This window comes from Virgifigura deserti (genome assembly GCA_003576685.1).
In the GTDB taxonomy this organism is placed as follows: Bacteria; Pseudomonadota; Alphaproteobacteria; order Dongiales; family Dongiaceae; genus Virgifigura; species Virgifigura deserti.
Window position 1 is genome coordinate 1 of record QOZR01000021.1, and the last position, 43,045, is coordinate 43,045.

The following is a 43,045-nucleotide window of genomic DNA, read 5'->3' on the forward strand; positions in this document are numbered from 1 at the left end:
GGTCCGGATGCAGGTACAAAAACCGGTGCGTGAAGTGCCCGCCGCCCGAGAACCCGTAGAGCAGGAACCGCTCCCCCGCGAGCCGGTAGCGCTCCCGCACCTCCGCCACCATCGACAGGAGAACGGCGTCGTAATGCAGCGCCTCGTGGCGCAGCAGCTTGTAACTCGAAAGGTCGTCAGGCGTGACGATGCCGACAGGGAAAAGCGGCGCTAGCACGATCACGCCATGCTCCTCGGCGAAATCGGCGAAGGCATCGCGATAGTTCTGCATCCCGCGCTCGGTGCCGTGCACGATGACGGCGAGCGGATACCGGTCGCTTCCCTCCTCGTCATAGTCCTCGGGCACATAGGCGCAGTAGCTGAAGCGCTGATCGAGCTGGCAGGCATAGACCGTCGTGCGGCCGAAATCATAGTAGGAAAGACGTTTGCCGTGCTGCGTCGGCCGAGCCATGCCGTGCTCCTTCGCTGCTATCTTCGCGCCCCGCCCCAGGGTCGGAGGCGCCGTTTGGAGCGCAGTTTCACATATTTTTAGTAGCATGAAAAGCGGCCTGTAGGTGTGGAACACCACCTGACCCAACTGACGCGTCTCCGCCTATTTCCCTGCTCATAAAAGAAAAATTTGCACTTTCGAAAGAAATCCGGTGCGCCGCGCGAAGGCGCAAAACTGTCTTATGGCGGACTAGACGGCAAACAGCATGGTGGTCGACGAGCTGCCCGGAGCGCTGTTGCCTGTGGCGCCGCCATCCGGATCGGTGTTCGCGACAGGAGCCGCAAGGACAGGCCGGGCGCACGCGGTCGAGGTCGACCGGGCGGAGCCATTCACCAATACTTAATCACAATTCGGTTACGGCTTGCGGGAAAGGAGATCGACAATGCCCGAGAAACCGAAGACCGATCAGCCTCCGCACCGGGAGATCCTTCTCGCGATCGAGGCGGTTCTGGGCGAGTCTTGCGCTTCTGTGTCCGACGGCTTCCCGTCACGCCGCGGCCGTGACGCCGCCCGCATGATCAGCCAAGCGCTCCGCCGCGCACGCGCGCACTAACGTTTCCATCACGATGGATCCAGCGCACAAGCGAATACGGCCCAGGCGTTTTCAGGCCTGGGCCGCACTGTCCTGAAGTCCCAACCTATTCAATCGTAGCCGGAGCCGGGCCTCCATGTCGGGCCGGGCGAGTCCTTTCGCCGCCGCCAAAGAAGCCGCGGACCGCCACGTAGAAGATAGGCGTGAAGATCAGGCCGAAAGCCGTGACGCCCAACATGCCGAAAAACACCGTGGTGCCGAGCGACTGACGCATCTCGGCCCCGGCGCCGGTTGCGATCACCAGCGGCACGACACCCAGAATGAAGGCGAAGGAGGTCATCAGGATCGGCCGCAGCCGCGTGCGTGCCGCCTGCACAGCCGCGTCGAAGCGGGTCGCGCCCTCGTCCTCCGCCTGCTTGGCGAACTCGACGATCAGGATCGCGTTCTTAGCGGCCAGACCGACCAGGACGACGAAGCCAACCTGAGCCAGGATGTTCACGTCCATGCCCCGGAACAGGAGTCCGCTGACTGCGGCCAAGAGACACATGGGCACGATCAGGATCACCGCCAGAGGCAGCGTCCAGCTCTCATATTGCGCGGCGAGCACGAGGAAGACGAAGACGATCGAGGCGGCAAAGACCAGGAGTCCGGAATCGCCGGCAAGCTTCTGCTGATAGGCCAACTCCGTCCATTCATAGCCGAAGCCGTCGGGCAGGCGCTCGGCCGCGAGACGCTCCATCGCCGCAAGCGCGTCGCTGGTCGAGAAGCCGGGCAGCGTGCTCCCCTGAACCTCCGCGGCCGGATACAGATTATAGCGCGGTACGCGGTAGGGGCCGGTGATGTCGCGGAATTCGGCGACCGAGCCGATCGGCACCATCTCGCCCGATGCATTCCGCGTCTTGAGGTTGGCGACGTCGCGAACCTCCTGCCGGAAGGCACCATCGGCCTGTGCGGTGACCCGGAAGGTGCGCCCGAGATAGTTGAACTCGTTGACGTAGGCAGAGCCGACATAGACCTCCAACGCCTCGGAGACCCGGTCGGCCGAGACGCCGAGTATTTCCGCCCTCACCCGGTCGATGTCGGCGTAGATCTTCGGCGTTCCGGTGTTGAACAGCGAGAATACCCCGGCGAGGCCCGGCGTCTCGTTGGCGGCCGCGACCAGATCCTGGGCCGCGGCCGCCAGCGCCTCCGGCCCGTATCCCTGCCGGTCCTGTAGCATCATCTTGAAGCCGCCGGCGGTGCCGATTCCGCGCACCGGCGGCGGGGGAATCGTGATGATGAAGGCCTCCTGTATCGCGCCGAGCCGTCCGCTCAGATCGGCGAGGATACGATCCGCGCTGAGGCCCTTCTCCGCACGCTCAGGAAAGGGCGCCAGGGCCGAGAAGATCGCCCCGGCATTGGACGCATTCGTGAATGTCGCGCCGTCGAAACCCGCGAACGGGACGGCGTGGACAACGCCCTCCGTGTCCAGGATGACCTTGGTCGCCTGCCGGACGACGGCGTCGGTCCGCGAGAGGGAGGCGCCCGGCGGCAGTTGGACGACGGTGATGAGATAGCCCTGGTCCTGCTGCGGGATGAAGCCCGTGGGAGCGCGGTCGAACTGCCAGGCGGTCAGCCCGACGAGGCCGCCATAGACCACGAGCATCAGCACCGAGAGCCGGGCCAGCCGCCGCGTCAGCCTGCCATAGCCGAAGGACAGTCTGTCGAACAGATTATTGAAGCCCCGGAAGAACGCTCGCACGGGGCGCGTCAGGAAGGAGCCCCCTGCCTCATGCTCGCGGTGCGGCTTGAAAAGGAGGGCGCAGAGCGCCGGGCTGAGCGTCAGCGATACGAACAGGGAGATCGCCGTCGAGGCGGCGATCGTGACCGCAAACTGGCGGAAGAACTGGCCGGAGATCCCGGTCATGAAGGCGGCGGGAACGAACACCGCTGAGAGAACCAGGGCGATCGCCACCAGGGCGCCGCCGACCTCGTCCATCGTCCGGTGCGCCGCCTCCTTGGGACTCATCCCGCGACGCAGGTTGCGCTCGACGTTTTCGACGACGACGATCGCGTCATCGACGACGATGCCGATGGCCAGCACGAGGCCGAACAGCGACAGATTGTTGAGGGAGAACCCGAGGGCCGCCAGAACCGCGAAGGTGCCGATCAGCGATATCGGGATCGCCACGATGGGAACGATCGAGGCGCGCCAGGTCTGCAGGAACAGGACCACCACCACGACCACGAGGATGACGGCCTCGAAGATGGTCTTGACCACCTCGTTCGCGGATTCGGCGATGAACTCGGTCGGGTTGTAGACGACGTCGTACTGCAGGCCCGGAGGAAAGGACCGGGACAACTCCTCCATCGTCTCGAGGACCCGCTCGGCGGCGTCGAGGGCGTTCGATCCCGGTCGCTGGAAGATAAGGAGTGGAACGGCGCGGCGCTCGTCGAGGTAGCCGTTGGCGTTATAGTCCTGGGCGCCGAGCTCGACCCGCGCAATGTCGCGGAGCCGAGTCACACGGCCGCCGGGCTCCGTCTTGACGACGATATTCTCGAACTGCTTCGCATCGACCAGTCGGCCCAGCGTCTCGATGTTGAGCTGGAAGGCCCCCGGCGTCGGCACCGGCGGCTGATTTAGCACGCCGGACGCGACCTGCACATTCTGGGACCGTAGTGCCGCGACGACCTCGCCGGCAGTCATGCCCCGCGCGGCTACCTTGTCGGGGTCGAGCCAGATGCGCATCGCATAGTCGCGGGCGCCGAAGACGCGGACATCGCCGACCCCGTCGATCCGGGAGAGGACATCGCGCACCTGCAGCGTCGCATAGTTGGAGACATAGAGCGGGTCGCGCGACCCGTCCGGCGAGCTGAGATGGATCACCATCAGCATGTCCGGCGAGTTCTTGCGCACCGTGACGCCCAAGCGGCGCACCGTCTCCGGAAGCCTGGGCTCCGCCACGGCGACACGGTTCTGGACGAGCACCTGTGCCGCATCCAGGTCCGTTCCCAGCTTGAAGGTGATGGTCAGCGAGAGAGACCCGTCGCCGGTCGCCTGGGAAACCATGTAGAGCATGTTCTCGACGCCGTTGATCTCCTGCTCCAGCGGCGTGGCGACGGTATTGCTCAAGACCTCGGCCGAGGCACCGGGATAGCTCGCCCTCACCTCGATCGTGGGCGGCGCGATCTCGGGATACTCCGCCACCGGCAAGGTGAAATAGGCGAAGCCGCCGATGAGCGTGATCAGAATCGACAGGACCGTCGCGAAAATCGGCCGGTCGATGAAGAAGTGCGAAAGGCGCATGGTGCCGTGCTCCGGCTCAGCTTTGCGACTGCGCGGGCTCGATCTTGCCCGGCTGCGGCGTCACCTTGGCGCCCGGACGGGCGCGCATCAGGCCGTTGATGATGAGGCGATCGGTGGGCGCCAAGCCCTCGCGGATGACCCGCAACCCAAGCTCCATCGGGCCGGGCCGAACCACCCGCGGCTCGACGGTGCCGTCCTCCGTGACAATCATGATCACCTTGCGGGACTGGTCGGTGACGACCGCGCTGTCGGGCACGAGAATCGCCTCGTAGAGTTCCGAGCCCGGCATGCGCAGGTGACCGAACTGACCGGGCGTGATGAAGAAATCCGGGTTGGGAAGGATTGCGCGCACGCGGATCGTCCCCGCGCTGCGGTCGACCTGATTGTCGACGAAGTCGATCCGCCCTCCGCGCGCCGCGCCCCACCCCTCCTCATCGAACAGGCGAACCTGGACGGGGATTCCGCCGTTCCGCGTCGATTCGAGGCGCCCGTCGGCCACCGCCCGCTGATAGGCGAGGAAGTTGGATTCGCTCAGGTCGAAGACGAATTGGATGGGGTCAAGCGACACGATCGTGGTGAGCAGGCTGGTGCCGCCGCCGGAGCCGCCGCTGACCAGGCTGCCGACGCTCACTTCGTTGCGGCTGACGCGCCCGGTGACCGGCGCCGTGACCCGCGTGAAGACGAGATCCAGTTCCGCCGCCCGCACGGCGGCCTGCGCCGACTCGACGGCCGCGGCCGCGGCGCGCATCTCCTGCACACGCTGGTCATAGGTGCTCGCGGCGACCACGTTCGTCTCGCGCAACTGATCGGCCCGCTCCAGCTGGGCATTCGCGAGCTCCAGGCGAGCCGCGGCCTGCGCGAGCTGTGCCTTGGCGGAAGCCAGCGCGATTTCAAACGGCCGCGGATCGATCACGAAGAGCAGATCGCCCTTCTCGACGATCTGCCCGTCCTCGAAATGGATCGAATCGAGATAGCCGCTGACACGGGCGCGAACCTCGACATACTCCACCGCGGCGAACTGGCCGGTATATTCGTCCCACTCGACGATCTTGCGCTGCAGCGGCGCGCTCACGGTGACCGTGGGAGGCGGCGGCGCCGCAATCGAGGCGTTCGCGACCTCCACCGCCCTGCTCCAAGGCTGGTTGAAATACCAGTAGGCGGCGCCCGCCCCGAACAAGGTCAGCAGGACGGCGACCGACCGGACCGCCAGCCTCTTCCATTCCGATCCGGTCCGCCCGGATCCGGACTCGCCGTCGATCGGCCCGCCGGCGGCGCGATCCTGCGCCGCCCGAGAACCGCTCCGTTCACCTTCAGGATTCTGCGTCATCACGATGATGTCCCTTGATAAAGAGATTGGTTCAAGCCGTGCGGCCCAGGCGGCGGACGGCATCGATCACCTGGCGCCGAAAAAACTTGGCGGCGTCGGTGCGGCCTTGACTCCTGATCGTCATCTTCCCCTCACATTTCCGACATATTGGGACCGATCGGTCCGGAATTCTTACGAAAATAACCTCGCTGGCCACCCGCCGCAGCAGTTCAGTTCAGCGCGGCCATCATGACGGCGAGAGAATCTTCGAGGCGACCGGGCTCGGACTTCGCCCGGGCCATGACCTGAAGCCCGCTGAGGCCGACCGTCAGGAACCGGGCGAGCCGGTGCGCGTCGTGCTGGCCGCCGATGGAGCCGTCGGCCTGGCCGCGACGGATGGCGTCGGCAAAGATCTCCTCGGTCGCGCTCAGGTGCCGTTCGATCTGCCGGCGAACCGACGGATCGTGCGGCGCCAACTCGACCGCTTCGTTGCAGCTCATGCAACCGCGGCCATTGCTCTGCGGGCAGGCCTTGTCGACGACGGCGTAGAAGAACGACTCGATCGACTGGCGCGCCGGGCAGCCGTCGTCAAGCCGCGCGCGAAGCTGCGCGAGCTGTGCGTCCTGGTAGCGCGTCAGCGCCTCCCGGAACAGCTCCTGCTTGCTGCCGAAGGTCTCGTAAAAGCTGCTCTTGCTCAGCCCCATAGCCGCGAGCAGGTCGGCGAGCGACGACCCCTCATAGCCGTGCCGCCAGAACACCTCCAGGGCCTTGTGCAGCGCCTCGCGCTCGTCGAATTCCTTGGGCCTAGCCATGACCTCGATCCTCTCTGGCCGCTGAGATAGGCATTCCGGACCAGCCTGTCCAGAACCCAGGAGCAATTTTTTTTCGACGTGCTCAGGCCACGCTTTCGAAACCTTGAAGGAAACTGACGAGATTCCCGCCCAACTCCGGCGACAAATATCCGCCTTCCTGGACCAGGACCGTTGGAATCCCGATCCGCGCAATGGCCGCGCCGATGGCGCCGAAGCCGGCCGTCGTGATCGCCAGACCCTTCAGCGGATCGCCCTCATAGGCATCGAGCCCCAGCGCCACCACCAGCGCGCCGGGCGTGAAAACCTTGATAAAGGCGACGACGCGCTTGAGCTCACGCAGATAAGCCGCATCGCTCGTGCCGATCGGCAGCGGAACATTAAGGTTGTATCCGAGCCCGGCGCCGGCGCCCCGCTCATGCGCATAGCCGGCGAAGAAGGGATAGAACTGCGCGGGGTCGGCATGCAGCGATAGATGCAGCACGTCGGCGCGCCAGTAGAAGATGTCCTGCGTGCCATTGCCGTGATGCACGTCGACATCAAGGATGGCGACGCGGCCGAAGCGCGGCAGCAGCCACTGCGCCGCGATCGCCGTGTTGTTGAGATAGCAGAAACCGCCGGCCTTGTCGGCATAGGCATGGTGGCCCGGCGGCCGGCACAGCGCGTAGGCGACGTGCTCGCCGTCGGCCACCAGCTGCGCCGCGTGGCAGGCGGTGTGCGCCGCCTGAACCGCCGCCGACCACGTCCCTGGGCCGATCGGGCAGGCGGTATCGGCCATGTGATAGCCGGCCCGCCCGACGATGCTTTGCGGATAGCCGCCTCCCTCGCGCATGGGGTGTATGTTGGGCAGCACCTCGGGCGAGGCGTCGCCCAGAGACTGCCACCGTTCATGCGCGGTCTCCAGGAAGTCGAGATATTCGGGCGTGTGGATCGCGGTGCGTGGACCGGAGCCGAAGTCCTCCGCCTCCACCACCCGATGGCCGGCGGCCTCGACCGCCTGAAGGAGATGGTCGGCGCGGGCCGGCTGCTCGGCGCTGCGCTGCATCCGGCCACGAACCAGAAAAGACTGCGGATCATGCGTCCGGTGCGCGTCGCTGTAGGCGACCTTCATAACCGACCTCTCATGTTTTTCGTTGAAAGCTTCAGCGGCGCAGCGCCGTAAGCGCGCCCTTGGTCCATGACGGGATCTGTGCCGGCATCAGATTTGCGATCTCCAGCACCATCTTCTGAAGCAGGGCGCGCGCGAAGTCGCTTCGATCCTGGGCCGCGATGACGAAGGCGCCGGGCCCGGCTATGACCTCGCTCTCATAGTTCTCGACCAGCAGCGGTCGGCCGGAGGGGCCGAGCGCGTCGGTCTGCAGGATTGCCAGGGCATTAATCGTGATTCCGGCGTCTGCCGCGGCATCGCGGGCCGCCGGCGCGGGGACGATGCTCCGGTTGTCGGGATTGTCGCCGGAGACGTCGATGACGGCACGGGCCGGCTCGCAGGGGCATTTCTGCAACAACGCCGTCGCGTGAACCAGAACATCGCCGATCGCATTGTAGCTCTGCACCGAACGGGGCGCCGCGAGCACGGCTTGGGCGAATGCCTGCGCAGAGCCTTGGCCGTCGACAATCGCCCAGTCCACCACCGTCTGCGCCATGCCCGGTCCACCCCATTCGACATAGGCGATCGCAATGCGCTGCAGCGGGCCGGACTGGATCGCGGCAAGCACGCGCTTGTCGGTCACCGCCAGCGCGATACCCTCCTTCTGCAGGCGGAACTCGGCCTCGTCGATGCTGCCGGACGCATCGACCGCGAGAACGAGAGCCGTATCGACAGCGGTTTGCGCCACCGTCGGCGCCGACCAGAGCAGCACTGCAAGAAGCGCGGCAAGATGCTTGGCAAGCTGATTCATCTTGTAGTTCCGACCCTGTTCGACAGGACAACGACATAGTCTATCACGCAGCCGGGCTATTCCGAGCGGCCCGCCTGGTTCGGACGCTGCCGATAAACGGCAGTAGCAGGCTGAGGATGACCAACGCCATCACAGTACCCGAGATCGGACGGGTGAAGAACACCGTCCAGTCGTTGTGGAAACTGATCATCGAGTTCATGAAGGCCTCCTCGGCGAGCGGGCCGAGAATGACCCCGAGAACCAGCGGCGCGATCGGAAACTTCAGGCGTTCGAAGACGTAACCGAGGAAGCCGAAGGCGATCATCAGCCAAAGATCGGTCAGGTTATTGCGGATCGACAGGGCGCCGATGAAGCAGAAGATCATGACGAAGGCGGAGACGACCGCCTCCGGGAAATCGAGGATCTTCACCAACGGCCGGATGGCGAAATAGCCAAGCAGGCCCATCAGCGCAACGCCGATAAACAGCGAGGCGAAGATCGTGTAGACCATGGGCGCGGAGAACAGGAGCACCTGCGGCCCGGGCTGCACGCCATGCAGCATGAAGGCGCCCAGGATCACGGCGGTGGCGCCGCTGCCCGGAATGCCGAGCGCGAGGAGGGGGACCAGAGCGCCGCCGACCGACGCCGTGGCCGCGGCCTGGGGCGCCACGATGCCTTCGGCGGTGCCGCTGCCGATTGCGCCCTTGCGCCGGCCGAACTGGGCTTCGACACCGTAACTGACGAAGGAGGCGATGGTCGCGCCCGCGCCCGGCACTAGGCCGATGACATTGCCGAGGATGCTACTGCGCAGCATCATGCCCTTGACCGCGCCGATCTCCCGAAGCGAGGGCAATTGCGTCCGGGTACCGGCGACACTGCCGACCGGTTTGCTGGCGAAGCCGCGTTCGAGGCGCGACAGAACCTCGCCGACGCCGTAGGCGCCGACCATCACCACCAGGAACTCGATGCCGTCGGCAAGCAGCGGCAGGCCGAAGGTGAAGCGATAGGAGCCATAGATCGCGTCCGTACCCACCGAGGCGACGATGAGCCCGAGGCACAGACTGATCAGCGCATTGCCCAGCGACCCCTTGCCGAGCGCGACCACGCTGGCCAGGCCGAAGAGTACGATCGCGAAATATTCGGGCGAGGAGAAGCGGAGGGCGAAGGTCGCGACCGGCTTGGTCAGCATGACCATGATCGCGGCCGAGATCAGTCCGCCGACGAGAGCGGAAATCAGCGTCCAGCCGAGCGCCTTGGCCGGCTGGCCCTGCTTTGCCATGGCGTAGCCGTCCCAGAGCAGGGGCACATGGATCGGCTCGCCCGGGATGCGGAACAGGATCGAGGTGAAGGCGCCGCCATAGGTCCCGGACACATACATGCCGGTGAGCAGGATGATCGAAGCGGTCACGTCCATCTGATAGGTGAAGGGCAGAACCAGTATCACGCCCATGACCAGCGTCAGCCCCGGCAGCACGCCGACGAGGAGGCCGACGACGATGCCGATGACCAGCATCGCCAGATGCAGCGGGGAAAGGCAGGCGATGAAGCCCGCGCCGAGCTGCATCAGGGGATCGAGCATGTGCCGCTCCTAATCTTGCGACCCTGTTCCGGCCGGGTGTCAGAACAGGTTGATGAAGGCGTCCGTCACGCGGTCGAACGGCGGTACTCCGCGCGGGAGCGAGACGTAGACCACTTTCAGGAAGATGACGGCGACGATCAGCGTGCCGATGATGCTCGCCATCCAGATGACGAGATGCGCGCGATAGCGCCCGAGATACATGAAGGCGACCAGGAACAGGAAGGTACCCAGCACAAAGCCGAAAACGGGCAGGAGAGCGCCATAGGCGACGGTCAGGATGCCGCCGCCGACGAGCAGCGGCAGATGGCGATTCACCGCCTCCCCCTCTTCCTGCTCCTCTCCCTCGCTGCCTTCGAGTGCATCGGCAATGCCGTGCGCCTCGCCACCGCCTCCGAACCAGAGCGCCTTCACGATCTCATAGATACAGACCGCGGCCATCAGGCCGCTGGCGAGCTTGGGCCAGAAGTCCGGGCCGAGCGCGCCCGGACGGTGGCTGTACTCGATGCGGCCGGCGAACAGGTAGAACAGGCCGGCCACCACCAGCAATGCCGCATAAGGGAGCGCAGCCCGGAGTCTGGAGCCGTTCACGCCTTCCTCCCTGCTGAAAAGTGGAGCGACGGTCGCGCTATTTCTGCACCGTGCTCTTCATATCCTCGAGCTGCTGCTTGACGAATTCCAACGCCTGGTCGGCGCCCAAGAAGCTGTCCTCGCTCGCATACTGGTCCCCCAGGAACTTCTTGTAGTCGGGCGAAGCGGCGACCTCAGCCAGCGCGTCCGACAGAATCTTGACCCGTTCCGGTGGCGTGCCGGAGCGCAGCGCGATGGCGCGGAACTGCGGCAGGGCGATCTCGTAGCCGAGCTCGTAGGAGCTCGGCACATCCGGGAACAGCTTCGAACGCTCCTCGCCGAAGATGATCAACGGGCGGATCTGGCCGCTGTTCAGCAACTGCGCAACGTCGCCCGCCTGCTCATAGAGCGCATCGGCATGCCCGCCGAGAATGGAGATGTAGCGCTCGCTCGGCTTGGAGAAGGGCACCTGATTGACCTTGATCCCCTTGCTGGCGAGATAGCTCAGCGTGAAGTCGTCGACGCTGCCGAAGCCGAGGGTCGCGACCTTGCGCTGGTCCGGCTCGGCCTTGGCCGCCGCCTCGAAATCGGCCCAGGTCTCGTAGGGGCTGTCCGCAGGCACGAACAGAAAAGACGGCGCCTGGATCATCACCGCGGCCGGGGTGATGTCCTCCATGGTCCAGCGCGCATCCTTACCGGCGAGCAGGGCATGGCTGTCGGCGATGTAGATCGCCATGGAATAGCCGTCCGCGGGTGCCGCCAGCAGCTTCGCCATTCCAGTGGCGCCCGTACCGCCCGGAACGTTCACGACCGGCACGCCCTGGTCGAGAGACGGTTCCAGCAGCTTGCCGACGAGGCGGGCGAGTTGATCGGCGCCGCCGCCCGGTCCCCACGGCACGATGAACTCGACCGGCCGCGACGGATAGGTTTCCTGGGCGGTGGCGGGCCCGAAGGTGAGAGCGGCAAGCGTGCCCGCCACACCCATCAGAACGAGCTTGCGAAACTGCATCGGCGTTCCCTCCCTCAGTTGCGGAGGCTCCCGTGTCATGGACCGGCCCCCTTTGTTTGTGACCCTATTCGTGATCTTGTCTTCGCTACGCCTCCATCGACAGCGAGCCTTGCTCGGCACCGCACTGGCCGTGCGCCAAGCCGCGCCCGCAGGCCTCAGCGATCTCGCCGGGCGTGTCCACGACGGTGACCCCGGCGGCTTCGAGGGCCTGACGCTTCGAGGCGTAGCCGCCGCGGTTGGCGGTGGCGATCGCGCCGGCATGGCCCATCTTCCTACCCGGCGGCGCGGCGCGCCCCGCGATGAAGGCGACGACCGGCTTCCGCATCGTCGCTGCGTAGTCGGCCGCGTCCTCCTCCATGACGCCGCCGATCTCGCCGACCAGCGCCACGGCCTGCGTTCGCGCATCGCGGTCGAGCGCCTCGAGCGCGTCGCGCGTGGTCGTGCCGACCATCGGATCGCCGCCGACGCCGATGAAGGCGGACTGGCCGAGCCCGGCGCGCGTGAGATTGAGGCAGACCAGCGTGCCAAGGCTGCCCGAGCGCGAGATGACGCCGACGCGGCCGGGCTGGAACACGTTCGGATTATGCCCGGGCATGATACCGACGAAGGCCTCGCCCGGGGTGACGAGGCCCGCCGTGTTCGGCCCGACGGTCCGCGTGCCTCGGCGCCGCGCGGCCTCATGCACCGCCATCACGTCGCGAATCGGGATATGTTCGGTGAGCATCACCAGGAGCTTGACTCCCGCCTCGATCGCATCAAGCGCCGCGTCCTTGGCCGCGGCCGGCGGAATGAACATGACGGCGACATCATAGGGCGCCGCCGCCATCGCCTCGCGCGCCGAGGCGAAGACGGGCAGGCCGACATGCGTCTCGCCGGCGCGCTTCGGGTTGACGCCGCCGACGACCTGGGTGCCGCAGGCCATCATCTTCTCGGTCCAGAAGCTGCCCTGCTTGCCGGTGATGCCCTGGACGAGAACCTTATGGTGCTTGCGGATGATCATCGGGCCGCCTCTACCGCGGCCTTCACCGCATCTTCCATCAGGTCATAGGGTTCGATGCCGAGTTCGCCCCGGACCAGCGCGATCGCTTCCTCCTCGCCGGTGCCGTGGATCGAGAAGAAGACGGGCACGGTCGGTTTCAGCGCCTGCCATGCCTTGACCACGCCTTCGGCCATGACGTCGGTGCGCGCGAAGGCGCCGCAGAAATTGATCACCAAGCTTTTCACGCCCGGATTGGACAGCACCAGTTCGAGCGCCGTCTCGCTCTTCGTGTAGGCCTCGCCGCCGATCTCCATGAAGTTGGCGGGCCGGCCGCCGAAATGGCTGATCACGTCCATGGTCGTCATGGTCAGCCCGGCGCCGTTGGCGAGGACGCCGACATTGCCGTCGAGCTGGATGAATTTGAGGCCGACCTCGGCGCCGCGGCGCTCGAGGTCGGTCGGGTTCTCCACCGCTGCGACTGCGGCAAGATCAGGCTGGCGGAAGGCGGCGGCATCGTCGAGGGTGAACTTGGCGTCGAGCGCGACCACCCGCCCGTCCGCGAGGCGGGCCAGCGGGTTGATCTCGACGAGCTCGGCGTCGCTCTCGACGAAAATGCGATGCAGCCGGGTGAGGATATCGGCCACTTCAGCCTCCGACCCGCCGAGATCGAGCCCCTTCAGCATATCCCGGGCTTCCGCGGCCCCGAACCGCTCACCGGGTGCGACCGGCCGGCGTCTGAAGGTGTCGGGCGCTTCCGCCGCGATCTCCTCGACGTCCATGCCGCCTCGGCTCGAGAACAGGACGAGCGGCGAGCGCGAGGCGGTATCGGGCAGGACGGCGGCGTAAAATTCGCGCTCGATCTCGGCCCGTTCCTCGACCAGAAGCTTGTCGACGAGATGCCCTGCGATCGACATGCCCAGGATGGTGCGCGCGGCGTCGGCAGCGGCTTCGGCGCTGTCCGCCGCCTTGATGCCGCCGGCTTTGCCGCGCTTGCCGGTCGGCACCTGCGCCTTGATCACACAGGGCCCGATCTCGGCGAAGGCCTCAGCCGCCGCGGCGGGGCTGTCGGCAAGGCGGCCCTTCGGCACCGCCACGCCCGCCGGGACGAGCAGGTGCTGTTTCGCGACATGCTCCACGAAGTTCATCGCCGCTCAGCGCCCATAGCGCGCCCAGTGGGCGCCGAACAGCTCTTCCTCGCTCGGTTTGTCCTCCGGGATGACGGTGACGAGGTGCGTGATATTGAGGAAATGCCGGTAGCTCAGATTCTCGGAAATCGAGTTCTTCTGCCAAGAGCCGCAGCCCATCGACAAGGTGAAACCGAGGCCCGAATCGAAGCCACCGCCATTGCCGAAGGTGTGGGCGAAATTGACGAGGACGCGGACGACGTCGAGATCCTCGGCGAGCGCGCGGGCATGATCCATGTCTCTGGTATGAATGCCGCAGGAATGGCCCCGGCCCTGATGGTCGAGAATCCGGCGCAAGGTACCCTTGGCCGCGGCGAAGTCCCTGGCACGATAGACGGTGAGGACCAGCGCGAGCTTCTCGCCGGACAGCGGATGTCCACGGCCGATGCCGGTTTCCTCGACCATGAAGAACTTCGCGCGCTTCGCCTCCGGGGCAAGCCCAAAGGCGTCCGCAAGAATCTCGGCGTCGCGCGCGATCAGATGCCGGTTGAGCTTGCCGTTCTGCCACAGGGTGGCGACGATGCTGTCCTTCTCGGCGGGCGTGCAGAGATAACCGCCCGCCTCCCGGAGCGCGGCGATCGCCGCGTCATAGACGGACGCGACGATGACGACCGAATTCTCCGACGAGCAGGACGTCGAGTTATCAAAGATCTTCGAGGCGCAGATCTTGCGCGCGGCGTCGGCAAGGTCGGCGCTATCGTCGATGATCACCGGCACGTTGCCGGCGCCGACGCCGATGGCCGGCGTGCCACTCGAATAGGCGCGCCGCACATTGTCCTGCGAGCCGGTCACGACGACAAGGTCGACCGCCTGCATCAGGCCCTGCGTCGCTTCTTTGGTGATCGGCTGGGGCAGGATCTGAACGAGATCGCCCGGCAGGCCGATCTTCTCGAGCTCGGCACGCATGAGCTCGACGGCGCGCGCCGTCGTCCTGTAGCCCAGCGGCGACGGCGCGATGACCACGGCATTGCGGCCCTTGACCGCCATCATTGCCTTGTTGACCGGCGTTGCCCCCGGATTGGTCGACGGCGTCACCGCGCCGACCACACCGATGGGCTTGGCATATTTGACGATGCCCTTGTCCCGATCCTCCTCTATGACACCGACCGACTTGGCGCGCAGGAGATCGCGCAGGGTGCCGAACGTCTTGCGCTGCTTCTTGACGATCTTGTCCGCGACATTGCCGAGGCCCGTATCGGCAACGGCGAGTTCGGCCACCTCGCGAGCATGCTCCGGCTTGTATATCGACCAGGCCAGCGCGCGCACAGCCTCGTCCACCCGTTCCTGGCCCGCGTCGGCGAAGACGGCCTGTGCGACCCGGGCCTTGCGCACGACCTCATCGACCGTGGCCTGCGTCTCCGGCGGGGGAGCATCGAGCGGAACGGCGGTCACGGCCATGGGCAATCTCCCGGTGTGGTTCAGGCGATCGGAATACGGCTCGCCCGCCGCGTTGACGCGGCGGCGGACGCTCTCATGAAACAGTCCATCAGCTTGAAAAGCGCGGCGCCGGTTCCCGGCACGGCAAAGAGGTCGGCTTGGACCGCGGCCCTGCCGAGCGCAGGCTTCGGATCGTCGAAGGTGCGTACCCACAACATGGCCATGCCCATCTATCGTGGTGATGTTGCGCCGGCTGAGGCTAAACCTTGCATCGCTGTCGGAAAAGTTATTTTTGGAATCGCCGCGGCCGTACACTGCCCGCGGTCCCAGGAGCATCGGCAAAGGACAGCGTGATGAGTGATTTGCCCTCCCCTTTTCGGCGCGCAACGCCGGATGACGCGCAGGCACTGGCGGAGCTCATCAACTTCGCCGGCGAAGGCCTCCCGCTCTATCTGTGGGAGAGCATGGCCGAGCCGGGCGAGAGCGCCTGGGATGTGGGCCGGCGACGGGCGAGTCGCGACGAGGGGAGCTTTTCCTACCGCAATGCGGTCGTCTCCGAAGCTAATGGCCGGATCGTCGCTTGCCTGATCGGCTATCCCCTGCCGGAAATGCCCGAGCCGATCGACCGCAGCCAGATGCCGGCCATGTTCGTGCCGCTACAGGAGCTTGAAAACTTGGCTCCTGGGACCTGGTATGTGAACGTCCTGGCCACCTATCCCGAAGACAGGGGCCGTGGACACGGCACGGCGCTACTCCGGCTGGCCGAAGAGTTAGCGACCGCCTGTGGCAAGCCGGGCCTGAGCATTATCGTCTCGGATGCCAATAGGGGCGCGCGACGGCTCTATGAACGGTGCGGCTACCGCGAGGTCGCCCAACGCGCGATGGTCAAGGAGCGATGGAAGAATCCGGGCGCGAACTGGGTTCTCCTCGTCAAGCCTGACGGGAATCACGCCGTCACGTAAGATTCGACGGCAACGATCCGCTGTTGCCTTATTCGGCGGCGCTTTCCCCGCGGCGTTCCTCCGGGCGGCCGTCGGTGTAGGTGCTCCTCGGCCGGCTCGAACCAGGCTCGGGCTTGCCCTCCAGCGGCGGGAGCGCCTTGGCCTTCTCGAGATCGATGCCGGCGCCTTCGGCAACCCGCCGGCCGTAATCCTCGTCGCAATGCCAGAAATGCCAGATCATGCGGAGCGCGATCGGCTCCGGGCACTGATTCATGTCGGCGACCAGATTGTCGATCAGATCATCGCGCTCCCAATCCTCGAACGTCCGGTAGCGGTCGCCCGCCTGCTTGTAGTCATCGGCCGTCCGGCTGGTCTGGTAGCGGCCGAGATGGCCTTCGACCCACTGGTGATAGTCCTTTGCCGGCTTCGGCGCCTCCCGAAGCCCGCCCATCACGCTCGGCTCGTAATTGACATGCGGGTTCTCGCCGCCGCCATCGACATAGAACGCCATCTGACCATCGCGCTGGTTGGTTCGGGTCTCGGCTTCCGGGGAGTTGATCGGGAGTTGCAGGTAGTTCGGGCCGACGCGATAGCGCTGCGTGTCGGAGTAGGACAGCGTCCGGCCCTGCAGCATCTTGTCGTCGGAGAAGTCGATTCCATCCACCAGAACACCGGTCCCGAAGGCCGACTGCTCGACCTCCGCGAAGAAGTTGGCCGGATTACGGTCGAGCACCAGCCGGCCAACCGGCAACAGCGGGAACTGGTCCTCCGGCCACCGCTTCGTGTCGTCCAGCGGGTCGAAATCGAGCTCCGGATGCGCATCGTCCGACATGATCTGCACGCACAGTTCCCACTCGGGAAAATCGCCGCGCTCGATCGCGTCGTAGAGGTCCCGCGTCGCATGGCCGACGTCCCGCGCCTGGATCTCGGCCGCCTGCTTGCTCGTGAGGTTCTTCACGCCGAGCTTCGGCTCGAACGAGAACTTGCAGAGCACCGCCACGCCCTGATCGTTCACCAGCTTGTAGGTGTTCACGCTGGAGCCCTCCATATGCCGATAGTCGGCCGGGATGCCCCACGGGCTCTTCACCCAGGTCACCATGTGCAGCGCCTCCGGCGACTGGGACACGAAGTCGTAGAAGCGCCATGGCTCCTGGCGGTTGCTGACCGGATCCGGCTTGAAAGCGTGAATCATGTCCGGGAACTTGATGGCGTCGCGGATGAAGAAGATCTTCAGATTGTTGCCGACGAGATCCCAGACGCCGTCCACCGTCTTGAACTTGACCGCGAACCCGCGCGGATCGCGCGCCGTCTCCGGCGAATCCTTGCTGCCGATGACAGTCGAGAACCGAATGAAGACAGGGGTCCGGACGCCTGCCTGCGTCAGCACCTTGGCCCGTGTGTACTTGCCGGCCGGCTCGTCGCCGATCTTGCCATAGGCCTCGAAATAACCGTGCGCACCGGTGCCGCGCGCGTGGACGACGCGTTCGGGGATGCGCTCGCGGTCGAAATGCGTGATCTTCTCGATGAACTGATAATTCTCGAGGGTGGCGGGGCCCCGCTCCCCGACGCTGCGGAGGCTCTGATTGTCCGACACCGGATGCCCCTGACGGGTGGTCAATTTGTTCTGTTCTTCGCCCATTGCACTCTCCCAAACAGAGCGGGCCGGCGGCCGCGCGACCCGATACACCTCATCAAGTCAACTCGGTGCCGGGATTGTGGTTCCGGACGAAGGCGGAAAATCCGCGGCTGGCTGATGCAGTTAGGAGTCCTTGGCGGCAGGACCTTGGGAATCGAGGCTCCGGCGCCGTCTCGTCTCACGCGGACTTTCGCCGAAGCGGTTGCGAAAGGCGCGTGCAAACGCCGACGCCGATCCGAACCCGACCGTGGCGGCGATCTCGGTCATGCTCTTGCGTCCGTCGAGGATAAGCCGCCGGCCCGCATTGAGCCGCATGGCGAGATAGTAGTCGCGCGGCGCCATGCCGACAGTCTGAAGAAAGAGGATTTCCATCGTCCGCGCGCTCACGCCACTGCGTTTGGCGATCGCTGGAATCGGCAGCGGCTGCTCGATCCGCGCCTCCATGATCCGGATCGCTTTCGCCACTCTCGGCTCGTTCCAGTCGAGACGGCCGACGGAGACGATCGGCTGCGGGTCCTCCGGCGCGCGGGACTGGTCGTAGATGAAGATGCTGGCGACATCCAAGGCAAGCGCGTAACCCTGACGGGCGCGAATCAGGTTCAGCATCAGCTCGAGGGCCGGCGAAGCGCCCCCTGTCGTGAAGCGTGCGCCATCGATGACGAACCGGTCCGGGCGTACGTCGACGTCCGGAAAGCGGGCGGCAAACTCCTCGAGGTCCTCCCAATGCGTCGTGGCGCGGCATCCGTTGAGAAGGCCGGCGAGCGCGATCACCCAGGCGCCCGCCTCCACGCCGCCGATCGGCACACCGCGGCGCGCGACCCGGCGGAGTCCGGCCATCAGCGCGGGCGTGCTGTGCCGGAAGATATTAAAGGCCGCCACGACGATGAGCGTGTCGCGGATATCGTCCGGATCGAACACGGCCTCGACGGGAATAGGGAGCTGGCCCGAGGTCATGACGGCGCGGCCGTCCGGCGACAGAAGGCGGTAGCGATAGAGGGTCCGGCCCGATGCGCGGTTCGCTGCCCGGAGCGGCTCCATCGTCGAGGCGAGCGAAAGCATTGAAGCGTCCGGAAGGACGAGGAGATCGACGTCGAGCCGGTCGTCGGAGGGCGAGAAAATTCCGCTGGCCATGCGCGTTCCGTATAAAATGCTGCGGAAACAGTATCGCGCTCGTCGACGGAATGCCTCACCTTCTTGAAATCGAGGCGAGAAATATTGGGAGGAAAAATGTCCCTTGCGATGAACCGTGACGTCTTCATCACCTGTGCCCTGACGGGCGCCGGTGACACGACCGGTCGTTCCGACAAGGTGCCGGTCACGCCCCAGCAGATCGCCGAGGCGGCCATCGAAGCCGCTGAAGCCGGCGCGGCCGTCGCGCACATCCATGTCCGTAATCCGCAGACGGGTGCTGGCACACGCGATCCCGCGCTCTACCGGGAAGTGGTTGAGCGGATTCGCTCGTCCGGGACCGACATCGTCATCAACCTGACGGCCGGCATGGGCGGGGACCTGACGCTCGGCTCCGCCGAGAAGCCCCTGCCGCCGGCCGAGACGGGCACCGACATGGCCGGAGCGACGGAACGCCTCGCCCACGTCTCCGACCTCCTGCCGGACATCTGCACGCTCGATTGCGGCACGATGAATTTCGGCGAGGGCGACTATGTGATGACCAACACGCCGGCGATGCTGCGCGAAATGGCGCGGCAGATCCAGGCGCTGGGCGTGCGCTGCGAGATCGAGATCTTCGACACCGGCCATCTGGTGCTCGCGAAGTACCTCGTCGATCAGGGCCTCATCGACGACCCCGTTCTCGTTCAGCTCTGCATGGGCATTCCATGGGGCGCGCCGGACGACATCGGCACCCTGATGTCGCTGGTCAACAACCTTCCCGAGAATTGGATCTTCTCGGCCTTCTCGATCAGCCGCAACCAGCTTCCCTATGTCGCCATGGCCGTGCTCGCCGGCGGCAATGTCCGGGTCGGGCTCGAGGACAATATCTGGCTCGACAAGGGCGTTCTCGCCACCAACGGCGCGCTCGTCGAACGGGCCGCGACGATCGTGACCAATATGGGCGCACGGGTTCTCACGCCCGACGAGGTCCGCGCCAAGTTGAAGCTGAAGAAGCGGGGCTGAACGATCATGACCGATGTCAGGACCGCCGCCGTCATCGGCGGTGGCGTGATCGGCGGCGGCTGGGCCGCCAGGCTGGTGCAGAATGGGATCGACGTCGCGGTCTTCGATCCGGATCCGGAGGCCGAGCGCAAGATCGGCGAGGTCATGGCCAATGCGGACCGCGCCTTTGCGAAGCTCACCAACGCGCCGCAAGGCCGGAAGGGTGTGCTGCGTTTCGTGGACAGCGTCGCGGAGGCCGTCCGTGACGCCGACTTCATCCAGGAGAGCGCGCCGGAACGCATCGACCTGAAGAAGAAGCTTTTTGCCGAGGTCGACGCGCATGCCCGACCGGACACGCTCATCGGCTCCTCCACCTCCGGCCTCCTTCCCTCCGACCTCCAGTCCGAGATGCGCCATCCCGAGCGCCTCGTCGTCGCCCACCCCTTCAACCCCGTCTATCTGCTGCCGCTCGTCGAGATCGTCGGCGGAAAGCAGACGACGCCGGAGACGATCGCCCGGGCCAAGGCGTTCTATGCCTCGATCGGCATGAAGCCGCTCCATGTGCGGAAGGAGATCGACGCCTTCATTGGGGACCGGCTACTCGAAGCGCTCTGGCGGGAGGCGCTCTGGCTTGTCCAGGACGACGTGGCCACCGTCGAGGAGATCGACGACGTCGTCCGCTATTCCTTCGGCTTGCGGTGGGCGCAGATGGGGACGTTCATGGTCTATCGGATCGCCGGGGGCGAGGCGGGCATGCGCCACTTCATGGCGCAGTTCGGCCCGGCGCTCAAATGGCCTTGGACCAAGCTCATGGACGTGCCGGAACTGACGGACGAACTGGTCGACAAGATCGCGCGGCAGTCCGACGCGCAGGCGGGCCAGCTCTCGATCCGCGAGCTCGAGCGCATTCGCGACGACAATCTGGTGGCCATCCTTCAAGCGCTTCGGGCCCAGAACAGCGGCAAGGGCTGGGGCGCCGGCGAAGTCCTGAAACAGCATGAAGACCGGCTTTACGACAACGCCCACCGCGATGCCGCGGACGCAGAGCATGACATATCACAGCCGCTGCGCCTGCTCGACTGCACCGTGCAGCCCGACTGGACGGACTATAACGGCCATATGACGGAGAGTCGCTATCTGCAGGTCTTCGGCGATGCGAGCGATGCCCTGCTTCGATTCATCGGCATCGACCGCGACTATCTGGCCGCCGGGCACAGCTATTACACGGTCGAGACGCATATCATGCATAAGAGCGAGGTCGCTGCGCTCGAGCCGCTCTATGTGACGACGCAGATCCTCGCCGCCGACGAGAAGCGTCTGCATGTCTTTCACCGGATCCATCACGCGCGGACCGACGATGTCATCGCCTCGGCCGAACAGATGCTTCTCCACGTCGACACGAAGGCGCAGAAGGCCTGCCCCGCCGAGGCACTCGTCGCGGCCAGGGTCCGTGACCTCTGCGCCGCGCACGCTGCGCTCGACCGGCCGGCCGATGCCGGGCGCTCGGTGGGGCTGAGGCGCTGAACCGGTGAGTAGGCGCCGCTCAGGTGCCTACTCCTCGACGGCCCTGCAGTCATTGCCGTTGAACGAGAAGGCCGTGACGATGCCGGACGGTGAGATCGTGAATTGGGTCTCGCAGCTTTTACGATGAGTGACGACGGGCGTCGTTACCGGCACATATGTCGTCGTCGTGTCCGTATATTTGCTGACGGTTCTGTCCCCGTCCTCATAGACCGTCGCCTTTCCGGAGTCGTGCGTCGTGATCGGCTCGTAGGTCGTGTTCCCCCCGGTCTGGTAAGTGTACTCGTCGTAGTACCGCAGCACCTTCGAACCATCATTCGACGTATATACGCTGTCCGGCACGCCCCAAGCCGAAACCAGACGCTGCTCGGTGTGGCCGACCCAGCCGCTTATGAGCTGACGGTATCCGGCAGTCGTCGCGAAGCAACCTGACAGCAAAGCCGCACAGAAAAAGGCCCCCAACAAACGCATCACTTTGACATCCCCCCATTTTATAAGAGCGACTCCGCCAAACGCGGAAGACTTGAATATTCAACGGCATAATACGAATGAAACGCCGGCGCCGCAGGGCACGCACCTGGATCAAACACGCTTCCGGATGAACCCTGGATGAACACCGAGGCGGATCGGGGCGACGAAGGTCAGGACGGGCAGGACCCTGCCTTCCTGCCGTCCTGCTGGACCCCCAGGTCGCGAGCCACGGAAACGAAGGCCTGGATGATCCGGGACCCTTCCCTCTCCTTCAGATAGGCGACGTGGGCAATCGTCTCGATCCGGCAGTCGTGGATCGGAAGCCCGACGAGATTCGGATGCGGGATGAACTCGATGTCGGACACGACGCCGACGCCGAGGCCCCGCTCCACGGCCATCCAGACGGCCTCGCGACTGCCGAATTCGAGCACCGGATTGATCCGGACACGATGATCGGCGAGAGCCTGTTCGAAAGCGAGGCGCGTCGTCGAGCCCTCCTCGCGGAGGACTACCTGCTCGTCGGAGAAATCATGAATCGACACGGTCCTGCGTCCGGCCCAGGGATGGCTCCGGTTCACGAAGGCGACGACCGGATGCCGGCTATAGGGGATCGCGACGACGCGGGAATCGTCTTCGACATGCGCCAGAACGGCGACGTCAATCGAAAACTCGAGGAGCTGCTGAAGAACCTCCCGCGAATTGCGGATCATCACCATCAGGCGGACGCCGGGATACAGGCGATGGAAGCTCGCCAGCATTTCGGTCACGTGATAGGGCCCCACCGCGCCGACCTTCAGCGTACCCCGCTGCAGGCCCCCGAGGCCCCGGAGCAGGTCGCTTGCGTCCTGCTCGAGTGTCATGAGCCGCTGCGTCAGGGTGTGGAGCTGACGGCCCGCATCAGTCAGTTCGACGCGGCGCCCGCGCCGGACGAAGAGCTCGACCTTGAAATAGTCTTCAAGATCCCGGACTTGGCTCGTGATCGTGGGCTGACCGATATTCAGCTTGCGGGACGCGGCTGTGAAGCCACCCTCGCTGGCCACGGCATGGAAAGATCGGAGCTGTGTATGAAGCATTGATTTTTACAATGGCAACGATAGAAACTTTGGATTGGATCGATAGAAAGAGTCAAGGGCACAATACCTCGCTGGATATGCTCGCAAGCGGGGGCGATTGGTGTGGAGATTCCATAATCCGGTAAGGGTCCGCTTCGGTGCCGGCGCCATTGAGGAGGTCGGCGCGCTTGTCGCAGGGCGCCCCTATTGCCTCGTAACCTATGACGAGCCGGCCTTCGCCGAAATATCTGCCCGGATCCGCGCGACGGCGGGCAACCCCGCCATTCTTATCGACGACGTTCAGCCGAATCCCGATTTCTCCAACCTGACGGAACTCTGCGCCCGATACGGCGAGGCGAGGCCTGCGCCACGCGTCATCGTGGCGGTCGGGGGCGGGTCCGTCATGGACTCCGCCAAGGTGCTGGCCGTCGCCGACGGCGATTTCTCGCGCGTCAGCCGCCATCTCGAGCAGCGCGGCGCGGAAGATCGGCGCGAAGCCGTTCCCATCATCGCCGTTCCGACGACGGCGGGGACAGGGAGCGAGATGACCTGCTGGGGCACGGTCTGGCATGCGGAAGCCGGCCGCAAATATTCGCTGTCGCGCTCCGATCTATATGCAGAATGGGCCGTCGTCGACCCGGAGCTTACCCTGGGCGCTCCGCGGTCGCTCACCGTAGCGACCGGGCTCGACGCGCTGTCGCATGCGCTCGAGAGCCTGTGGAACGTGAACCACAATCCGGTTTCCGGCGCGCTCGCCGTCGCGGCGGCGCGTGAGATGATCGAGACCCTCCCCCGCCTCGTCGACGACCTCGGCAATCTTGACCTGCGCACGCGGGTCGCCAAGGCGGCCCTTCTCGCCGGGCTCGCCTTCTCGAATACCAAGACCGCTCTCGCCCATAACATCTCCTACCCGATTACGCTCCGGCACGGTATCCCGCATGGCCTCGCCTGCTCCTTCAGCCTGCCAATGGTCATGCGGAGCGCCGTTGGCGCGAGTGCCGAGTGCGATGCGGCTTTGGCCGCGATTTTCGACGGCGACTTGAAGCGAGGCGCCGACCGGCTGGAAGGGTTTCTCGCCTCGCTGGGGGTTTCCGTCGAGACCGCCGACTACGGCATCTCCGAGGCGGAATGGCGGGAGATCGTCGAGGAGGCCTTTCGCGGGGAGCGGGGGCGAAACTTCATCGGAGCGAAGGATGGCTTTCTAAGCCGATAGACGGAAGGTTGAACAAGAAGAGCCCTGGAAAGGGACTGATCGCAAAAACAGATCACTTGCAACCGTTGGGAGGAAGACAATGCGAATGGAGACAAGGAGGGGCCTTGCGGTCCTGACCGCGGCCGTCGTGGCGATGGGGACCTGGGCGTCCGGAGCCGGTTCGGCGGGAGCCCAGGAATGCGAGAACCCTGATGTGCTGCGCTTCTCGATCATTCCGACCGAGGAAACCGCTCAGGAGGTCGCCCTGTACGAGCCGGTCATTGACTATCTGTCCGAGCAGACTGGCAAGGAGATCGAGTTCTACATGCCGACCTCCTATGCCTCCGTCATCGAGGCCATGTTGGGCGGCTGGGTCGACATCGCGGTACACGGGCCAAACTCCTACGTGATCGCCAACGAAGAAGATCCGACGATCGAGGTGTTCGCCACCTATGCCAAGAAGCCCGGACATCTTCAGGAGGAAGGACCGGGATATCAGGCCGTCCTGATTACGAAGAAGGGAAGCGGATTTACGGATATCGGCTCGCTGAAGGGGGCGGTGCTCGGCCTGACCGATCCGGCAAGCACTTCGGGAAACCTGCTACCGCGCGTCGCCTTCACCCCGGAGATCGGCAATAAGGAACTCGAGGACTACTTCTCCAACGTCGTCTATACCGGCGGTCATGACCTGTCGACCATCGCCGTCTTCGAAGGCAAGGTCGATGCCGGCTTCGTCGCGACCCACCGGTTCGACAATGTCGTCGACCGCGGCATGGTCAAGCTCGACGACTTCAACGTGATCTGGCGGTCGACGGTGATACCGCAGGACCCGTTCACCTATCGCGGCGCCCTGTGCCCGGATCTGAAGGAGAAGATCCGGAACACCTTCCTGACCCTGCACAAGCGGCCGGAGGCGAAGAGCTTCCTCGAAAACGTCAACTCGAACAAGTTCGTGCCCATGCAGGACGCGGATTACAACATCATCCGCGAACTTGCGGCCAAGAAGGAAAGCAACTGACCGGATTTGCTTCGCTTCGGCAAGCAACTTTAGCTGGAACATTCGCCCGGGCGCGACGGTGTGCCCGGGTGAATCGACCGGCCCGCCGAGCCAGGGGCGTGGCCAGAAACATGGCCAGGGATAGGGGAGGAACGAGCAGTGGCGATCCTCGAGGTGCGTGATCTGACGGCGCGGTATAGCCGCACAAGCCCGGAAATTCTCAAGGGCGTCAGCTTCGATGTCGAGGCCGAGGACTTCTTCGCGATCATCGGGCCGAGCGGGGCCGGAAAATCGACTCTCATCCGGTGCATCAACCGCCTCGTGGAGCCGACCGGCGGGTCGATCCAGTTGTTCGGTGACGAAATCACCACGATGGCGCAGAAGAGCCTGCGACGGCTGCGGCGCCATATCGGGATGATCTTCCAGGAGTTCAATCTGGTGAATCGCATGTCGGTCATGGACAATGTTCTGTCCGGCCGGCTCGGTTACACCGGGACGGTTCGAAGCCTGTTCAGGATGTTTCCACGAAAGGATATCGAGCGGGCGCTCGAGCTTCTCGACCGCGTCGGGCTGAGCGAGCATGTCGACAAGCGGGCCGACCAGTTGAGCGGTGGCCAGCGCCAGAGGGTCGGCATCGCCCGGGCGCTGATGCAGGATCCGAAGCTGCTTCTGCTCGACGAGCCGACGGCGAGCCTGGACCCGAAGATCTCACGCGAGGTGATGGTGCTGATCCGCGATACGGCGCGCGAGGTGAACGTACCAGTGCTCTGCAACATTCACGACGTCCACCTCGCCCAGGAGTTCTGCAACAAGGTCATCGGCCTTCAGGACGGAGTGAAGATGTTCGAGGGCCGAATCGCGGATATGAAGCAGAGGGACCTCGACCGCATCTATGCCCTCGAGGTTCTTTGATGGGAGAGCGTCGCACCATGACGGGCGGCCGGGCGCAGGCTCTGCAGCAAATGGTGGAACGCCACCGCTGGGACCTAGCCCGCCAGCTGGCGCTGTTCGCCGGAATTGTTGCGGTCTGCCTGTGGAGCGTTCACGTCATCATCATCGAGGGCACCGACTGGGCGCGCATCGGCAGCCTGACGGGAGTTCTGCGATCGATCGGACGGTTTCTCGTGCTCGACTGGAGCCTCATTCCGCAGCTCGCTCTGCCGATGGTCGAGACCTTTATGATGGCAACGCTCGGGACGCTCCTCGGCCTGTGCTTCTCCCTGCCCGTCGCATGGTTCGGGGCCATCAATGTGACGCCCTCTAAGGCGGTCTTCTATCCGCTGGGCCGGTTCCTGATGACGCTCAGCCGGTCGATCCACGAGATCGTGTGGGCGCTGATCTTCGTCGCGGCGGTCGGCCTCGGGGCGCTTCCCGGCATTCTCGCCATCGCGATGCGATCGGTGGGGTTCATTTCGAAGATCACGGCGGAAGCCATCGAGAACATCGATCACAAGCCGGTCGAGGCGATTCGGGCAACCGGCGCGAACAACTTTCAGGTCATGTATTACGGGATCATCCCGCAGATCCTGCCCGTCGTCCTCGGGACCATCATCTTCGAGTGGGACATCAACATTCGGCGTTCCGCGATCATGGGGCTCGTCGGCGCCGGGGGCTTGGGCCTGACCTTCTTCCGGCAGATGCACATGTTCAATTACGGCGGTGTCACGATGGTGATCCTGGCGATCCTCGTCCTGATCATCCTGGGCGAAGTGATCTCTCACTACGCCCGCAAGGCCGTGACCTGACCGATGACCCCGCGGAAGGAAACGGCCGCCATGACCATGATCTCGTTCGCACGCAGCGCCCAGGCACGAGACGGAAGCCGGCGGCAGTGGAGCCGGTTCAGATACCCGGACTCCCTCTTTCGCTATGCCGCGCTTCTGGGCGCCGTTCTGTTCATCGGCTACTCCATCGAGTTCCTCGGCATCGATCTGGCCCGACTCCTCCAGATGTTCGGACGGATCGGGGAAGTCCTCGCGAACCGCTATTACCCGCCGGACGTCGGCTACGTGCTCCAGCCGGACTATCTGCATTCGGTTCTGGAGTCCATCCAGATGGCTTATCTGGGCGCGCTCTTCGGACTTCTCCTGGCAGCGCCGCTGGCCTGGTTCGCGTCCTACAACATGACCCCGAGCCGGCGCGTTCTCTACCCCATGGCGCGGTTCGTGATCATGGGGAGCCGGTCGGTCCATGAGATGATCTGGACGATCCTGTTCGTGACGATCCTGGGCTTCGGCATGCTGCCCGGTGTCCTGGCGCTCACGATGTTCTGCATCGGGTTCGCCGGCAAGCTGCTCGCCGAGGAGATCGAGGCCGTCGACATGGGGCCCGTGGATGCCATCCGGGCGAGCGGCGCCAACGCCGTTCAGACGGTCATGTATGCCGTTTGGCCGCAGGTGAAGGTCGCCTGGACGGGCATCGCCATCTACACCTGGGACGTGGCCTTCCGCGCCGCGACGGTCGTCGGCTTCTTCGGCGCCGGCGGCATGGGCTGGTACCTGAAGCGCAATGTGCAGCAGCTCGAGAACGAGCGCGTGGCGGCGATTCTACTGTCGATCGTGGCGCTCGTGATCGTCTCCGAGCTCGTCTCGGCCTGGGCCCGTCACAGGGTTGCGAAAGCGCGCCGGCCGACGGCGCTCCAAGGCCGCACCGTGGCGGACTGAGAACGCCTAACAGGTCTTATCCGCGACCTGCGTCGACTCGGACTTGGCGCGGGTTAAGACGATCAGGGTGTCGCGAAGTCGGTTCCGCGTCGCATGGCATCGACGCTCCACGCACCGCCTCCCGCGAAAACGAAATGCAGGAAGACGAAGCAATAGAGGATCGCAGCATCGCCGCCGTTCAGAACGGGAAAGAAGCTTTCCGGCGCATGCGCCATGAAGTAGGCGACGGCCATATCGCCGGACAGGATGAAGGCGACAGGCCGGGTGAAGAGCCCGATCGCAAGCAGCGCACCGCCGATCAACTCGATCAACCCCTGAATACCGGACAGCGACATCAGCGCCGGCGGATTGGCATGCGGCGGAAAGTCGAGCAGCTTCTGCGTTCCATGCTCCAGGAAAAGGAGCGCCGACATGATGCGCAGGACGCTCAACATATGCGGCGCCCAAGGTGTCAGTCGATCGAAGATCATTACGTTGCCTCCGCTTCTGGGATCCAACCGTTCCCCCCGTTTTCGTCCTCGTGGGCGAACATCAACATCGACCCGTCCGGTCCGAAGAGTTCGGCCGATCAGTAGAGCGTCAATGATGCATGCTGAACGGCCATAAACCAAGCCTCCGAAGCGCTCTTCGGTGCCGTCGAAAAGACATTGCGGTCGGTGGACAAGTGTTCAAACGCTGAATTTCAAGCGCGCATGATTGTAGACCTCGATATCTGGAGCGCAGAACTCCTCGATTAAGGGCCTGAGTTCGGAAAGCTCGATCGTCTCCTTCTCACGTTGTGAGCTGCGGTTGTGGCGCCCTATCGTGATCCTGGCGCCGATCTGATGCGCCACGTCCCCTTCGAACTTGGAGAGATCATCGACAAACCCGATGACGTCGAGCCGGTCAAGCGCAAGCTTCGCGTTCTCTACCATGCGCTCAGTCGACGGCAAGCGCCCGCGACTGTCGTCCGCTCCCCCAAGGAAAGTGGTGATCGTGCGCCCCCAGATCGGACCGAGTTTGGAAAGGCCGTCCGCATCCCAGGATACGTCGACATGGTCATATGACTGACTTCGGCTGGAATAGAGATATTGAGAAACAAACCTGTCCACTGGGTGGCGAAGCACCGTCACAAACTTATGAGTCTTCTCAAAAGCATCGTGAATGCGCGGACTATACATCACATGACCGCTCACAGATTTAGCGCCGGAATGCAAATAGTTGAAGAGGAGACGCTGACGAAATTGATGGATTTGCGTCCACGCCTCGTTCGTCACATCGAACGGTCCATGGGTATCACTGCGTAGATCAAGGAAACGGATTGCCGCCACAGAGCCCGGCGCCTCGATCTTCCTATAGGTCCAAGGAGCATAGACGCTCACCAAGGCCGTTGTGACTGAAACGCCGGCACATTTCGGGATGTGGTGAAAGACGACGCCAGATTTCGGGCCGGCCCCCGTCAGCTCACGCAATGATGACGTCACTGCGGCGGAAATCGTCGCGATTCGCGATCTGCGCAAGCTCATCATCGCTACCCTATACCGGCACTGCTCCAAAAGCATGCGGGGCACGAAACAGCATTGCTAACGCACATTACCATCGTGAAAAAAACAGCCGGCCCTTTGGTGGAGAGCGATAAGCTCTGCCTGAACCCAGGCATCTGTTCACTGGGTTCCTGTCGAACGGCGATCATTCCCGCTCAAAGATTTCGTTGAAGTGATGGGCGCTGTACATTCCACGCCTTGGTATAAATCCGAGCTCCGCCAGAGCAGAGTATATTCCTTCAACACTGCGGCCAAAACGTGCCGAGTTCTCAGCGTCTATCTCAGCGACTATCTTCTTGACCTGAGGTTTCCGAATGAAATGCGCGATCGAATCCAGAACCTGCCCTTCCGCACCTTCCACATCTATTTTGATCAATGTGGCCCGATCGCCGATAATTATCTCGAAAAGTGAATCGAGATCATCGAAATGGATTTGAAGAACCGTAATCTCTCCTCGATCGTCAAGGTGAGCACTACCAGTGTGATCCGCCCTGCCAGCGGCGAACCGCGCTATTTTCGTGATATTGCCGACCGCTGCGTTGAACGGGTAGAAATTTTGCACTCCATTCAGGACGGCGTTCTCGATCAAGTCACGATAGCTCCGCAATGAGGGCTCGAACGCGACGACCGCGCCCGTTTCACCAACTTTCGCACACGCCACCATCGAAAAGAGCCCAGCGTTCGCTCCAATGTCGACAAAGGCCATTCCCGGCTCGAGCTGGATGACTTCAGCGAATACGTCATCGTAGTTGGACAGAAGATGCCCGCCGATTGAGGCAAAGTTCGTGTAATCTCGCGAATTCGAACGGATAAGAACGCCGTAGCACGACCTCACCGCCTTTCCATCTACCAGCCGCAGCGCCCACCGTAAGATTTGCCGCTTGCCTCGGTGATGGGGGCTGGCGATGTAGGCGGAAATGAGGGAGGTCAGCATAAGAAGTATCTCGGCAGGGCCGACGAGCGCGTGTGCCGTCGGCAAATCCCGCGCGGGATTGCGCGCCGCACGTCACGCTGGGCGGACGATGCGTAGCTGCTTGACATAGGCATGTCGACGATGTCCGAAGGGTTTGGGGTCCGGCAGGTTCCGCGGCTCCGGCGAGGTATCCAGAAAGTGCATGCCCGGCTTTTGGCGCCGCCTTCTGCGAGCCATAGGCGTAAGCGGCAGCGTGGGATCAAGCAGCACCGACTTCGTCAGGAGCGACAGCCCTTGCAAGACACGGCCGCTTCGCAGGCTTTTCCCTGCAGCCGAAAAACAGGAGGCGGCCATGGACCAGCGGAAGAGCCGGGCGGGCAGTTCGGGGTGGCGCCGCCGCACCTCCGCAAGCACGCGGCTGTGAAAGTCGGTCAATCCGACGACATTGCTGCTCCAGCTTCCGGAAGTTCGGCGATAGCCCACCAGGAATTCCGGCACGACCGCGAAGTGGTAACGCTCTGCAACGGCCAGAGCGAAAAGGTAATCCTGGGCATAGAGGAACGCCTCGTCATAGCCGCCGATCGCAGCGAGGCAATCACGGCGCACAAGAGGTGTGCTCCCGTTCAGGAGGAAGTTGTAAAGCACTAAGACGGCGTAGGCCTCTCCCTCGACGCACTCGCCCCGATATTGATCGACTATCCGGCTATCTTTGTCGATCATGGATGACCAGGTATAAACGAGACCAACGTCCAGTTCGCCCTGTCGCATTGCCGATACCTGCTTGGCGATCTTCGTCGGGTGCCACAGGTCATCCGCGTCCAGCGGCGCGATCAGGGCTCCCCGCGCCTGCGCGAGTCCGTGGTTCCTTGCAGCGCCTGGACCTTTGTTCGCCTGACGAAGGACACGCAGCCGGGGGTCGGTTGCCGCGACCGCCTTGGCGATTTCAAAGGTCTCGTCGGTCGAACCGTCGTCCACGACGATGACTTCGAGATCGGGATAGGTTTGGGCAAGGACGGAGTCGAGCGTCTCGCGAAGGTATCTTGCCGCGTTATAGGCGGGAACGACAACGGACACCAATGTCCCCTGCCCCCCCGCCATGGTCACCGGCGCTCCCGGATCTCGATCGCCACAGGCAGACAACGAGGATCCGTCTTGGCCCCCGGTATTTTGACCGATGGCAACCCACATGGAGCAGACCGAACATGCGCTATATGTGACGTCGCGGCCGCGTTGGCCCAAAGCTCGCGGCGGGCGGCGAACGCCTGCAGTGAACCCTCGCAGCCGCTCGCCTCGCCGGCGCTGCCGTCTGCGACGGCTTGCCGCTCGCGTGTGCTCCGGAGGCACAGGGGCGCCGAAAGAGTGCTCATTCCAGTGCCGTAAACCGCCGTGCTCCGAAATTTGTTCCAGCCAGTGCGACCAGGCTGGCCTGTCACGCCGCCATGATTCTCTCTCATAGAGTGTTCAACTGATCAGAAAGCTCCCGCAAATCTTGGATACCGTCTTAGGACAAAACGATCGGTTGATTCATTTCAACAATGGGCAGCTGATGAACGAACGTAGCCGCACTGAAGTAGCGGCGACTGTCAAGAAGAGCTGAACCCTCAAACATTTCGCGACGCCGGATTTTCCATGCGGGTTGACGTTTCGATCACGCTTACTACCCTCTTGAATGGTTAAGAATTCAAGCGTTTGGTGCATCCCCTGGTCTGTTGGCCCGCCTGCTTGGCCGAGGCGCCATGAACAGAGCCTTCGCCGTCGCCATGGTTGCCGCCTGCCCGTTCCCGTATCCGCGCGGCACCCCGGCGCGGATCTACAGAATGGCCGAAGCGCTCATCGAGAGGGGCCACACGGTCCATGTTGTCACGTATCACCTCGGTGAAGAGAAGCGCTCCATCCCCTTCCCCATTCACCGCACCCCGGTTGTCCCGACTTATCAAAAGACCGAGCCAGGGCCGTCCTATCAGAAGCTCTTCCTAGTCGACCCGCTTCTTGCCGCGGTATTGCTGCGCGTCGTGCGAACGCATCCCGTCGACCTCATCCATGCGCATCATTACGAGGGCCTCGGTGTGTCGCTGCTTGTGAGGCGGTTCACGGGCCTTCCGGTTGTCTACGACGCCCACACACTGCTGTCCTCGGAACTGCCTTACTACCAGCTCGGGATGACTGCGAGCATCAAGCGCCGGCTCGGCATGTCCTTGGATCGTTGGCTGCCGAAGCAGGCATGCTCAATTATCGCTGTCTCCGACGAAATTCGGACGGCTCTCGCCACCTGTGGTCGGCAACCGCCGCCTGTGGCCTTTATCCCGAATGGCGTTGAGCAACATTTTTTCTCGCGGTGTGAGACCTCTGGGATCGCAGCCGCTGGACGCAACTGGCTCATCTATACAGGAAATTTCGCCAAGTATCAGCGTATCGATCTTATGCTCGAAAGCTTCAAGATGGTCGTTGCGACGCACCCGGACGCTAGATTGCTGATCGTGGCGAACGAGCCGTTCGAACCGCTGATAGCGTTGGCCGAGCAGTTGGGAATCATGCCATACCTTGAGCTGGTGCAAGCAGATTTCGATCATTTGCCGGAGCTTCTCAGCCGAGCCCGGATAGCGCTCAACCCACGCACAGACTGTGATGGGCTGCCGCAGAAGCTGCTCAACTACATGGCGGCTGGAAAGGCGATCGTCTCATTTTCTGGATCGGCTAAGAATCTCGACCATGCGAAAACCGCGCTGATTGTTGAGAACGGCGACGTTGCTGGGTTTGCCAGAGCCATTGTGACTCTGCTTGAGAACACCGATTTGGCGGCGCAGCTCGGTGCGGCGGCGCAGGCGACGGCCCGCATCGAGTTTACGTGGAAGCGGACTGCCGAAAAAGTCGAGCAAGTCTATGCCCAGGTTCTCAGCGGTCGCGGAGCAAAATATGCCGACGTCTGAACCCCATCCGGCATCACCCACGGCGGTCGGCACGATTGCCGCGATTATCATCAACTACAATGGTGGGGAGCGCGTTATCAATTGTATCCGCGCCGTAACCGCATCGCACATGCAGCCGACGCAGATCATCGTCGTCGACAATGCCTCGACCGACGGAAGCCGTGAGCGTATCGAGGCCGAGTTCCCCGCAGTCGAACTCGTCAGGCTTCCGGAGAACAGGGGATTGCCGGCGGCCCGCAACGTAGGCCTTCGGCATGCCTCAAGCGATCTTGCGATCCTGCTGGACAATGATGTGTATGTCGCCGGCGATACCCTTGCCCGGCTCGCCCGCACGCTTCGCGAATACCGTGCGGCCGTCGTTTGTCCACGCATCGTCCTTTATCCGGAATGCCAAGTCGTGCAGTGCGACGGGGCGGCCGTGCATTTTATCGGCACTATGACATTGCGGCACGCATATAGCAGGTTCGACGAGGGCGCCGAGCCGGCCGTGGTCGGCGCCTGTATCGGCGCTTGCTTGTTCGTCGATCGTAAGCTCGTGTTGGCCGCGGGCGGATTCGATGAGCTCTATTTCTTCTACTTCGAAGATCTGGAGTTCAGCATTCGCATGCGGCTGTTGGGCCATAGTCTGGTTTGCGAGCCGCGAGGGGTTGTCTACCACGACCGTGGCCGTGGCACGCCTGGCCTTTCGTTCCGCGGAAAGGATGCCTATCCCGCGCGACGCGCGTTCCTGACGCATCGGCACAGACTATTGACCATTCTTACCTATTATCGCTTGAGCACGCTGCTTCTCCTGATGCCGGTGCTGCTAGTCTACGAGGGGGCGACGCTGGCCTTTTTTGTGTCCAGAGGCTGGAGCGGCGACTGGCTCCGGGCCTGGGCCTGGCTCATTTCCAATTGGCGCTTGATCCACGAGCGGCGCAAACGGGCACGCCAGCAACGCGTTATCAGCGACAGCGAGCTTTTGAGCGGCGGCGATCTTCCCTTTGCACCGGGACTTCTGCGTTCCAGACTCTCTCAGATACTGGTTCATGTCGTGTCCCGCGGTATGGATCTCTATTGGCGGGCGAGTCGCCATCTGGCGACCTGATTGATGGTTCGGAACCAAACTTGTAACAGACCTGTCGGACGACAAAGCCGACACTCTCAACTGATGTGACGAGCGTCTGCGGCGTGAACAGGTTGAGGTTTCGAGGCACGTCAAAGCCGTGCCAGTCTTCCCCGAAGACACCGCGGTCGAGGTTGGCAAAGTTGTCGGTGGTGACGAACAGCTGTCCGCCGCGTTTCAGGAAGTTCGCGGCCCTTTCCGCCTCAGCCCTCGGCGAGGGAAAATGCTCGTTGACGCTTCGCATGACGACGGCGTCGAACGAGCCTTCGTCGAACTGCGACGGCGACAGGCCCGTCACCGGATCGACAGCCGACAGCGACGCTGGAACCAGTGCCCCGCTCATAGATACATAGATATATGGCTTGGTCGGCCCATTCCGGCAGAGGCGCTTTCCGGGCGTTCCAATGGAAAATCGCCTTGTGTGGCAGCCCGCGCCAGCCGTTGTGAGGCGATAGCGGCTTATCTGTAGCTCTTCCGTAGCGCCTCAGCGACATTTGCCAAGAGGCCGGGCTGTCCGTCGGAAGCGCGATCTGAAGCGATCAGATCATCCACGATCAGCGTCAACTCGTCGTAGAATCTGTCACTGTCCGCATAAGTGCGGCGGAAGAACTGCACCTCTCGGATAGCCTGAATCGCGATATCGAACTCATCCCTGGGTTTCCACAGCATCTTGATTCGCCACATTGTGACGCTTGCTGCCTTCGTGAAACGCGTCAGATTCGTCATGATCCGCGTTTCCACGCCGCCCCGGTGATCAGGAGTGCCGGGGTAAGGCTCCGCCGTCCTGACGGAGCTTGGCATTAATCCATCTTCGGCGAAGGAGCGGCCCTGCCGCAAAGGACCCCGGACTGCTCGAAACGGTTCCGCCCGATATTCGGGTCAAGGACCAGCCGCGGATCTGTTCGGCCGGAGTTGTCCCTGGCCCGTCTCGGCGTTGCCGAGCAGCGAAGCTTACGGCGCCCCGGCTCCCGCTGGGTCGATCGATTGAACGATCACTGCCCGGCCTGGGCCTGCCAGCGAAGGAACTCCTCGAACAGGGCGTCGGTCTCCTCCACCGTCGTCACCCCTTGCTGGGCGATGAAGGTCCGAAAGCTCTCGCGCAAGGCGATCGCGTCGGTCGGCTCCTCCTGCGGGATCGGGTTCTGGCGCAGCCAGGCCTCGGCAGGCGCGAACCGGGTCCAGCCCGGCACTTCGGCCGCGAGGTTGACCTCCTTCCATTTTGCATGCCGCGGCGGTTTCAAGAACTCGCCGAACCGGCTGAAGAAGGTATCGATGAATTGCGAGACCTTGCGGTTCCGCTCGTGCCCCCGCTCCCAGTTGTAGACAGCCATGACGGCGCCGACGGCGACGGTCTCGACCTCCTGCCCGGGGTCGATCAGAATCGGATAGTCGGTGCTGCTCAGGCGCGACGGCAGATAAGTCTCGAGCAGCTCGGGCGTCGGTTGTACCGGCAGGAAATGCAGGCCGTCCGCCGCCTTGATGTCGGTGAACAGGCGCGTGGGCTTGCCCGCCACATAGACGAGCGCGGCGATCTCGCCGGCCCGCAGCTTTTCGAGGGCGAGCGCCTGGTCGTCCGTCGTCGGCTCGACCGTGATGCCCAGCCTGTCGAAGATCAAGGACGCCGTCATATGCGTGCCGCTGCCCTGACCGTCGAAATTGACCTTCTGGCCGGCGAGATCCTCGATGCGCGCGATGTCGGGCCTGGCCAGAACGTGCAGCTCCTCATTGTAGAGCTTCGTGATGTAGCGCAGTCGGTTGTCGAGGTTCGGATACACCCGCTCGCGCTTCGCATAGGCGAGGACATCGGATTGCACGATGCCGATATCGATGCCCCGGAGATGCAGGATGTCTCCGATGTTTTGAATGGACCCTTTGCCGAGCACCGTCAGAACGCGCAGCTTGTCGCCATCGTCCAGCACCGCGGCCAGGTCGCTGGCGATGCGCACATAGGTGCCCTCGACACCGCCCGAGATGATCCCGACGGTGCCCGAGTTGGCCCGATCGCTCCAGGGCGTGTCCGCTCTCGCCTCCGGAACGGTCCCGGATGCGAGCCACAGACCCAGGATCAGGAGATGGCAAACTCGCACCAGACTCATGTTCTCTTCCTCCCTATCTGCCGTGGTCGAGCCAGGCGGTCAGGTCCTGAAGCCAGCGCTCGGCCTCCGTGTTTCCGGCCGCAATCGCCGTGCGATACCAGTCGACGGCCTTGGCCGGGTCGGGCGGGACCCCGCGCACGCCAAGCTGCCGATGAACGAGCGGGTCGTAGGTCTTGCCGAGCGCGAACGCGGCGCGACCACTTCCCGTGCCCAGGCCGAACTCGTAGAAGAGCCGGGCACCCGCCAGATCGCCTTGTGCGAGCAGCGCGTCGCCCCGCTCCATGACGAGGTCTTCGGGCAGGACCCCGGCCGAGCCTACCGGCGCCGGCGCTGCGGACGGCACCGCTTTGGCCGCAATGGATTCGTCGGGTTGCGACGGCGCGGGAGCCGGCACGCCGTCCCCGAGCGCCGCCGTCTGCGTCCTCCCGGACACCGAGCGGGCCGAGGCTGGCGCCTCGCCCGGAGGCGCCGCGACTGTTTCCTCGGCACTGTCGGCGGTCGAAGCCGGCTCCGCCACCGGCCACTCTTCGTGACTCGGGGGTGCCACTGGCGGCCCAAGGGGCGGCAGAGTGGGCGGCACAGTGGACGCCGCCGGGGGTTGTGCTGCATCCGGCGCCGGACTGCGGGCCGCGGGACCGTCGATCTCGTCGGCAACGGCCGGCGCCGGGATCGGAACCACCGTCGCCGGTGCGGTACTCCCATTGCCGTCGGAGTTCGGTTCGTCGATCAGGCCGCTCTCTTCGGCTCCCGGTTCCATCGCCCCAGATTCCATCGCCCCGGGCACCATCGCTACTTCCGCTTGGGTCGCCCTTACCGACGCGTCGGCTCTTTCGGTTTCGGCCGGATTCGGCGGTATTACCGTCTCTATTTGAGGCGCTTCGACGGGCAACGGCTCGGGCGCGGCCAGCTCCGATCCTCCCGGCTCGGCATCGGTCGGCGGTGTCGGCGCTGCCGGAAGCGGGGGCTCCTCCACGGCGACCGGCGCCGGCGGCTCGTCCCGGACCACCGGCCCGGTGGCCTCCACTAGCGCCGTGTCGGCGGCCGGCGGCGGATCGAACGTGACGGACAGCGATTGCGTATTGCTTTTCAGGCTGATCTTGTCATGCATGGCGAGCGCCGTGACCTTCAGGTCGATCGTCCCGATATAGTCCGGCGGGACGGTCAAGCTGAGGTCATCCAGATCCATGAGTCCGGCGCTCCAGAGACCATCGAAGTTCTTTAGTCCGATGCGCCAAATGCCGGCGCCGCGATCCTCGCCGCGTGACAGCAATGATCCGGGCGGCAGCCCGGAAATCAGGACGGAAACTGCGTTCGCGGGCGGGTGCGGCGCTGGGACGACAGTGATCCCCAGCGGAGTAGGGTGTCCGGCCGCGCCATCCCCTGCTACTGCGATAATCATCGGCTTTGCCGGTGCCGCGTCGAGCGCCTGCCCGTTGTCCACCATCACCGCCGCCGATTGCTCCGGCTGATCCTCCGTTCCCTCCGAGGCCACCCGATAGAGCCGGACCTCGTGTCCACCCTCTCTCATTGACGGAAGCACGGCGGAGATCTCCGGAGCGAGCGGCGCTTCGACCCGTGCCGGAGGCCCGGCTGGCACCCCCGTCGGCGTTGCGTCGGCGGGCGAAGCGGCAAGCAAGGCAAGGATAGCGAATGAGAGCAGCGTGCCGTGATGCATCGTCGCACCTCCAGTGCTCCCCAAGGAACGGCCTGCTGGCCAAAGTCAGTTGGATCGTCGCGTGCTGCGATGACTCCCAACCTCTGGGGCTGCAGGCTGCGGAACCCCGGAATCATACGCCCGCAATCGGGCCTGGCGCGCTCCCCCGAAGGGGCAGACACCGGTGGCATCGTTGTTACCCCGTTAGCCGGTCAAAGGAGCGGCGACTTCACCAGTGGTAGGTTCTGGCGGGATTCGGAGCGAATGGGTTTCGGTCCGGTCAGGTCGATCCGACAAGGTCGGATCGGGCTCTAGGCTTCATTTTCAAAGCCACATGCGGATTGCCGCGAGTTCGACGAACGCCAGATAGCTCGCCGCCAGCTTGTCGTAACGAGTTGCGATCCGCCGATATTCCTTCAGGCGGCCGGCCGGGCGTACGACCACGTTGCGCTTGCGGAGCCCTCTTCCGCATGACACCGTGCCTCGCATGCCAGAGGACCGCATCCTGGACCAGGCGGCCACGATCGTGTCCTGGCTCCACCGGCAGGCGCTGGAAGGGGCCGCGGCCGGCACGATCCTGGAAGGCCTCTGCGCGCGGCTCGTCGCCGGGGACCTGGACCTCGAGCGGGCCATCGTCGCCTTTATGGTGTTCCACCCCCAGTTCGACGCGATCAACTTCGCCTGGTCCCGGGACACCGGCAGGGCCGAGCGCCACACGGTCACCTGGCAACTCATCCTGCGCTCGACACCCTCGCCCTTCGCCCACATGCATGGCACCGGGACCGAGGAGCTGCGGTACCGCCTGGAGGATGGCGAGGCCAAGCTTCCGTTCCCCATCCTCGAGCAGCTCCAGAGCCGGGGGCTCACGGACTACTTCGCCTTCTTCCAGCCGTTCGGCGGCTCGGTCGACCCGCAGTTCTGGCCCGACCTGCCGAGCGGCGTGACCATCCGCGAGGGGATCACCGGCTCGTTCGCCACGGCCCGCGCCGGAGGGTTCCACAGGGATGAACTGGCGGCCCTGCGGGTGCTCGCTCCGCCCTTGGCCCTCGCCGTCAAGACCGCGGCGGCGCACGAGATGGCAGAGATGCTCCTCGGCACGTACCTCGGCGCGGCCTCCGGCCGGAACGTGCTGCGCGGGCGCGTTCGGCGCGGCCAGGGCGAGGTCATCCACGCTGTCGTCTGGCACAGCGACCTACGCGACTCGACCGCCCTGGCCGAGACCGTGCCGCTCGAGGTCTACCTCGCCACGCTCAACGCGTACTTCGATTGCGTCATCGAGGCGGTCGCCGCGAGCGGCGGCGAGGTGCTGAAGTTGATCGGCGACGGCCTGTTGGCCATATTCCCGTTCGGGGCCGGCACCCGGGCCGGCGAGGAGGCGTGCCGGCAGGCGCTCGCGGCGGCCCGGGAGGCGTTGGGTCGCTTGGCGGAGGTCAACGCCCGGCGCGCCGAGGCGGGGATGACCGAGATCCGCTGCGGCATCGCGCTTCACGCCGGCGATATCATGTACGGCAATGTCGGTTCGGCGCGGCGCCTCGACTTCACGGTGACCGGGACCGCGGTCAACGAGGTCTTCCGCCTGGAGACGCTCTGCAAGGTGCTCGCGGTGCCTCTCGTCATCTCAGAGGCTGTCGCCGCGCTATACCCGGAACAGCTGCGGCCGCTCGGCCAGCACACGCTTCCGGGCGTCGGTCGCGCGATCAAGGTCTTCTCGCTTCCCGGGCCCATGGAAGGATGAGGCCAGCACGGCTTTGAAAACACGCCCTAGACACCGTCACCCCGATACGGCCAGGAACCCGCCCGACTGGCGCATCCAGAGCGATTCATAAAGGCCGCCGCGGCGGAGTAGCTCCTGATGGCTGCCCGTCTCGACGATGCGTCCCTGATCCATCACGATCAGCCGGTCCATGGCGGCAATGGTCGACAGACGGTGCGCGATGGCGATCACCGTCTTGCCGCGCGTCAGCGTCGCCAGTTGGCCCTGGATCGCGGCCTCCGCCTCCGAATCCAGCGACGCGGTGGCCTCGTCCAGGATCAGGATGGGCGCATCCTTCAGGATCACTCGGGCAATGGCGATGCGCTGTCGCTGGCCGCCGGACAGCTTGACGCCGCGCTCGCCCACATGGACGTCGTAGCCGCGGCGGCCCCATGGGTCCGTTAGGCCGGCGATGAACTCCTCCGCCTCGGCCAGCTGGGCGGCACGGACTATATCTTCGAAGCTCGCATCCGGCCGCCCATACCGGATGTTGTCGGCGATCGATCGGTGCAGCAGGGCGGTATCCTGGGTGACGACGCCGATCTGGGCGCGCAGGCCAGCCTGTGTGACCGTCGCGATATCCGTTCCGTCGATCAGGATGCGCCCGCCTTCCAAATCGTAGAAGCGCATCAGCAGGTTGACCAAGGTTGACTTGCCGGCACCGGAGCGCCCGACCAGCCCAACCTTCTCGCCCGGCCGGATGTCCAGCGACAGATCCTCGATGACACCGCCCTCCTTGCCGTAGTGGAAGCGGACATTCTCGAACCGGATGGCGCCGCGGCTTACAGTCAGCTCCGGCGCATCCGCCGCATCCGTCACCGCATGGGGCCGCGCGATGGTCTCCATGCCGTTCTGCACCGTGCCGATGTTCTCGAACAGCGAAGTGATGGTTCGCAGGATCCAGCCGGACATCTGGGTCAGGCGGATGATCAGGCCGGTGGTGGCAGCGATAGCACCTACCGTGACCGATCCGGCCAGCCAAAGATAGATCGCCAGCGCCGTGACGGTCAGCAGGAGCAGGCTGTTCAGCACCGTCAGCAGGACGGTCATGTTGAAGATCGCCCGCATCAGCATCCGGAAAGCGCCGAGATAACGGACCAGGCCGGCACGGGCGAAGTCGTCCTCGCGCTCCGCATGCGCGAACAGCTTGACCGACAGGATGTTGGTGTAGCTGTCGACCACACGCCCGGACAGGGCCGCGTTCGCCTCCGACAGGGCCGCCGACTTTTGCCGAACCGGCGGCACCATGGAAACGATGACCACGACATAGGCGCCGATCCACAGGAGGACCGGTGGCAGAAGGCGCCAGTCCAGGGCGGCGAACAGGGCAATGGTCCCGATCAGGAACGTCACCAGGAACCAGATGCCGTCGATCACATTGATGACCGATTCCCGCAGCGCCGGCCCCGTCTGCATGACTTTCTGCGCGATCCGCCCCGCGAAGTCGTTCTGGAAGAACGAGAGGCTCTGGCGCACCACCCACCGGTAGTTGCGCCAGCGCACGCGGCTGGTAAGCGCCGGCACCAGCGTCAGGTTGATCAGCCCGCGCGACAGCAGAACCAGAACCGGCCGTAGGACGATGGCGACCAGTGCCATTCCCGCCAGGGCCCAGCCGTGCTGCTCGATGAACTGCTCGCGGCCGGTGGTGCCCACCCAATCGACCAGAAGGCCCAGGAACACGAACAGCGCCAGTTCGGACAGCGACGCGAGGCCGGCGACGATCAACGTCAGGATCAGCAACCCTCGGACGGGCTTCAGGAAGTACCGGAAGAACGGGACGATCCGCTCGGGCGGCTGCACGATTTCGGCCGGAGCCAGAGGATCGAACAGGCGCTCGAAGAATGCATGCATGAGAAAACTCGCTGATGGGACAGGTCTGGCTGAACCCGGCCGTTGAAGCGCACCGGGAGCGCAGGTCGATCTTTGGCACGGACATTACATGTGGAGCCGGCCTGTCGCACGAAAGCATGACCTTTTACCGTGGAATGGATGATGCCCGGCTTCCGTCACTTCCTCGCCCCGTCCGGCGCGGCCGGCGCCCGAGATACGCCCACCTGGGAATCCTCTGCGGCTTGCCTTGCATGTGGGCATAGGCGGCGCGAAGGTCGGGCTTCAGGGTGAACAATAGGTGAGCGACCGTCTATCAGCGCAGGTCGCTTGGCGCACCTGTCCAGCGGTTCGAGACGTGAGGCCCATTCCACGAAGAAGGCGCCCCACGGGCAAAGGAGGTCGACATGATTCAGGTTCGGCGCATTGCTGAGGGGGAGCCCCTCGCGTTCGAGGTGGTCATCCGCGAAGGAAAGGGCGAGACGTATCACCAGGTCACGATGGCTCAGGAGACGTGCCGGCGGCTGACTGCCGGCAAGCATACGCCAGAGCGCTGTCTCGAGGCGGCCTTTCGGTTCCTGCTCGACCGTGAGCCGAAGGAGTCGATCCTCGGACGCTTCGACGTGACGATGATATCGCGCTACTTCCCCGAATTTGAGCGGGAGTTGCCGCGTTATCTCTCACGCTCCTGACTCGGGCGCCGAGGACACAGCGGGTTCGCCCCATATCCAGCGTTAATCGGGCCGTTATCAACCCAGCTGTTGGGCCGGGTCCGTCCGCTGCCTCGGCCAGCGGACGGACCCGGAGCTTGCAGATCATGGCGTTCCAGCCGCAAGCCAAGCCCAGCTCGCGGGCTCAGTGATCACGTTTGATGGCCGGGTCCTCGTCCTTGGCGTGAGCCTTGCCCCGCTGTTCCGCTTCCCGGAGACTGTCGCCCTCCTTACCCGCCAGCGCCTCGCGGGCCCTCTTGGCCTCGGCGTCGACATCGTGGGTCTTGCTATGCTCGCGCGTTCCCTTGTTGTACGCGCGCGCGGCGGTGCGGCTGCCTTCGCCTTCGTTCCGATTGCTGGTCATATTCCGGACCCTTCTCAGCTGTCTCCACTAGGGGAACGAACAGCGGCTGGACTGGAGGGTTCCGTCAGTCGAGCGAGGCCTCACTCACCAAATGCACGCTGGCCAAATGCACGCTGATCGGTTGCCACCAGCACCGCTCGCACCAAGCTGCACCGGCTCTGTCCAGCAGGATCATTGTGGCCGAGGGCTAGTTAGACGGGCCACCCCTCAACTCCGGCTGGTCGCATCGCTCGTAGACCAGAACGGCGGCGGCCAGATCTTCGATCGACGCACCGACCGATTTGAATAATGTCACCGCCTGCGCCGTTTCGCGGCCAGGGGCTTGCTCGCGCGTGAGATCGAACAGGTCAGCGCGAATCTCGCTCTCGCGCAGGACACCGGTCGCCAGCGGCTGGACGATGTCGCCAGCCTCTTTGAGCGCGCCGCCACGCGTGTCGACGAAGACCTCGGCCCGGCGGATCGCGGCATCGTCCGCCTCGCGCATCTGCGGCGTAAAGCCGCCGACAAGGTCGAGGTGCGATCCCGGTTGCAGCCACTCACCACGGATCAGGGGCTCCTTCGACAGGGTTGCGCAGGAGACGATGTCCGCCTCC

At 64.3% G+C, this 43,045-nt stretch carries 39 protein-coding genes and 3 pseudogenes; 13 read left to right on the forward strand and 29 right to left on the reverse strand.

What is annotated here, in order from left to right; translation table 11 throughout:
- A partial coding sequence (locus DT069_RS23680; RefSeq protein WP_425450506.1) for an alpha/beta hydrolase family protein occupies positions 1 to 451 on the reverse strand: 451 nt, incomplete at its 3' end.
- 421 nt (positions 452 to 872) lie between these two features.
- Here DT069_RS23680 and DT069_RS24820 point away from each other — a divergent pair.
- Complete coding sequence (locus DT069_RS24820) at positions 873 to 1,043, forward strand: hypothetical protein (protein WP_162913414.1); 171 nt, start codon at positions 873 to 875, stop codon at positions 1,041 to 1,043.
- Between the two features lie 85 nt (positions 1,044 to 1,128).
- On the opposite strand, the gene DT069_RS23685 is transcribed toward DT069_RS24820, so the two are convergent.
- The 12 genes from DT069_RS23685 to DT069_RS23740 all read right to left on the reverse strand — a co-directional run bounded on the left by DT069_RS23685 (position 1,129) and on the right by DT069_RS23740 (position 15,219).
- Positions 1,129 to 4,308: an efflux RND transporter permease subunit gene (locus DT069_RS23685; RefSeq protein ID WP_119462822.1), complete on the reverse strand. Its 3,180-nt coding sequence runs from the start codon at positions 4,306 to 4,308 to the stop codon at positions 1,129 to 1,131.
- Positions 4,309 to 4,324: 16 nt separating this feature from the next.
- Positions 4,325 to 5,635, reverse strand: a complete 1,311-nt coding sequence (locus DT069_RS23690; RefSeq protein ID WP_119462823.1) for an efflux RND transporter periplasmic adaptor subunit — start codon at positions 5,633 to 5,635, stop codon at positions 4,325 to 4,327.
- A 209-nt stretch (positions 5,636 to 5,844) separates the two neighbouring features.
- Complete coding sequence (locus DT069_RS23695) at positions 5,845 to 6,426, reverse strand: TetR/AcrR family transcriptional regulator (protein ID WP_119462824.1); 582 nt, start codon at positions 6,424 to 6,426, stop codon at positions 5,845 to 5,847.
- 82 nt (positions 6,427 to 6,508) lie between these two features.
- The gene (locus DT069_RS23700; protein ID WP_119462825.1) at positions 6,509 to 7,534 is read right to left on the reverse strand and encodes a histone deacetylase family protein; all 1,026 of its coding nucleotides are present in this window, start codon (positions 7,532 to 7,534) and stop codon (positions 6,509 to 6,511) included.
- 31 nt (positions 7,535 to 7,565) lie between these two features.
- Positions 7,566 to 8,321: a DUF1194 domain-containing protein gene (locus tag DT069_RS23705; RefSeq protein ID WP_119462826.1), complete on the reverse strand. Its 756-nt coding sequence runs from the start codon at positions 8,319 to 8,321 to the stop codon at positions 7,566 to 7,568.
- Positions 8,322 to 8,364: 43 nt separating this feature from the next.
- Positions 8,365 to 9,879, reverse strand: a complete 1,515-nt coding sequence (locus DT069_RS23710) for a tripartite tricarboxylate transporter permease (protein ID WP_119462827.1) — start codon at positions 9,877 to 9,879, stop codon at positions 8,365 to 8,367.
- Between the two features lie 39 nt (positions 9,880 to 9,918).
- A complete protein-coding gene (locus DT069_RS23715; RefSeq protein ID WP_119462828.1) occupies positions 9,919 to 10,467 on the reverse strand; it encodes a tripartite tricarboxylate transporter TctB family protein in 549 nt (182 codons plus the stop codon).
- A 37-nt stretch (positions 10,468 to 10,504) separates the two neighbouring features.
- Positions 10,505 to 11,455 (reverse strand): tripartite tricarboxylate transporter substrate binding protein, encoded by a 951-nt coding sequence (locus DT069_RS23720; RefSeq protein ID WP_119462829.1) that lies wholly within the window; start codon positions 11,453 to 11,455, stop codon positions 10,505 to 10,507.
- A gap of 85 nt (positions 11,456 to 11,540) precedes the next feature.
- Entirely contained in the window at positions 11,541 to 12,455 is a 915-nt protein-coding gene (gene sucD / locus DT069_RS23725) for a succinate--CoA ligase subunit alpha (RefSeq protein ID WP_119462830.1), read from the reverse strand.
- Positions 12,452 to 13,579 (reverse strand): succinate--CoA ligase subunit beta, encoded by a 1,128-nt coding sequence (locus tag DT069_RS23730; protein WP_119462831.1) that lies wholly within the window; start codon positions 13,577 to 13,579, stop codon positions 12,452 to 12,454. Before DT069_RS23730 ends, sucD begins: the two co-directional genes overlap by 4 nt.
- Positions 13,580 to 13,585: 6 nt before the next feature.
- Positions 13,586 to 15,016, reverse strand: a complete 1,431-nt coding sequence (gene sauS / locus DT069_RS23735) for an acylating sulfoacetaldehyde dehydrogenase (RefSeq protein WP_119462832.1) — start codon at positions 15,014 to 15,016, stop codon at positions 13,586 to 13,588.
- 20 nt (positions 15,017 to 15,036) lie between these two features.
- Complete coding sequence (locus DT069_RS23740; protein WP_119462833.1) at positions 15,037 to 15,219, reverse strand: hypothetical protein; 183 nt, start codon at positions 15,217 to 15,219, stop codon at positions 15,037 to 15,039.
- 129 nt (positions 15,220 to 15,348) lie between these two features.
- Here DT069_RS23740 and DT069_RS23745 point away from each other — a divergent pair, with 129 nt between their 5' ends.
- Positions 15,349 to 15,957: a GNAT family N-acetyltransferase gene (locus DT069_RS23745; protein ID WP_119462834.1), complete on the forward strand. Its 609-nt coding sequence runs from the start codon at positions 15,349 to 15,351 to the stop codon at positions 15,955 to 15,957.
- Positions 15,958 to 15,985: 28 nt separating this feature from the next.
- Here DT069_RS23745 and DT069_RS23750 read toward each other — a convergent pair whose 3' ends face one another.
- Positions 15,986 to 17,575, reverse strand: coding sequence for a catalase (locus tag DT069_RS23750; protein WP_119462835.1), 1,590 nt, complete (start codon positions 17,573 to 17,575; stop codon positions 15,986 to 15,988).
- A 120-nt stretch (positions 17,576 to 17,695) separates the two neighbouring features.
- Complete coding sequence (locus DT069_RS23755; protein ID WP_119462836.1) at positions 17,696 to 18,703, reverse strand: GlxA family transcriptional regulator; 1,008 nt, start codon at positions 18,701 to 18,703, stop codon at positions 17,696 to 17,698.
- Positions 18,704 to 18,799: 96 nt separating this feature from the next.
- On the opposite strand from DT069_RS23755, the gene DT069_RS23760 reads away from it, so the two are divergent.
- Together DT069_RS23760 and DT069_RS23765 are read left to right on the forward strand one after the other, a co-directional pair.
- Positions 18,800 to 19,705 (forward strand): beta-keto acid cleavage family enzyme, encoded by a 906-nt coding sequence (locus tag DT069_RS23760; RefSeq protein ID WP_425450507.1) that lies wholly within the window; start codon positions 18,800 to 18,802, stop codon positions 19,703 to 19,705.
- Positions 19,706 to 19,711: 6 nt separating this feature from the next.
- The gene (locus DT069_RS23765; RefSeq protein ID WP_119462838.1) at positions 19,712 to 21,208 is read left to right on the forward strand and encodes a carnitine 3-dehydrogenase; all 1,497 of its coding nucleotides are present in this window, start codon (positions 19,712 to 19,714) and stop codon (positions 21,206 to 21,208) included.
- A 27-nt stretch (positions 21,209 to 21,235) separates the two neighbouring features.
- On the opposite strand, the gene DT069_RS23770 is transcribed toward DT069_RS23765, so the two are convergent.
- On the reverse strand, positions 21,236 to 21,676 hold the full coding sequence (locus DT069_RS23770; RefSeq protein ID WP_119462839.1) for a hypothetical protein: 441 nt from the start codon (positions 21,674 to 21,676) through the stop codon (positions 21,236 to 21,238).
- Between the two features lie 170 nt (positions 21,677 to 21,846).
- The gene (locus DT069_RS23775; protein WP_119462840.1) at positions 21,847 to 22,749 is read right to left on the reverse strand and encodes a LysR substrate-binding domain-containing protein; all 903 of its coding nucleotides are present in this window, start codon (positions 22,747 to 22,749) and stop codon (positions 21,847 to 21,849) included.
- A gap of 100 nt (positions 22,750 to 22,849) precedes the next feature.
- Between DT069_RS23775 and psrA the strand changes: the two genes are divergently transcribed.
- The 5 genes from psrA (at position 22,850) to phnE (DT069_RS23800) (ending at position 27,580) form a co-directional block, all read left to right on the forward strand.
- Positions 22,850 to 23,941, forward strand: coding sequence for an iron-containing alcohol dehydrogenase PsrA (gene psrA / locus DT069_RS23780; RefSeq protein ID WP_425450508.1), 1,092 nt, complete (start codon positions 22,850 to 22,852; stop codon positions 23,939 to 23,941).
- Between the two features lie 85 nt (positions 23,942 to 24,026).
- The gene (locus DT069_RS23785) at positions 24,027 to 24,938 is read left to right on the forward strand and encodes a phosphate/phosphite/phosphonate ABC transporter substrate-binding protein (RefSeq protein WP_119462842.1); all 912 of its coding nucleotides are present in this window, start codon (positions 24,027 to 24,029) and stop codon (positions 24,936 to 24,938) included.
- Positions 24,939 to 25,076: 138 nt separating this feature from the next.
- Positions 25,077 to 25,829 (forward strand): phosphonate ABC transporter ATP-binding protein, encoded by a 753-nt coding sequence (gene phnC / locus DT069_RS23790; protein ID WP_425450509.1) that lies wholly within the window; start codon positions 25,077 to 25,079, stop codon positions 25,827 to 25,829.
- A gap of 17 nt (positions 25,830 to 25,846) precedes the next feature.
- Positions 25,847 to 26,662: a phosphonate ABC transporter, permease protein PhnE gene (gene phnE, locus DT069_RS23795; RefSeq protein WP_119462843.1), complete on the forward strand. Its 816-nt coding sequence runs from the start codon at positions 25,847 to 25,849 to the stop codon at positions 26,660 to 26,662.
- A 30-nt stretch (positions 26,663 to 26,692) separates the two neighbouring features.
- Complete coding sequence (gene phnE / locus DT069_RS23800; protein ID WP_119462844.1) at positions 26,693 to 27,580, forward strand: phosphonate ABC transporter, permease protein PhnE; 888 nt, start codon at positions 26,693 to 26,695, stop codon at positions 27,578 to 27,580.
- 62 nt (positions 27,581 to 27,642) lie between these two features.
- Here the strand turns inward: phnE (DT069_RS23800) and DT069_RS23805 are convergent, their stop codons facing one another.
- From DT069_RS23805 to DT069_RS23820, 4 genes are all read right to left on the reverse strand, one after another.
- On the reverse strand, positions 27,643 to 28,050 hold the full coding sequence (locus DT069_RS23805) for a DoxX family protein (protein WP_119462845.1): 408 nt from the start codon (positions 28,048 to 28,050) through the stop codon (positions 27,643 to 27,645).
- Positions 28,051 to 28,248: 198 nt separating this feature from the next.
- The gene (locus DT069_RS23810) at positions 28,249 to 29,088 is read right to left on the reverse strand and encodes a sulfotransferase family 2 domain-containing protein (RefSeq protein ID WP_162913415.1); all 840 of its coding nucleotides are present in this window, start codon (positions 29,086 to 29,088) and stop codon (positions 28,249 to 28,251) included.
- Positions 29,089 to 29,248: 160 nt separating this feature from the next.
- Positions 29,249 to 30,037 (reverse strand): FkbM family methyltransferase, encoded by a 789-nt coding sequence (locus DT069_RS23815; RefSeq protein WP_119462847.1) that lies wholly within the window; start codon positions 30,035 to 30,037, stop codon positions 29,249 to 29,251.
- 72 nt (positions 30,038 to 30,109) lie between these two features.
- The gene (locus DT069_RS23820; RefSeq protein WP_425450510.1) at positions 30,110 to 31,114 is read right to left on the reverse strand and encodes a glycosyltransferase family 2 protein; all 1,005 of its coding nucleotides are present in this window, start codon (positions 31,112 to 31,114) and stop codon (positions 30,110 to 30,112) included.
- A 638-nt stretch (positions 31,115 to 31,752) separates the two neighbouring features.
- Between DT069_RS23820 and DT069_RS23825 the strand changes: the two genes are divergently transcribed.
- Complete coding sequence (locus DT069_RS23825) at positions 31,753 to 32,943, forward strand: glycosyltransferase family 4 protein (protein WP_119462849.1); 1,191 nt, start codon at positions 31,753 to 31,755, stop codon at positions 32,941 to 32,943.
- Positions 32,930 to 34,030: a glycosyltransferase family 2 protein gene (locus DT069_RS23830; RefSeq protein ID WP_162913417.1), complete on the forward strand. Its 1,101-nt coding sequence runs from the start codon at positions 32,930 to 32,932 to the stop codon at positions 34,028 to 34,030. The genes DT069_RS23825 and DT069_RS23830 overlap by 14 nt, the downstream gene beginning before the upstream one ends.
- A 43-nt stretch (positions 34,031 to 34,073) precedes the next feature.
- Here the strand turns inward: DT069_RS23830 and DT069_RS25125 are convergent.
- From DT069_RS25125 to DT069_RS23855, 5 genes and pseudogenes are all read right to left on the reverse strand, one after another.
- Positions 34,074 to 34,391: pseudogene (locus DT069_RS25125) on the reverse strand (methyltransferase domain-containing protein); the annotation flags it as partial.
- 116 nt (positions 34,392 to 34,507) lie between these two features.
- Complete coding sequence (locus DT069_RS23840) at positions 34,508 to 34,774, reverse strand: hypothetical protein (protein WP_162913418.1); 267 nt, start codon at positions 34,772 to 34,774, stop codon at positions 34,508 to 34,510.
- A 266-nt stretch (positions 34,775 to 35,040) separates the two neighbouring features.
- Entirely contained in the window at positions 35,041 to 36,144 is a 1,104-nt protein-coding gene (locus tag DT069_RS23845; protein ID WP_119462853.1) for a TAXI family TRAP transporter solute-binding subunit, read from the reverse strand.
- Positions 36,145 to 36,157: 13 nt separating this feature from the next.
- Positions 36,158 to 37,819, reverse strand: a complete 1,662-nt coding sequence (locus DT069_RS23850; RefSeq protein WP_119462854.1) for a hypothetical protein — start codon at positions 37,817 to 37,819, stop codon at positions 36,158 to 36,160.
- 303 nt (positions 37,820 to 38,122) lie between these two features.
- Positions 38,123 to 38,254: pseudogene (locus tag DT069_RS23855) on the reverse strand (IS5/IS1182 family transposase); the annotation flags it as partial.
- A gap of 31 nt (positions 38,255 to 38,285) precedes the next feature.
- Between DT069_RS23855 and DT069_RS23860 the strand changes: the two are divergent.
- The gene (locus tag DT069_RS23860) at positions 38,286 to 39,533 is read left to right on the forward strand and encodes an adenylate/guanylate cyclase domain-containing protein (protein WP_119462855.1); all 1,248 of its coding nucleotides are present in this window, start codon (positions 38,286 to 38,288) and stop codon (positions 39,531 to 39,533) included.
- 36 nt (positions 39,534 to 39,569) lie between these two features.
- Here DT069_RS23860 and DT069_RS23865 read toward each other — a convergent pair whose 3' ends face one another.
- A complete protein-coding gene (locus tag DT069_RS23865; protein ID WP_119462856.1) occupies positions 39,570 to 41,402 on the reverse strand; it encodes an ABC transporter ATP-binding protein in 1,833 nt (610 codons plus the stop codon).
- Between the two features lie 383 nt (positions 41,403 to 41,785).
- On the opposite strand from DT069_RS23865, the gene DT069_RS23870 reads away from it, so the two are divergent.
- Positions 41,786 to 42,070, forward strand: a complete 285-nt coding sequence (locus DT069_RS23870; RefSeq protein WP_119462857.1) for a hypothetical protein — start codon at positions 41,786 to 41,788, stop codon at positions 42,068 to 42,070.
- 163 nt (positions 42,071 to 42,233) lie between these two features.
- On the opposite strand, the gene DT069_RS23875 is transcribed toward DT069_RS23870, so the two are convergent.
- Together DT069_RS23875 and DT069_RS23880 are read right to left on the reverse strand one after the other, a co-directional pair.
- Positions 42,234 to 42,452: a hypothetical protein gene (locus DT069_RS23875; protein ID WP_119462858.1), complete on the reverse strand. Its 219-nt coding sequence runs from the start codon at positions 42,450 to 42,452 to the stop codon at positions 42,234 to 42,236.
- 187 nt (positions 42,453 to 42,639) lie between these two features.
- Positions 42,640 to 43,045, reverse strand: a pseudogene (locus DT069_RS23880) (bifunctional Delta(1)-pyrroline-2-carboxylate/Delta(1)-piperideine-2-carboxylate reductase); the annotation flags it as partial.

What these genes read in the sequence shown, in the direction of transcription:
- DT069_RS24820 (WP_162913414.1), top strand. Translation starts at nt 873, where the DNA reads ATGCCCGAGAAACCGAAGACCGATCAGCCTCCGCACCGGGAGATCCTT.
- DT069_RS23685 (WP_119462822.1), bottom strand. Translation starts at nt 4,308, where the DNA reads ATGCGCCTTTCGCACTTCTTCATCGACCGGCCGATTTTCGCGACGGTC.
- DT069_RS23690 (WP_119462823.1), bottom strand. Translation starts at nt 5,635, where the DNA reads ATGACGCAGAATCCTGAAGGTGAACGGAGCGGTTCTCGGGCGGCGCAG.
- DT069_RS23695 (WP_119462824.1), bottom strand. Translation starts at nt 6,426, where the DNA reads ATGGCTAGGCCCAAGGAATTCGACGAGCGCGAGGCGCTGCACAAGGCC.
- DT069_RS23700 (WP_119462825.1), bottom strand. Translation starts at nt 7,534, where the DNA reads ATGAAGGTCGCCTACAGCGACGCGCACCGGACGCATGATCCGCAGTCT.
- DT069_RS23705 (WP_119462826.1), bottom strand. Translation starts at nt 8,321, where the DNA reads ATGAATCAGCTTGCCAAGCATCTTGCCGCGCTTCTTGCAGTGCTGCTC.
- DT069_RS23710 (WP_119462827.1), bottom strand. Translation starts at nt 9,879, where the DNA reads ATGCTCGATCCCCTGATGCAGCTCGGCGCGGGCTTCATCGCCTGCCTT.
- DT069_RS23720 (WP_119462829.1), bottom strand. Translation starts at nt 11,455, where the DNA reads ATGCAGTTTCGCAAGCTCGTTCTGATGGGTGTGGCGGGCACGCTTGCC.
- sucD (WP_119462830.1), bottom strand. Translation starts at nt 12,455, where the DNA reads ATGATCATCCGCAAGCACCATAAGGTTCTCGTCCAGGGCATCACCGGC.
- DT069_RS23730 (WP_119462831.1), bottom strand. Translation starts at nt 13,579, where the DNA reads ATGAACTTCGTGGAGCATGTCGCGAAACAGCACCTGCTCGTCCCGGCG.
- sauS (WP_119462832.1), bottom strand. Translation starts at nt 15,016, where the DNA reads ATGGCCGTGACCGCCGTTCCGCTCGATGCTCCCCCGCCGGAGACGCAG.
- DT069_RS23740 (WP_119462833.1), bottom strand. Translation starts at nt 15,219, where the DNA reads ATGGCCATGTTGTGGGTACGCACCTTCGACGATCCGAAGCCTGCGCTC.
- DT069_RS23745 (WP_119462834.1), top strand. Translation starts at nt 15,349, where the DNA reads ATGAGTGATTTGCCCTCCCCTTTTCGGCGCGCAACGCCGGATGACGCG.
- DT069_RS23750 (WP_119462835.1), bottom strand. Translation starts at nt 17,575, where the DNA reads ATGGGCGAAGAACAGAACAAATTGACCACCCGTCAGGGGCATCCGGTG.
- DT069_RS23755 (WP_119462836.1), bottom strand. Translation starts at nt 18,703, where the DNA reads ATGGCCAGCGGAATTTTCTCGCCCTCCGACGACCGGCTCGACGTCGAT.
- DT069_RS23760 (WP_425450507.1), top strand. Translation starts at nt 18,800, where the DNA reads ATGTCCCTTGCGATGAACCGTGACGTCTTCATCACCTGTGCCCTGACG.
- DT069_RS23765 (WP_119462838.1), top strand. Translation starts at nt 19,712, where the DNA reads ATGACCGATGTCAGGACCGCCGCCGTCATCGGCGGTGGCGTGATCGGC.
- DT069_RS23770 (WP_119462839.1), bottom strand. Translation starts at nt 21,676, where the DNA reads ATGCGTTTGTTGGGGGCCTTTTTCTGTGCGGCTTTGCTGTCAGGTTGC.
- DT069_RS23775 (WP_119462840.1), bottom strand. Translation starts at nt 22,749, where the DNA reads ATGCTTCATACACAGCTCCGATCTTTCCATGCCGTGGCCAGCGAGGGT.
- DT069_RS23785 (WP_119462842.1), top strand. Translation starts at nt 24,027, where the DNA reads ATGGAGACAAGGAGGGGCCTTGCGGTCCTGACCGCGGCCGTCGTGGCG.
- phnE (WP_119462843.1), top strand. Translation starts at nt 25,847, where the DNA reads ATGACGGGCGGCCGGGCGCAGGCTCTGCAGCAAATGGTGGAACGCCAC.
- phnE (WP_119462844.1), top strand. Translation starts at nt 26,693, where the DNA reads ATGACCATGATCTCGTTCGCACGCAGCGCCCAGGCACGAGACGGAAGC.
- DT069_RS23805 (WP_119462845.1), bottom strand. Translation starts at nt 28,050, where the DNA reads ATGATCTTCGATCGACTGACACCTTGGGCGCCGCATATGTTGAGCGTC.
- DT069_RS23810 (WP_162913415.1), bottom strand. Translation starts at nt 29,088, where the DNA reads ATGATGAGCTTGCGCAGATCGCGAATCGCGACGATTTCCGCCGCAGTG.
- DT069_RS23815 (WP_119462847.1), bottom strand. Translation starts at nt 30,037, where the DNA reads ATGCTGACCTCCCTCATTTCCGCCTACATCGCCAGCCCCCATCACCGA.
- DT069_RS23820 (WP_425450510.1), bottom strand. Translation starts at nt 31,114, where the DNA reads ATGGCGGGGGGGCAGGGGACATTGGTGTCCGTTGTCGTTCCCGCCTAT.
- DT069_RS23825 (WP_119462849.1), top strand. Translation starts at nt 31,753, where the DNA reads ATGAACAGAGCCTTCGCCGTCGCCATGGTTGCCGCCTGCCCGTTCCCG.
- DT069_RS23830 (WP_162913417.1), top strand. Translation starts at nt 32,930, where the DNA reads ATGCCGACGTCTGAACCCCATCCGGCATCACCCACGGCGGTCGGCACG.
- DT069_RS23840 (WP_162913418.1), bottom strand. Translation starts at nt 34,774, where the DNA reads ATGACGAATCTGACGCGTTTCACGAAGGCAGCAAGCGTCACAATGTGG.
- DT069_RS23845 (WP_119462853.1), bottom strand. Translation starts at nt 36,144, where the DNA reads ATGAGTCTGGTGCGAGTTTGCCATCTCCTGATCCTGGGTCTGTGGCTC.
- DT069_RS23850 (WP_119462854.1), bottom strand. Translation starts at nt 37,819, where the DNA reads ATGCATCACGGCACGCTGCTCTCATTCGCTATCCTTGCCTTGCTTGCC.
- DT069_RS23860 (WP_119462855.1), top strand. Translation starts at nt 38,286, where the DNA reads ATGCCAGAGGACCGCATCCTGGACCAGGCGGCCACGATCGTGTCCTGG.
- DT069_RS23865 (WP_119462856.1), bottom strand. Translation starts at nt 41,402, where the DNA reads ATGCATGCATTCTTCGAGCGCCTGTTCGATCCTCTGGCTCCGGCCGAA.
- DT069_RS23870 (WP_119462857.1), top strand. Translation starts at nt 41,786, where the DNA reads ATGATTCAGGTTCGGCGCATTGCTGAGGGGGAGCCCCTCGCGTTCGAG.
- DT069_RS23875 (WP_119462858.1), bottom strand. Translation starts at nt 42,452, where the DNA reads ATGACCAGCAATCGGAACGAAGGCGAAGGCAGCCGCACCGCCGCGCGC.